Annotated in this window: 49 protein-coding genes and 5 pseudogenes; 25 read left to right on the top strand and 29 right to left on the bottom strand. The window is 62.5% G+C overall.

Features of this window, described 5'->3' with window-relative positions:
* The 4 genes and pseudogenes from NO887_RS02990 to gdhB (NO887_RS03005) form a co-directional block, all read left to right on the top strand.
* Window positions 1-222 (top strand): annotated as a pseudogene (locus NO887_RS02990) (Fic family protein); the annotation flags it as partial.
* A 200-nt stretch (window positions 223-422) separates the two neighbouring features.
* The gene (locus NO887_RS02995) at window positions 423-3,299 is read left to right on the top strand and encodes a bacterio-opsin activator domain-containing protein (RefSeq protein WP_256417029.1); all 2,877 of its coding nucleotides are present in this window, start codon (window positions 423-425) and stop codon (window positions 3,297-3,299) included.
* Window positions 3,300-3,407: 108 nt separating this feature from the next.
* Window positions 3,408-3,551, top strand: coding sequence for a rubrerythrin-like domain-containing protein (locus NO887_RS03000; protein ID WP_256417030.1), 144 nt, complete (start codon window positions 3,408-3,410; stop codon window positions 3,549-3,551).
* Window positions 3,552-3,553: 2 nt separating this feature from the next.
* Window positions 3,554-4,855 carry a glutamate dehydrogenase GdhB gene (gene gdhB / locus NO887_RS03005; protein ID WP_256417031.1) on the top strand — a complete coding sequence of 434 codons (1,302 nt, stop codon included), beginning with the start codon at window positions 3,554-3,556 and terminating at the stop codon, window positions 4,853-4,855.
* 460 nt (window positions 4,856-5,315) lie between these two features.
* Here gdhB (NO887_RS03005) and NO887_RS03010 read toward each other — a convergent pair whose 3' ends face one another.
* The 7 genes and pseudogenes from NO887_RS03010 to NO887_RS03035 form a co-directional block, all read right to left on the bottom strand.
* Window positions 5,316-6,290 carry a deoxyhypusine synthase gene (locus NO887_RS03010; RefSeq protein WP_256417032.1) on the bottom strand — a complete coding sequence of 325 codons (975 nt, stop codon included), beginning with the start codon at window positions 6,288-6,290 and terminating at the stop codon, window positions 5,316-5,318.
* Window positions 6,291-6,536: 246 nt separating this feature from the next.
* Window positions 6,537-6,895 (bottom strand): annotated as a pseudogene (locus NO887_RS18560) (DMT family transporter).
* A pseudogene (locus tag NO887_RS03015) lies at window positions 6,855-7,082 on the bottom strand (cupin domain-containing protein); the annotation flags it as partial. The pseudogenes NO887_RS18560 and NO887_RS03015, both read right to left, overlap by 41 nt.
* A gap of 186 nt (window positions 7,083-7,268) precedes the next feature.
* On the bottom strand, window positions 7,269-9,104 hold the full coding sequence (locus tag NO887_RS03020) for a multicopper oxidase family protein (protein WP_256417034.1): 1,836 nt from the start codon (window positions 9,102-9,104) through the stop codon (window positions 7,269-7,271).
* A 401-nt stretch (window positions 9,105-9,505) separates the two neighbouring features.
* Entirely contained in the window at window positions 9,506-10,159 is a 654-nt protein-coding gene (locus tag NO887_RS03025) for a flavin reductase family protein (protein ID WP_256417035.1), read from the bottom strand.
* The gene (locus NO887_RS03030) at window positions 10,159-10,641 is read right to left on the bottom strand and encodes a VOC family protein (RefSeq protein WP_256417036.1); all 483 of its coding nucleotides are present in this window, start codon (window positions 10,639-10,641) and stop codon (window positions 10,159-10,161) included. Before NO887_RS03030 ends, NO887_RS03025 begins: the two co-directional genes overlap by 1 nt.
* Window positions 10,642-10,721: 80 nt before the next feature.
* A complete protein-coding gene (locus tag NO887_RS03035) occupies window positions 10,722-11,171 on the bottom strand; it encodes a DoxX family protein (RefSeq protein ID WP_256417037.1) in 450 nt (149 codons plus the stop codon).
* 69 nt (window positions 11,172-11,240) lie between these two features.
* Here NO887_RS03035 and NO887_RS03040 point away from each other — a divergent pair, with 69 nt between their 5' ends.
* On the top strand, window positions 11,241-11,666 hold the full coding sequence (locus tag NO887_RS03040) for a winged helix-turn-helix transcriptional regulator (RefSeq protein ID WP_256417038.1): 426 nt from the start codon (window positions 11,241-11,243) through the stop codon (window positions 11,664-11,666).
* Window positions 11,667-11,948: 282 nt separating this feature from the next.
* Here NO887_RS03040 and NO887_RS03045 read toward each other — a convergent pair whose 3' ends face one another.
* Window positions 11,949-12,227 carry an acylphosphatase gene (locus NO887_RS03045; protein ID WP_256417039.1) on the bottom strand — a complete coding sequence of 93 codons (279 nt, stop codon included), beginning with the start codon at window positions 12,225-12,227 and terminating at the stop codon, window positions 11,949-11,951.
* Window positions 12,228-12,358: 131 nt separating this feature from the next.
* Here NO887_RS03045 and NO887_RS03050 point away from each other — a divergent pair, with 131 nt between their 5' ends.
* Entirely contained in the window at window positions 12,359-13,897 is a 1,539-nt protein-coding gene (locus tag NO887_RS03050; protein ID WP_256417040.1) for a phosphohexomutase domain-containing protein, read from the top strand.
* A 242-nt stretch (window positions 13,898-14,139) separates the two neighbouring features.
* On the opposite strand, the gene NO887_RS03055 is transcribed toward NO887_RS03050, so the two are convergent.
* Together NO887_RS03055 and NO887_RS03060 are read right to left on the bottom strand one after the other, a co-directional pair.
* Window positions 14,140-14,733 carry a DUF7411 family protein gene (locus NO887_RS03055; protein ID WP_256417041.1) on the bottom strand — a complete coding sequence of 198 codons (594 nt, stop codon included), beginning with the start codon at window positions 14,731-14,733 and terminating at the stop codon, window positions 14,140-14,142.
* A complete protein-coding gene (locus tag NO887_RS03060) occupies window positions 14,734-15,087 on the bottom strand; it encodes a DNA-binding protein (protein WP_256417042.1) in 354 nt (117 codons plus the stop codon).
* A 188-nt stretch (window positions 15,088-15,275) separates the two neighbouring features.
* Here NO887_RS03060 and NO887_RS03065 point away from each other — a divergent pair, with 188 nt between their 5' ends.
* Window positions 15,276-16,382 carry a 60S ribosomal export protein NMD3 gene (locus NO887_RS03065; protein WP_256417043.1) on the top strand — a complete coding sequence of 369 codons (1,107 nt, stop codon included), beginning with the start codon at window positions 15,276-15,278 and terminating at the stop codon, window positions 16,380-16,382.
* A gap of 76 nt (window positions 16,383-16,458) precedes the next feature.
* Here NO887_RS03065 and NO887_RS03070 read toward each other — a convergent pair whose 3' ends face one another.
* From NO887_RS03070 to NO887_RS03080, 3 genes are all read right to left on the bottom strand, one after another.
* Window positions 16,459-16,650 (bottom strand): DUF7317 family protein, encoded by a 192-nt coding sequence (locus NO887_RS03070; protein ID WP_256417044.1) that lies wholly within the window; start codon window positions 16,648-16,650, stop codon window positions 16,459-16,461.
* Window positions 16,651-16,979: 329 nt separating this feature from the next.
* Window positions 16,980-18,911 carry a helicase C-terminal domain-containing protein gene (locus tag NO887_RS03075; RefSeq protein ID WP_256417559.1) on the bottom strand — a complete coding sequence of 644 codons (1,932 nt, stop codon included), beginning with the start codon at window positions 18,909-18,911 and terminating at the stop codon, window positions 16,980-16,982.
* Between the two features lie 114 nt (window positions 18,912-19,025).
* Window positions 19,026-19,778, bottom strand: coding sequence for a DUF2797 domain-containing protein (locus tag NO887_RS03080; RefSeq protein ID WP_256417560.1), 753 nt, complete (start codon window positions 19,776-19,778; stop codon window positions 19,026-19,028).
* Window positions 19,779-19,855: 77 nt separating this feature from the next.
* On the opposite strand from NO887_RS03080, the gene NO887_RS03085 reads away from it, so the two are divergent.
* A complete protein-coding gene (locus NO887_RS03085) occupies window positions 19,856-20,326 on the top strand; it encodes a BsuPI-related putative proteinase inhibitor (RefSeq protein WP_256417045.1) in 471 nt (156 codons plus the stop codon).
* A 27-nt stretch (window positions 20,327-20,353) separates the two neighbouring features.
* Here the strand turns inward: NO887_RS03085 and menD are convergent, their stop codons facing one another.
* Window positions 20,354-22,306, bottom strand: coding sequence for a 2-succinyl-5-enolpyruvyl-6-hydroxy-3-cyclohexene-1-carboxylic-acid synthase (gene menD / locus NO887_RS03090; protein ID WP_256417046.1), 1,953 nt, complete (start codon window positions 22,304-22,306; stop codon window positions 20,354-20,356).
* 94 nt (window positions 22,307-22,400) lie between these two features.
* Between menD and NO887_RS03095 the strand changes: the two genes are divergently transcribed.
* A complete protein-coding gene (locus tag NO887_RS03095; protein WP_256417047.1) occupies window positions 22,401-23,096 on the top strand; it encodes a nucleotide exchange factor GrpE in 696 nt (231 codons plus the stop codon).
* 43 nt (window positions 23,097-23,139) lie between these two features.
* On the opposite strand, the gene surE is transcribed toward NO887_RS03095, so the two are convergent.
* Window positions 23,140-23,973 carry a 5'/3'-nucleotidase SurE gene (gene surE, locus NO887_RS03100; protein ID WP_256417048.1) on the bottom strand — a complete coding sequence of 278 codons (834 nt, stop codon included), beginning with the start codon at window positions 23,971-23,973 and terminating at the stop codon, window positions 23,140-23,142.
* Window positions 23,974-24,056: 83 nt separating this feature from the next.
* Here surE and NO887_RS03105 point away from each other — a divergent pair, with 83 nt between their 5' ends.
* Window positions 24,057-24,380, top strand: coding sequence for a DUF5798 family protein (locus NO887_RS03105; protein ID WP_256417049.1), 324 nt, complete (start codon window positions 24,057-24,059; stop codon window positions 24,378-24,380).
* 7 nt (window positions 24,381-24,387) lie between these two features.
* On the opposite strand, the gene NO887_RS03110 is transcribed toward NO887_RS03105, so the two are convergent.
* Window positions 24,388-24,939: an acyltransferase gene (locus NO887_RS03110; RefSeq protein ID WP_256417050.1), complete on the bottom strand. Its 552-nt coding sequence runs from the start codon at window positions 24,937-24,939 to the stop codon at window positions 24,388-24,390.
* Between the two features lie 313 nt (window positions 24,940-25,252).
* On the bottom strand, window positions 25,253-26,536 hold the full coding sequence (gene purD / locus NO887_RS03115) for a phosphoribosylamine--glycine ligase (protein ID WP_256417051.1): 1,284 nt from the start codon (window positions 26,534-26,536) through the stop codon (window positions 25,253-25,255).
* A gap of 167 nt (window positions 26,537-26,703) precedes the next feature.
* Between purD and NO887_RS03120 the strand changes: the two genes are divergently transcribed.
* Complete coding sequence (locus NO887_RS03120) at window positions 26,704-28,923, top strand: thioredoxin domain-containing protein (RefSeq protein WP_256417052.1); 2,220 nt, start codon at window positions 26,704-26,706, stop codon at window positions 28,921-28,923.
* Between the two features lie 62 nt (window positions 28,924-28,985).
* Window positions 28,986-30,128 (top strand): GAF domain-containing sensor histidine kinase, encoded by a 1,143-nt coding sequence (locus tag NO887_RS03125; RefSeq protein ID WP_256417053.1) that lies wholly within the window; start codon window positions 28,986-28,988, stop codon window positions 30,126-30,128.
* Between the two features lie 16 nt (window positions 30,129-30,144).
* Here NO887_RS03125 and purN read toward each other — a convergent pair whose 3' ends face one another.
* Window positions 30,145-31,749 (bottom strand): phosphoribosylglycinamide formyltransferase, encoded by a 1,605-nt coding sequence (gene purN / locus NO887_RS03130; protein ID WP_256417054.1) that lies wholly within the window; start codon window positions 31,747-31,749, stop codon window positions 30,145-30,147.
* A gap of 188 nt (window positions 31,750-31,937) precedes the next feature.
* Here purN and purB point away from each other — a divergent pair, with 188 nt between their 5' ends.
* From purB to NO887_RS03160, 6 genes are all read left to right on the top strand, one after another.
* The gene (gene purB / locus NO887_RS03135; protein ID WP_256417055.1) at window positions 31,938-33,431 is read left to right on the top strand and encodes an adenylosuccinate lyase; all 1,494 of its coding nucleotides are present in this window, start codon (window positions 31,938-31,940) and stop codon (window positions 33,429-33,431) included.
* Window positions 33,432-33,492: 61 nt separating this feature from the next.
* Window positions 33,493-33,804 (top strand): zinc ribbon domain-containing protein, encoded by a 312-nt coding sequence (locus NO887_RS03140; protein ID WP_256417056.1) that lies wholly within the window; start codon window positions 33,493-33,495, stop codon window positions 33,802-33,804.
* 866 nt (window positions 33,805-34,670) lie between these two features.
* Window positions 34,671-34,880, top strand: coding sequence for a DUF7970 domain-containing protein (locus tag NO887_RS18775; RefSeq protein WP_465261986.1), 210 nt, complete (start codon window positions 34,671-34,673; stop codon window positions 34,878-34,880).
* A gap of 215 nt (window positions 34,881-35,095) precedes the next feature.
* A complete protein-coding gene (locus NO887_RS03150; protein WP_256417057.1) occupies window positions 35,096-36,844 on the top strand; it encodes a nitrite/sulfite reductase in 1,749 nt (582 codons plus the stop codon).
* On the top strand, window positions 36,834-38,372 hold the full coding sequence (locus NO887_RS03155) for a Coenzyme F420 hydrogenase/dehydrogenase, beta subunit C-terminal domain (protein WP_256417058.1): 1,539 nt from the start codon (window positions 36,834-36,836) through the stop codon (window positions 38,370-38,372). The genes NO887_RS03150 and NO887_RS03155 overlap by 11 nt, the downstream gene beginning before the upstream one ends.
* Window positions 38,373-38,594: 222 nt before the next feature.
* A complete protein-coding gene (locus NO887_RS03160; protein ID WP_256417059.1) occupies window positions 38,595-39,650 on the top strand; it encodes a PLP-dependent cysteine synthase family protein in 1,056 nt (351 codons plus the stop codon).
* Window positions 39,651-39,713: 63 nt separating this feature from the next.
* Here NO887_RS03160 and NO887_RS03165 read toward each other — a convergent pair whose 3' ends face one another.
* Window positions 39,714-40,373 carry a response regulator transcription factor gene (locus tag NO887_RS03165; RefSeq protein ID WP_256417060.1) on the bottom strand — a complete coding sequence of 220 codons (660 nt, stop codon included), beginning with the start codon at window positions 40,371-40,373 and terminating at the stop codon, window positions 39,714-39,716.
* A gap of 148 nt (window positions 40,374-40,521) precedes the next feature.
* Here NO887_RS03165 and NO887_RS03170 point away from each other — a divergent pair, with 148 nt between their 5' ends.
* From NO887_RS03170 to gdhB (NO887_RS03185), 4 genes are all read left to right on the top strand, one after another.
* Complete coding sequence (locus NO887_RS03170) at window positions 40,522-40,992, top strand: hypothetical protein (protein ID WP_256417061.1); 471 nt, start codon at window positions 40,522-40,524, stop codon at window positions 40,990-40,992.
* A gap of 297 nt (window positions 40,993-41,289) precedes the next feature.
* The gene (locus tag NO887_RS03175; RefSeq protein WP_256417029.1) at window positions 41,290-44,166 is read left to right on the top strand and encodes a bacterio-opsin activator domain-containing protein; all 2,877 of its coding nucleotides are present in this window, start codon (window positions 41,290-41,292) and stop codon (window positions 44,164-44,166) included.
* Between the two features lie 108 nt (window positions 44,167-44,274).
* A complete protein-coding gene (locus tag NO887_RS03180; protein WP_256417030.1) occupies window positions 44,275-44,418 on the top strand; it encodes a rubrerythrin-like domain-containing protein in 144 nt (47 codons plus the stop codon).
* A 2-nt stretch (window positions 44,419-44,420) separates the two neighbouring features.
* Window positions 44,421-45,722 carry a glutamate dehydrogenase GdhB gene (gdhB, locus tag NO887_RS03185; RefSeq protein ID WP_256417031.1) on the top strand — a complete coding sequence of 434 codons (1,302 nt, stop codon included), beginning with the start codon at window positions 44,421-44,423 and terminating at the stop codon, window positions 45,720-45,722.
* Between the two features lie 460 nt (window positions 45,723-46,182).
* Here the strand turns inward: gdhB (NO887_RS03185) and NO887_RS03190 are convergent, their stop codons facing one another.
* The 7 genes and pseudogenes from NO887_RS03190 to NO887_RS03215 form a co-directional block, all read right to left on the bottom strand.
* Complete coding sequence (locus NO887_RS03190; protein ID WP_256417032.1) at window positions 46,183-47,157, bottom strand: deoxyhypusine synthase; 975 nt, start codon at window positions 47,155-47,157, stop codon at window positions 46,183-46,185.
* Window positions 47,158-47,403: 246 nt separating this feature from the next.
* Window positions 47,404-47,762, bottom strand: a pseudogene (locus tag NO887_RS18565) (DMT family transporter).
* Window positions 47,722-47,949, bottom strand: a pseudogene (locus tag NO887_RS03195) (cupin domain-containing protein); the annotation flags it as partial. The pseudogenes NO887_RS18565 and NO887_RS03195, both read right to left, overlap by 41 nt.
* Before the next feature lie 186 nt (window positions 47,950-48,135).
* Entirely contained in the window at window positions 48,136-49,971 is a 1,836-nt protein-coding gene (locus tag NO887_RS03200) for a multicopper oxidase family protein (protein ID WP_256417034.1), read from the bottom strand.
* A 401-nt stretch (window positions 49,972-50,372) separates the two neighbouring features.
* Window positions 50,373-51,026, bottom strand: coding sequence for a flavin reductase family protein (locus tag NO887_RS03205; RefSeq protein ID WP_256417035.1), 654 nt, complete (start codon window positions 51,024-51,026; stop codon window positions 50,373-50,375).
* A complete protein-coding gene (locus tag NO887_RS03210; RefSeq protein ID WP_256417036.1) occupies window positions 51,026-51,508 on the bottom strand; it encodes a VOC family protein in 483 nt (160 codons plus the stop codon). The genes NO887_RS03205 and NO887_RS03210 overlap by 1 nt, the downstream gene beginning before the upstream one ends.
* Window positions 51,509-51,588: 80 nt before the next feature.
* Window positions 51,589-52,038, bottom strand: a complete 450-nt coding sequence (locus NO887_RS03215; RefSeq protein ID WP_256417037.1) for a DoxX family protein — start codon at window positions 52,036-52,038, stop codon at window positions 51,589-51,591.
* Between the two features lie 69 nt (window positions 52,039-52,107).
* Here NO887_RS03215 and NO887_RS03220 point away from each other — a divergent pair, with 69 nt between their 5' ends.
* Window positions 52,108-52,533: a winged helix-turn-helix transcriptional regulator gene (locus tag NO887_RS03220; protein WP_256417038.1), complete on the top strand. Its 426-nt coding sequence runs from the start codon at window positions 52,108-52,110 to the stop codon at window positions 52,531-52,533.
* Between the two features lie 282 nt (window positions 52,534-52,815).
* Here NO887_RS03220 and NO887_RS03225 read toward each other — a convergent pair whose 3' ends face one another.
* Window positions 52,816-53,094: an acylphosphatase gene (locus tag NO887_RS03225; RefSeq protein ID WP_256417039.1), complete on the bottom strand. Its 279-nt coding sequence runs from the start codon at window positions 53,092-53,094 to the stop codon at window positions 52,816-52,818.
* 131 nt (window positions 53,095-53,225) lie between these two features.
* On the opposite strand from NO887_RS03225, the gene NO887_RS03230 reads away from it, so the two are divergent.
* Window positions 53,226-54,764, top strand: a complete 1,539-nt coding sequence (locus tag NO887_RS03230; protein WP_256417040.1) for a phosphohexomutase domain-containing protein — start codon at window positions 53,226-53,228, stop codon at window positions 54,762-54,764.
* Between the two features lie 242 nt (window positions 54,765-55,006).
* Here the strand turns inward: NO887_RS03230 and NO887_RS03235 are convergent, their stop codons facing one another.
* Entirely contained in the window at window positions 55,007-55,600 is a 594-nt protein-coding gene (locus NO887_RS03235) for a DUF7411 family protein (protein WP_256417041.1), read from the bottom strand.
* The gene (locus tag NO887_RS03240; RefSeq protein WP_256417042.1) at window positions 55,601-55,954 is read right to left on the bottom strand and encodes a DNA-binding protein; all 354 of its coding nucleotides are present in this window, start codon (window positions 55,952-55,954) and stop codon (window positions 55,601-55,603) included.
* Between the two features lie 188 nt (window positions 55,955-56,142).
* Between NO887_RS03240 and NO887_RS03245 the strand changes: the two genes are divergently transcribed.
* On the top strand, window positions 56,143-57,249 hold the full coding sequence (locus tag NO887_RS03245; protein WP_256417043.1) for a 60S ribosomal export protein NMD3: 1,107 nt from the start codon (window positions 56,143-56,145) through the stop codon (window positions 57,247-57,249).
* Window positions 57,250-57,271: the final 22 nt, after the last annotated feature.

Here is a 57,271-nt window from a genome sequence, read left to right on the forward strand (position 1 = left end):
GAGAACATCCTCGAACTGGTGATGCGGCTCTTCGAAGATCCGTACCTTGACGTGAATACGGCGGCCGAGTGGTTAGATGTCGAATACAGCACGGCAAACCGACTGATCGGGCAGCTCGAAGATGACGGAATACTCGAAGAACTCACCGGGAAAGACCGGAATCGGTTCTACCGGGCGAGCGAAGTCTTCCAAATCATCAACAAGCCGATCGACCAACTCTGAACCACTGAGCAGAGAGGGCTTGAGGCATATGCATTGAGATGACCGGCCTCAACTACTGGAACAGCAAATATCTATATCATCGGATAGTTTGATAGTTAACTAGCTATGTGTGTGCTCTTCTGTCCGGGCCAGCAGCAGACTTGGAGGCGAGTTCGTATCAGCACCGAGCGAAACAGATGCTGTAGCTCTGTGTTCGAAGGATGACCTCTCCATCCATCCTGGGATCGTCGACGGTGTTGCTCGTGGGGACGAACGACTGGGTCACCAGATTCACTGCGGCGCTCGAAAAACGGACCGATGTAAGTGTACAACATGTTCGAACCAAAACAGAGGCTATTGACACTGTTCAGAAACGACAGATAAGCTGTCTCATCACTGAATACTCGCTCGAAGAGACGACCGGAGTTGATCTCCTCAAGGAAGTCCGCAAGGAAACGACGGCACTCCCTGTTTTACTCGCAACTGCTGCAGGAAGTGAAGCCATCGCCGCCGAGGCTATCGAAGCTGGCGTCACCGATTACATCGCGATTACGGATCCGCCGGCACAGGTGACCAACGAACTCATCGAACGAACAGAACGTGTTATCCGATCCGCACAGCGGTCGGCAACGCAACGCGAACGAGCGAGACAGTTCGATGCGATTTTCAACGATTCGCGCACTGCGACATGGGTACTCGATCCGGATGGCGCACTTGCCCGTGTGAATAATACAGCCCGAGAGATGGTTGATAACGAGATCGGAGGCCTCGTCGGCGAATCCTTCTGGGCGCTTCCGTGGTGGTCACAAGCGGACTCGATAAGCACAGACGTCCAGCAACTCGTCGAGAAGGCGCTCAACGGGTCGTTCGGTAATGCGGTCGTCACACAACCGCCACATATTGACCAGCCACGCGTCATCGATCTCTCTGTCCGCCCCGTCGAAGATGGACGCGGTGATCTCGTCTCTGTCGTCGTCGAAGGTGTCGATATTACCGAACGGGTCGGCCTCGAACGGGATCTCCGGCAATCTGAGGAGCTCCATCGCGTCACACTCAATAATATGACTGACACCGTCCTCATCACAGACGAGGACGGAGAGTATACTTATGTCTGCCCGAATGTCCACTTCATATTCGGTTATACAGCCGAAGAGATTCGTGATCTGGGAACGATTAACGACCTGCTCGGAGATGATCTTTTTAGACGGAGTGAACTTGCGATCGACGGCGTACTCAAAAACATCGAAACGACAGCAACAGACAAAGCCGGCCGTGAGCATACACTTCTCGTCAATGTTCGGGAGGTTTCGATTCAAGACGGAACGGTCCTCTTCAGCTGTCGTGATATCACGAAACGGAAGCAGCGGGAGGAAGCGCTTGCGACGCTTCACGAGACTGCCCGTGATTTCCTCTATGCTGAAACACACCAAGAGATTGCCCAACACGTGGTCGACGATACACCCAGTGTGCTTGACCTCGCCGTGAGTGCTGTCTATCTCTTTGATGCTGATGCGAACGTCCTCAGACCCGCCGCATACTCCACAGCAATGCGGGAATTAAACGGGCCGCTTCCGACCGTCCCTACTGACGGCGAAACACTTCCGAGCTACAGTTTTGTCGAAGACGAGGCGCTGTTTTTCGATGATGTCCACGAAGCGGACCGACTCGAAAACAGGGCAACTGATCTCCGGAGTGTATCCTACATTCCACTCGGCAAGCACGGCGTGTTTGTCGCTGGATCAGATCAAGTCAGTACCTTCGATGATGTAACTCGAGAATTGAGCGATCTCCTTGCCGCGACAGCTGAGGCGGCTTTCGATCGTGTGTCTCGGGAGTCACAACTCCGCGAACAGGACCGCACACTCCAACAGCAAAACGAGCAGCTCACCGCTTTGAATCGAACCAATGAGACGATTCGAGAGATCGACCAAGCACTCGTCCAGGCCGAAACAGCGGAGGAGATCGATCATACCGTCTGTGAGCTGTTGGCTGCCGATGATCGGTTCAAGTTCGTTTGGATCGGGGCAATCGACTCAACGACTGACACCGTCACGCCACGAGCGTGGGCGGGACGCGAACAAGGCTATTTAGATAGCCGCGAGTTTCCGCTCGCTGCGTCGGGAGTCGATCCATCGGGGCAAACCGCGGCAACCGGTGCGGTGACGATGGTAACGAACGTTGCCGCCGAACTTCGCGAAGAGCCGTGGCGAAAGGATGCACTCACCCGCGACTTCCTCTCCGTATTGAGTATCCCGCTCGTGTACAACGACCTCACGCACGGCGTGTTGACGGTGTATGCGACAACCCAAGACGCGTTTGACGAGACGGCAACAGCTGTTCTGGCAGAACTCGGTGAAACTATCGCATCCGCACTTAGCGCCATCGAGCGGAAGAATGCGCTGCTCACGACGTCTGTGACCCGCGTTGAATTTGTGATCGACGACCCGACGTTCGTTCTTTCACGATTGGCGCAGGACGCAGCGTGTACACTCTCGTACCAGGGTGGTGTCCAACAATCCACGGAGGGAAGTTACGTGTTCGTCACTGTCGAAGACGCATCGCTGAATGAGGTCTCTGAAGCAGCATCACAGATAGTAGCAATCGACGACGTACAACAAATCAGTGTGGACGGCGAAAGTGGTGTCCTACGATTACGACTCACACAGCCGTTTCTCGCCCTCGAATTAGCCGATCATGGGGCCGTCTTCCGAGAAGCCACTGCAGATCCAGATCGCACCACGCTTGTCATCGATATCCCGGATACCATTGAGCTAAGAGCGATTACACGACTCATCCGCGAGATGTTCACTGATGTCGAACTTCGCTCGAAGCAGACGCTCGACCAAGCGATGGAACATGACCTCTATTCGAAGTTTCTCGATAAGCTCACAGAACGACAACTCGAAGTCATCCAGACGGCATACTACAGCGGATACTTCGAATCGCCACGCGAGAGTACAGGAGAAGATGTCGCAGAAACACTTGGTATCTCGCCGCCGGCGTTCTATAAACACGCACGGACCGTCCAGCGCAAACTGTTTGCGACACTCTTCGATGAGGCGAATCCCGCTGTCGCCTCCTCTATGAATGAGGGTTAGATAACGAACCCCTAATTCTAAGAAGGGTTTGTCTAGTAGCCACCCTCTATTTCCTTATATACATATTATACCTTTATTGAGTGCCTCGCCGGCGCTCGTGAACTCACCATGAGAGATGTCGATCAAGGGGGAGATGAGGAAAGCCCCTACGAATGCTTCGAGTGTGGTAACATCATTATTACAGAAAAAAACCCTGACCAGTGTCCCGACTGTGGCGGAACAATGCGGAACCGCCGTATGCCGCTCGAGTAACCATGGCTTCGGAACCAGCGCTCAACTCCGAGGAGAATGAAAATTCGACTGCTGACTCCACCGAGCCAGAATCAGCGCTCGAAACAGCACGTCGGCAGCTCCATCATGCTGCTAGCCATCTCGATATCGATCAGAACGTCGTCGAACGGCTGAAACATCCAAAGAAAGTCCACGAAGTCACCATACCCATCGAGCGGGATGACGGAACGGTCGAGGTGTTCACCGGGTACCGAGCACAACACGATAGTGTCAAAGGACCATATAAGGGTGGACTCCGATACCACCCTGAAGTGACACGGGACGAGTGTGTCGGACTCGGGATGTGGATGACCTGGAAGTGTGCCGTCATGGGTCTCCCGTTTGGCGGAGCCAAGGGTGGCGTCGCAGTCAACCCAAAAGAGCTGAGTCCAGATGAAAAAGAACGTCTAACTCGTCGATTTGCTCAAGAAATTCGCGACGCCATCGGACCCAATCGGGATATTCCCGCGCCCGATATGGGAACAGATCCACAGACGATGGCGTGGCTGATGGACGCGTATTCGATGCAGGAAGGCGAAACGACACCGGGGGTCGTCACCGGGAAGCCGCCAGTCATCGGTGGGAGTGAAGGTCGTGAGGAAGCTCCCGGGAGGAGTGTTGCGATCATCACTAAGCAGGCCTGCGAATATTATGAGAATGATCTTGAAGAGACGAAAATAGCGGTTCAGGGATACGGTAGCGTCGGTGCAAATGCGGCTCGTCTTCTCGACAAGTGGGGGGCAACGGTCGTCGCAATCAGTGACGTGAACGGAGCAATGTACGATCCAGAGGGAATCGACACTGCCGCAGTTCCATCACATGACGAGGAACCTGAAGCTGTCACAAAATACGCGGACGACGTCATCTCAAACGACGAGTTGCTTACGCTCGACGTCGACGTACTCGTCCCTGCTGCTCTCGGAAACGTGATCACCGAAGCAAACGCAGATTCGATTGCTGCTGACCTCGTTGTTGAAGGCGCGAACGGGCCCACAACCTCGACAGCGAGCACGATTCTAGCAGACCGGAGCATCGCGGTGATCCCAGATATCCTCGCTAATGCTGGTGGCGTCACTGTGAGCTACTTCGAGTGGCTTCAAGATATCAACCGCCGGGCGTGGTCGCTTGAACGCGTAAATGACGAACTCAAAAGCGAGATGTATGCCGCTTGGGAAGCTGTTCGAACAGAGTTCGAGCAGCGAGACGTTACTTGGCGTGACGCGGCCTACATCGTCGCACTGTCTCGCATTGCGGAAGCTCACGAAACACGAGGACTCTGGCCGTAGAGAGATGGATTATCGACCACCCGGACAGCACCGACAGCCAACTACTCCACTTGAGCGAGGTCTGTGTCACCTGTACCGGCTAGTCATCCCCGGAGCAATTCTGATTACGATCTGCTTTCTCGGGTACGTCGTTATCGGTTTCAGTTTATCTGTCGCTGGGATTTATCAACCAACTTACTCCGTGATGGGATTTACTGACCCGATTTTTATAAGCCTGTCATTTCTGACGGGACTATTCATCTGTGCGATGTCCGGATCGCTTGCCGTTCTTACGTTTCTGCTCACCCCCGACGATTCGAGGGCTAGTTTCGTTGTCACCATGAGTCTGATCGCTTTCGGATCTGGGGCTGCTACTATACGAACCACATTTGAGCCCGTTCAAGCATGTCTCACAGAAATAATAATCAAACTATTATGAGTATGGTAACATTAGTTTTATGTCTGAAAGAGTTATTTCTACTCATCCGCCGAAAGCACCCGCTACGAGCAGTGGGAAGACGAGCGTCGCTTCTGCCTCGACCTGCGTGTAGTTTGTCTGTTCATCCTCTTTGATCTTGCCCCACGAGACTGCCTCATTTGGGGGCGCTCCAGAGAGTGACCCGTCCCCTTCCATACCGGTCGAAATATAGACGACATAGTCTGCCCCGCCGCGGAATAGGTTTGTCATAATCGCATGATGTTTCGGCACACCACCTCCGACTGCGATCAGACCTGTCGTATCGGCGAGCATCCCATCTTCGATGAGTGAATCGTAATCGTCGAGGATCTCGATCCCGACGTCCGAATCATATCCCTGTCGGTAATAGTAGAGAAAATTCCCAATCTCTGAGTCTGTCAACGCCGGACAGTAGACGGGAACATCATTGTCCGCTGCTTGTTTTAGAATTGAATCTGGGTCATCGAGCGTGTCGCCCAGTTCACGAGCAAACGCCGTCGGTGTTCGTGTCTTCTGTTCGGCAAAGAAATCGTCAAAGAAATCATATAGGTACTCCTCTAACCAGATATAGCGGTCAGAGGGAACAAAGATGTTTCCAAGGCGGTTGATTCCCTGTTCCCGGAGCGCAGCTTCGTCCGCATCCCATTCCCCCATTTTGAACGGTTTCGCCGTCTTGATGATGTCTTCCGCTAACGATCCTGAAGTCGTGATGAGCACGTCGACGTACCCTTCGCGAACAAGGTAGGCGACGACCTCACGCAGTCCTGATGAAATGATATTCGACGTACACGTGAGATAGATCGTAGCATCAGCATCTTGCATTTGCTCGGCGATGTCGATGGCTTCTGCGAGTTGTGTCGCCTGAAAGCCCGTCGTCGCATAGGCTTCCAGCATCTCTTGTAAATCGAATTCTCCCCGGAAGTCGTATCCCTGTACGTCTGGTGTGGCCAACTCTTCGTTACTTCCCGGAACAACGTGGTCATGAGACTCGTCGTCCATACTGATGCTTCGTAGGATAGAGGTTTGAATCGTTCGAGACCGGACGCCAATTGTCGATACACCCAAGTCCAGTATCAACTAACTGTCTAACATGTTCCAGCCCACAGTGGCTATCCTCCGTCCTGATGACAACCGTATCGCTAAGGCGATTGAGTATCTCCAGTCACTCGATGTGTCTCCGGTCCCAGACCCGATGCTGACAGTCGACCCGACTGGTCAACTTCCACAGCATGCAGACTACTATCGTTAATGGCCTCCGGAGACAAAGTAGAGGCCAACGGTTCCGAAACCGATCACGGAAATGAAGAGAACATGAAGGTTCGTCGCTGGCTCATCAAATAAGACAATACCGAGAGACGCGGTGCCTACAGCCCTGATCCCTGTCCAAACAGGATACGTAGTCCCGATGGGGAGGTCCTAAACTGCTCTCGCGAGCAATACCATTCTGATGATGAGTGTAGCAACTGTCCCTGCTGTCGGGATCGATTCTGAGGGGGCCCATCAGAATACACCAGACCGATCGCCCAAGCGATCTCAAACAGGACGGTGATGAAGAAAACGAGCCACGACGTCTCTCGCTCCGACACGGTGCTCCGTATCGCCATCGCGGACGAGTCCGGTACCAGACCGAATGTCGATCAGCACGTCACTGGACGGGGCGTGAACCGGAATGAACTGTCCCGGTTCGAAGTACCCGCAGACGACCTTCATCTGCTCGCTCCGGAACACCTCCACCGTCGAAAAATTTGCGTCGTCGTACGTCCGTTCCGTGCCAAAATCGATAGCAGTCATACCGCCTCACCTGTGTAGGAGTAACCACGATCAAATGGCGGGACAACGGGTCGCGAAACGATATCGGGAAACTCGATCACTCGTATCGATTTAGGCTGGCCTAAAACCATACACTTCAGTATGAAACGGGAAATCACAAGAGAGTTGAGTCGAACATGTTCCTGCCAGATCAAACCCATCGACAGATCAGTCAGTCTCAGTCTCGCCGTCGGCCGGCAAAACGTTGAATGGTCGCATCATGTCGTGGTCTTCGTGCTCGATCATGTGACAGTGCCACATGTAATCTCCGGTTTGATCGGAGAACAATCCCTCGAATTCTCCGAAGTGTACGATCACGTGAACCACGTTACCCGGATCGACCGTGACTACGTCGTTCCATCCGAGTTCGTACGATTCGGGGCCATCAAGCACGTCCAGATCGATTTCGTCTTCAGACGGGTCATACTCAGCGGCCGACTGTCGTCCCAGCACTTGGAAATGAACGAGATGGAGGTGTATCGGGTGGGACATCCCCGTGAAGTTAGCGAGACTCCAAATCTCGGTGTCTCCGAGCGTCGGGGTCTCTGTGACCGGGTCTGTGAGTTCATATCCCATCTGCTCGTTGCTGGTTCCCAGCGCGTACAGCGGTCGGCCGTACTCATCAGATTGCCGAGCAAGCGTGAGGTATCGTTCGGTGTCTACGGAGCCCATCGGAATGTCGGGCACCCGTGTCAGTTCATCCGGGAGTCGATCGGACTGCCGATCGGCTTCGCCCGCCACGACGTCAACGAGCATGATTTCCGGCAGAGGCTCGGCGTCGTCCGCCTCGATTCCGCTCGTGCCTCGGTACTTCGCCGGCGCGTCGTTATGTAAGAGCAGCGTCTCGCCCGCGTACTCGCTGAAGTCGACGACGACGTCCGCTCGCTGACTCGATCCAAGTTCGAGGCGGCCAGCGGTCTTGACGGGCTCCGAGAGGAGCCCGCCGTCGTTTCCGATCTGGACGAATGGCGGACCCGAATCCCCTGTCTCACCCGATTTCTCGTCGTATTCTAGCAGCTTGAGGTTATAGTACCGGCTGTTGGCGCCGTTGAGCAAGCGGAACCGATATTGTTCGGGATCGACGGACAACCGGGGCCACGCCTTCCCGTTGACCGTCGACACGTCGCCGTAGAACTGCGGGACTATGCTCGGCTCGGGGCGTGAGTCGTCGCCGTCTCGTGTATCCGGGACATCCGTGGGGTAGTACAACGACCCATCTTCATTGAAACTCCGGTCTTGGAAGACGAGCGGAATCTCGTTATCACCCGTTGGGAGATTGAGTTCTCGCTCGTGGTCGTTCCGCAGCAAATAGAATCCCGCGAGGCCGGCGTAGACGTTCAAACGGGTGATCCCGAGCGAGTGGTCATGATACCACAGGGTCGCGGGCGGTTGGTCGTTCACGTAGTAGTAATCCTTCTTCTTGAAGTCGGGGCCTGTCCGCTCGAAGTTACGGGTGAACCAGGCCTGCGGTTTCCCGTCGCTTTCGTGTTCGACGTTGCCTCCATGGAGGTGGGGGACGACGCGGGCCCCCGGCTCGTCGTACGGGATGATGTCGCCGTGGATCGTCGGATCCTCTGGGAGGAGGTGTTCGTCTGGCAGATGATTCTGCCACCGAACGTAGATCGGTTCACCCTGCTCGGCCTCGATCGTCGGGCCTGGGTACTGGCCGCCGTATCCCCACAGAGTCGTCGGGGGGAGGTCACGGTGGAGTTTCTGTTCGATTTCGGCCATCTCCACCTCGTAGCGTGGCTGGCCGTCCTTGGTTCCGCTCGGTTCGATAACGCCCGGGCGAGGTACCTCGTCGACCCACCGTTCGAGCTCCGGCGACGTGTGAGTCTCGTCAGATATTCCATCGGCGTCTCTAGCGTCTTTTGCGGCGACCGGAGCACTGACACTCTTTCCGGAACAGCCCGCGAATGCCCCGGTACTGGCGATACCTACGGCCGCGAGAAATCTCCGACGTGCGACTGTACTCTTCGGTTGTCCAGTTCGGTCACCAGTCATACTAGCCCTATCCGCTTCATACAAAAGAGAAGCCAGACGGATCCCATTTCATGAGAGGAGACCGAATATGTTCGACAGTGGAAAATCAATAATGTTTTTCTGTCGCACATTGTTGATGGGGAGCCATATTGCGATTCCGTAGTAAGCTGAGCGGATCGAGAACATGCGATTCAGCAGTTCTATCGGCTAGCTACTGTATGAGATCTGTAACGGGACACTGTATCAACAATCTCCTACGGAAGAGCGTCCTCAGTAACGGGGACGCGCCTAGTCCCAATTGTTGATTCGTGTTGAGAGATTCTGAATAGAAGGCACGCATCAAACCTATCCTCCGAGGTTGTGACTTGGCCACCCGCTCTCAGCGATCGGCAGACATCGCGCCGATCCGTGTCTCGCAGCCGCTACGGCGGCCGTTCGATCTCGAACCGGTCGTCGGTGCTCGCGTACCACTCGCCGGCGAGCCGCCCTACCGTGTCGAGTCGGTCGATATCGATTTTGCCGTCGGTGAGAACGGACTCGGCCGCGTGGGCGTAGACGACTTCGCCGAGCACGAGCGTCGACGTGCCGACCTCGATCGAGTCGTACAGTTCACACTCCAGTCCGACGGCCGCGTCGGCGACCCGCGGCGCGTCCACTCGCGTCGCCTCGGCGCGCTCGATTCCGACGTGGTCGAACTCGCTTTCTCCGGCCGCGAGCGTCGCACTCGACGCGTTCATCGTCTCGACGAGGTCGCGAGTGACTATGTTGACGACGAACGCCTCAGTTTCGAGGGCGTTCGCGAGCGTGTCCTTCGGGTTCGCCGCGGTCGCCACCGGTGAGAAGCCGACGACCGGCGGATCGATCGCGACGACGTTGAAGAAGCTGTACGGGGCGAGGTTCTCCCCGGCCGATCCCCGCGAGGAGACCCACGCGATCGGGCGGGGCGTCACCGCGGTCGAGAGCAGCCGGTACGGCGAGCCGAACGCGTCCGGCCCGCCGCTGCGGTGTGAGTCGCTGCGGGGCGTGTCGGTACGGTGAGTGTCGGAGCGAGACGGTCCGCTCTCCTCGTCGGCCATCAGTTCTCGTACCCGCGTTCGAACGGGTCGATCTCGTCACTTCCGGGTTCGTCCTCGTCGTGAGCGAATCCGGGCCCCTCCGTGGCCAGTTCGAAGACGAGCCCGTCGGGGTCGCTGAAGTAGATGCTCTTGAAGTACGTCCGGTCTTTGATCTCGGAGACCCGGACGCCCCGTTCGCGGAGGTGTGTCTGCCACTCCCGCAGCGTGGCCTCGTCTTCGACGCCGAACGCGAAGTGATGGCTCGCGCCGGGGCCGGGCGCGCCCTGCGAGTTCGGGTACTCGAAGTAGGTGACGTTCGTCCCCGGCTCTCCCTCCGGAGTGGACGAGAAGTAGTAGTGCGGCGTCCCTGGGTCGTCGTAGTTCTGCGTCCGCTTGACCGTGTGCCAGCCGAGCGCGTCCTCGTAGAACGCGACGGTCTCGTCCATGTCGGTGCAGATGTTCGTCACGTGATGCAGGCCGGTAGTGGGTGGGGCGTCGGTCATGTGTCGTGTGTTTGGAGTCGTCGCGAAGTCAGTTAGTGATGTTGGCGGGGGAACGCAGTACGAGGAAGAAGGAGACCGACTCAGAACAGGCCGATACCGAGGGCGTACGGCCACGCAGTGCCGCCGACAGCGAGCAGCGCGAGCGCCGCACCGGCACCGTAGACGTTCTTGAGGAAGCTCGTCATCTCGCTTTGCTTCTCCTCGGGGTCGTCGACAGCCCAGAAGTCGTGCATCGTCACGGCGGAGACGACGAGGAAGACGGCGAGTGCGCCGGCCGAGAGCACGGGGAACGCGCCGACGGCGACGCCGAGCCCGCCGAGCGCGAGCAGGACCCCCGAGGCGACGACCGAGAACCGCGGGGCGGGAAGCCCCTTGAACTCGGCGTAGCCCGTCATCGCGTCGAGGTCGCCGAAGTGGTTCAGTCCCATGAACGCGAGCGTCGCGCCGAACAGGATCCGGCCGAGCAGGAACAGTTCGCCCGCGAAGGGCGTCTCGAACTGGAGCGGTAGCGTCGTGATTTCAGCTAACATTGTGTAATTACGTATACGGACGTAACCTATATATCGCTTCCCGGACAACTGTGCAAGCAGGTAACACCGATGTCCTCACCAGAACTCGCCGACGGGGATCCGGCGGAAGCGACAGACGCCACGGACGCGGCGGAAGCGACGAGCGCGATCGACACCGCGTCCGGAACGGACACGGTTTCGGGTCCGGAGACGCCGTGTCCCGTCGTCGACTCGCTCGAACAGATCGGATCGCGGTGGCGGCTCGTCGTCCTCCACGAGCTGTTGAACGGCGAGTCGCGGTTCAACGAGCTGAAACGCGAGACGGACGCCAACGCCCGCACCCTCTCGCGCGTGCTCGACGACCTCCAAGAGACCGGGTTCGTCGACCGGCGGCTCGAAGAGGACTCCCCCGTGGCGACCTACTACAGTCTCACTCCAAAGGGGAAGTCGCTCGCGCCCGTCTTCGAGGAGATCGACGACTGGGCTCACGAGTGGCTCGCGGAGTGTAACGCGTAGGCGTCCGTCGACGAGACCATGGGTCGTTTAAATCGCTGATCGACACGGACACCTCCGAAGCCCCAGCCTCACGGCTGCCCCTTCGATTCCCACCCCACACTGCCCCGCACTGCCCCGCACCTCACGCCTCCCCAGCCTCACGGTTCGCGCTCTTCGAGCGCTCACCGCTCCCTCGCGCGGGCGACTCGCGGCCGAGGGCCGCTCGCCGGCACGCGCCTCCGCTCCAATCGGTAATCGGTGATCGAGGATTGGTGATCGAGGTCGATCGCCGTAGCCCGCCACTCACCACCTGACCTCGAAGCCGTCGAGTCCCTCCAGTTCCTCGTACTCGGCTGCGACGTCGTCGACCTCGGCGGCGCGGCTCCCCGTCTCACACCACTCGACCATCTCGCGGACTGCGGCCTCGTCGCCCTCGAAGACGGCCTCGACGCGCCCGTCGTCGAGGTTCCGGACCCAGCCGTCGACGCCCGCCTCCCGAGCTGTGTCTCTGGTCGTCGCGCGGTAGTAGACGCCCTGAACGCGCCCGGAGACGTACACGTGTGCTCGCGTTCGATCGGTCATCGATCGGGCGTGCGGTCGCCACCGTTGTAACTACTACGGCGACCCGAACACGTCACGAGGACCATCGCGGGAACGGTGTCAACCCGCCCGCAACCGACGGCTTCTAACGACTCGCCGGCGACGCTACCGGTATGAACTTGTTCGGAACCGCGGGGATCCGCGGGAGCGCCGCGGAGCGGGTGACGCCGGAACTCGCGCTCGCCGTCGGCCGGGCGGTCGCGGCGGTAGTGTGCGACCGCGAACCGACCGGAGGCGGCGGAGATGACCGCGAGCGCGGGGACACGGATGTCGGCGGTGCCACAGAGCCGGTGCCAGAGGTCGTGCTCGCGCGCGACGGGCGGGTGACCGGTCCGGCGCTCGCGGCCGCGATGGAGGCCGGACTCGCGTCGGGCGGCGTGGCGGTCGAGCGCGCCGGTCAACTGCCGACGCCGGCGCTCGCGTACGCCTCGCGGGGCCGGTACGGCGTGATGCTTACGGCCTCGCACAACCCGCCGACCGACAACGGGATCAAGCTGTTCCGCGACGGCAGCGAGTTCGACCGCGACGCCGAGCGCGCGGTCGAGACGCGCGTCGATGGGGAGACGCCGCCGGCGGCGTGGGACGAGTGGACCGACTCCGAGCGCGTCGACACGCTCTCGCGCTATCTCGACGCGGTACGCGAGTACGCCGCGGGGTTCGGAGCCGACCTCGACGGACTCCGGATCGCGATCGACTGTGGCAACGGAATGAGCGCGCCGGCGACGCCGACCGTTCTCCGCGAGCTGGGTGCCGAGGTCGTCACCCTCAACGGGAACATCGACGGTCACTTCCCGGGGCGCGGGAGCAAGCCGACGCCGGAGACGCTCGCCAACCTCCGGGCGTTCGTCGCCGACGCCAACGACGAGAGCGACGGGAGTGACATGGGCGATTCGCCCGCTAGGGGCAACGTGAGCAAGGAGGAAACCGAGAGCTTCGCGTTCGGCATCGGTCACGACGGCGACGCGGATCGGATCGTGATCGTCGACGCCGACGGCGAAATTGTACACGAGGACACCGTGCTCGCGATGCTCGCCGAACGGTACACCCGAGAGAGCGACGCCGCCGATCCGGTGGTCGTCACCACGCCGAACGCCTCCGGCCGGATCGACGAGCGAGTCCGCGAGGCCGGCGGCCGGGTCGAGCGCGTTCGCCTCGGCGCGCTCCACGAGGGCATCGCGGCCGTCCGGGAGACGGCGGCGGAGACCGGCTCAGACGACACCCGCGTCGTCTTCGCCGCGGAACCGTGGAAACACGTTCACGTCGGCTTCGGGGAGTGGATCGACGGCGTCGCGTCGGCGGCCGTTATCGCCCAGCTCGTCGGTGACGAGGGTCTCGACGGACTCCGCGCTCCGATCACGGAGCGACCCTACCGCAAGGTCAGCGTCGACTGTCCCGACGACGCCAAGGACGACGCGATGACTCGCCTCGAGACGGACTTGCCCGACGCGTTTCCCGACGCCGAAGTCGACACCGACCACGGCGTGCGGATCGAGTTTCCGGACGCTTCCTGGGTCCTCGTTCGACCGTCGGGAACGGAGCCGTACGTCCGCGTGTACGCCGAAAGCGACGCTGTCGCCGACGTGATCGCGGAGGCCGAAGCGGTCGTCGAGGCGGCCGTCAGAGCGGTTACGGATTCGGGCGACGGTACGTGACGGGAGCGGCGGTGTGTGACGCGGGAGGAGGTCAATGATGGGGCCCGGTCCTGTGAACCTATCGGAGAACCCACGGTCGTGGACTTCGTTTACGATCACTAGGCCGCGGTCTAAACGAACGCCGGCTTCGAACCGCTTGCACCGCGTTCGCGAGAAGACCGACTTATCGAAAATGTGCTCAGATGCATCGGTAACTCTTGAAGCACGACTGCGATCCGACCTTCGATATCGCTGATGGCAGTTTATCGATTCCGACCGTGCACGTAGGTCTGGTCGTGGTCCGGAAAGACTTCGTCGACCGCCCGTTCTCCGTGCTCGTCGGCGATGAGCGTTCGGAGTTCGTCCTCGTAGTCGGCCTTCGGAACCTCCTCGCTCGGCCCCTGCTGAACGTCGAACGTGGCCTCGACGAGGCGGTCAACGGCGTGGCGACCGAATCCGGAGAGCGGGGAGATGTAGTCGACGCCGTGGCGGTCCTCCAAGCTCTGTGCCTGCGCGCGCGACACCGTCGGCACGCGGTCATCTCGGCGGGTTCCGTCGGCGATCGCGTCGACATCCCGCGTCGCGACCACCTCCAGCGCGTGTTCGTGGACGCGCTGGATCCCGTTTCGGGGGTACCCGTCCGCGATCATCGTCTCCACGGTGGCCGCGGCCACCTCGTCGTCGAGATCGACCCGTTCGAACGAGTATCCGAGTTCCGTCGCGGCGCGCTCGGCGTGCTCCCAGTCGTCGGTGAGCCCGAAGCTCCCGGTCACACACCGCACGTCGTAAAACCGATCGAGCAGGTGGGCGGCGAGCGACGAGTCTTTTCCCCCGCTGTACAGCAGCGCGAGTTCCATCTATCTCCGCCGGATGTCGAAGCTCTGCTGGTCGGGCTGGAGTTCCTTCAGGAGGTCGCGCATCTGATCTTCGTCGATACGCCCTTGGATGCGGCCGCTCTGCGCGAGGGCGGCGACCTGCTGTTTCACCTTCTCACCGAACTCCGGCTTCGACATCTCGACTGCGTTGAGTCGCTGGCGCGCACCGTCGGTCAGGTGCTGTTTGAGCACCGCCTCCTGTTGCGCGTCGGCGCGCTCTTGGGCCTCCTGCTGGGCATCGGGATCTGCGCCGCCCTGCTGTTTCCGCTCGCGAAGTTCTTCCATCTTCTCCTCTCGAAGCTCCTGCAGCCGTTCGTCGTCAGGATTCTCGCTCATACCCACCCGTTCACGGTCCGCGCGAAAAACGATTTCGGAGGGATCGGCCTGAACACCGAAGACCGGACAGCCCACGCGAGACTGGATCGAACACCCGTTCGAGACGGTCGGCCGTCGCCAGTTCGGCGTTGTCGCTCATCGGTTCCGGTCCGCGCCGCTTAAACGGCTCCTCGATGTATCTCGCAGCAATGAGCGAATCGCGGGAGTTCTGTCCGCGCTGCGGCGACGCCGTCGACGAGCGGCGAGACCCGCTCCCGGGCGATCCGGGCGGACGGGACGCCCTGTTGTGTGACGACTGCTACTTCGAAGACTTCGACCTTGTCGACGCTCCGGACCGGATCGAGGTGCTTGTCTGCTCCGGGTGCGGTGCGGTCCGGCGCGGCGAGTCGTGGCGAGACGTTGGCGCACGCGACTACACCGACGTCGCCGTGGACGAGGTCGCGGAACGGCTCGGTGTCCACGTCGACGCCACGGACGTGGAGTGGGGTGTCGAGCCCGAACAGGTCGACGAGAATGCCATCCGGATGCACTGTCGCTTCTCGGGCGTCGTCCGCGGGACGCTCCGCTCCGCGGAGGTCACCGTCCCGGTCAAGATATCGCGCGGGACCTGTGACCGCTGTGGGCGCATCGCCGGCGGCTACTACGCTGGGATCGTCCAGATCCGCGCGGACGAACGCGACCTGACGCCCGAGGAGCGGGCGGAGGCGCTGTCGATCGCGGAGTCGTACGTCGCGAGACAGGAGGCCGACGGCGACCGGGAGGCGTTTATCACCGAGGTGAACGAGACCGACGACGGCCCGGACGTGATGCTCTCGTCGAATCGGCTCGCCCAGAACGTCGCCACGAGGATCACGGAGCGGCTCGGCGGCAGCTTCGAGTCGTATCCCACGCTCGTCACCGAAGACGGCGACGGCAACGAGGTGTACCGAGTGACGTTCGCGGTCCGGCTCCCGCGGTACGCAGAGGGGGAGATACTCGACCCCGAGGACGGCGACGGCCCCGTCCTCGTCACGGGCGTCTCCGGTCGACTGCAGGGAGTCCGGCTCGCGACCGGCGAGGCGTACGCCTCCGACTTCGAGGACGCCGACGCGCCGGACGCGACCCGGCTCGGGACCCGGGACGACGCGGCGGAGACGACCGTGGTGACCGTCGAAGACGAGAACGCCATCCAAGTGCTCGATCCGAGCACCTACGAGGCGAAGACGGTCCCGAACCCCGATTTCGTCGACGACGACGCGGAGACCGTGCTCGCGTTCGAACACGGCGGCGCGGTTCACCTCGTCCCCGAAGAGTAGGCGAACGCGAGGCCCTCAGCGTCACCGGGAAACGCAACGCTCCGAGTGGAAAATCGAGCGACTGGGAAGCTATCGGTCAGTCTGCACGAGCCGGCTGTTCCTCGCCGAGTGCGGCTGCACGCTCCGCGTCGGTCACCTCGATACCGCGGCGCGCGAGTTGGTCGATGAACTCCGATTCACTGAGACCGGCCTGTGCGGCCGCCTGAGAGAGTGTCAGTGTTCGCGCACCATACAGCGTCAGCGCACTCGACAGCCCGTGTGTGACCATATCATCTGTACAGGCATGATGGTTTATGAAGATTACTACTCCATTCAGGGTCCTCATAGACCTTATATGATATATACTACCGAGTGATCCGCGGCGAGGCGTATACCCACACTTAGATCGATCGGTCGTGGCTCGCGATCGACGGCAGACACCCGAATCGACCCCGCAGGAATTATCAGCGTCTGCGACTGTGTCTGTCACATGGAGAGACAACAGCTCATCGCGCTGTTCTTTGCGTTCCTCATGGTGAGCTCGATGGTCGCGTGGGGCATCTCGTTGCTCTGAGGCGTTCGTACCCGACACGAGCGAACTCCAGCGAGACCGTGCCGTCAGCCGTCGCCCCAGACATCGGAGAGCGGGTGGTTCCGTCGGCGCTCGGCGTCGGTCTCCCCCCGAGTGCCGTCATCCCCGCCGGCGTCGTCGTTTCCGCCGTCGGCTCCGCCCCGCGAGGTGTCACTACCCCGTGAGTCCGGTGTCGACGCGCTAGCTGACCCTGTGTCGCGGTCGCGCGTCCGGCCGTTCGCGTCGCCGACCGACCGACCGCCGCGCCCGCGCCGCCGACCCGCTCGGGACGGCCCCGACGGCTCGGCGTCGATGCCGTCGAGCGCGGCCGCCGCGTCGAAGTCGGGCAGCGACGGGGTCGTCATCGCCTCGATCTGATCGCGGAACCACGGCGGCGTATCTGCCTCCGCGCGGTCGAACAGATCCAAAAGCGAATCGTCCGCGAGGTAGGTCGCGCCGTAGTCGTCCGGGGCGCGGACGACGCGTCCGCACGCCTGTATCACGGTCCGGAGTGCGGTTCGGTGGTACCACGCCCACTGACCGTCGGCCAGTCGACGGGCGACCCGCGAGTCGTTTGTGTTGCGGTACGGCGCTTTACACACCACCTGCCACCGACACAGGTCGTCGCGGAGGTCGAGCGCCTCCTCCATCTTCACCGAGACGAACACCGTCGGTTCGTCGCTCGCCCGCCACGCCGCGAGTTCCGCGTCGCGGTCGGATCGGCCGTGGCGACGAACCCGCGCGGCGACGCCGAACTCGCCCAGAAGTTCGGTGAGTCGCCCGGCGATGTCGTACGAGTGCGCGTGGATCAGCCCCTTCTCGTCGGGATGATTCGCCATCAGTCGGACGATCAGCCGGGCGATCTTCGGCACCGTCTCGTCGCGGTGCTCGTAGGTCATCGATCCCTGTGTCACGTCGTAGAGTGGGCGATTCTCCAGCGGAAACGTGTGCTTGACATCGACCAGCGCGACGTTCGCGGGGTCGAGGCCGACGCCACGACAGAACGCCTCCTTCGAGAGGATGGTCGCCGACAGCAGGGCGAACCTGTTCCCGCGGTCCCACACGGTGTGTCTGAGGTACCGCGCGGGGTCGAGGGGTTTGATCGCTATCTCCGATCCCTCGCCGCCCGGCTGGTCGACGACCCACGTCGTCGGGGAGTCGAGATCGCGGTAGTCTTCGAGGAACCAGCCGAGCTCGGAGACCAGCTCCTGTAATCGGTCCCGGCGTGCGACCTCTTCCCGGTCGAGTTCCGGCCGGCCCGTCAGTTCGTCTCTCGCTCGGCTCGCAGTGTCGCGAAGCGACTCGACGAACCGGGCGGTCCGGTCGAGCGCGTCCTCGTCGGGACCGGCGTCCGCCTCGACATCGGGGACGCCGACCTCGTCCCAGACGGGGACGCGGCCCGGCGAGAGGTCGATCGTCGCGTACATCTCCGCCCACTCTGCGAGCCCATGGGCCTCGTCGATCACGACGGCGTCGCGCTTTCGGAACACCTCGGAGCCCGCGGTCCGCATGAAGTACGCGAGCGTCATGGCGGCGTATCGATTCCCCGAAGCGATCGCGCGGTCGGAAAAGTACGGGCAGCGGTGTTTCACCGAACAGTCGAACCCCTGCTGGCGAACGCACGGGGCGCGGTTGACCGGCGTGTCGTGTTCGCCCGAGAGAATGCAGTCGTAGTTCGACTTCCCACGGATCACGGCCAAGTCGTCGAGAAGGTCGTCGGCCTCCACGTCGTCGATCTGCGACACCTGCGGCGTCGTGTAGTACGCGCCGGTCGCCTCGCTCGGCGACGTCTCGTCGACGGTGGCGGCCGCGCCCATGATGGCGCGCGCGAGGAGGGACTTGCCGCTGCCGGTCGGCGCGCGCACCAACACGACCTCGTTGCCGGCAGCGAACGCGTCGCGGATGTCCGCGAGCGCCTGCTCCTGTGCGCCGCGGAAGCTCGGTGCGGGGAACTCGGTGGGGATCCGATCGGGGTCCACGGCTCTCCCTGACGCGCTCGTCGAATTAAACCCTCGCTTCCCCACGGTCGGCGCGGCGTCGCGGTCGCTCGCGTCGCGTCGCTCACAGTGCCTCATCTTCTCGAATTCGAGAGATCACCGACCGAACGCGCCGAGGCTCGACTGCAGCTCGCGCGAGGGAACGTCATCCGTCAGCTCGTAGCCGACGAGGTCGCGTGCGTCCACCGCGTACGTCGAACCGCCGCGGTCGACCACGAGTACCCGGCCCTTCCAGCCGCGGACCGTGCCGGCTGCCATCGTCTCGGCGACAGGTCGCTCGTCGAGGTCGAGCCCATAGTCGAAGTCGAAGCAGTCTATCGGATCGAAGCCGTCGAGCAGGGACTCCCACGCGACCTCGTCCACGTCGTGTCCCAGCCCGTCTATCTTCGTCGGGACGCGCACCCGGTCGACGAGGTCGTCGCGCGTCGCCAGCTCGGCCTCGACCTCCCGGGCGAGTCGACCGTCCGGAAGCGTCCGCACGTGGGCCGCGCGGTCCGCGCCCTGCTCGCGGAGTCGCGTTTCAAGCCGCCACAGCCGCGTGACGCCGACCTTCCACACGTCGGGCGCGAACGCCGCGAGGTACATCGCGTGTTCCTCGTGACAGTCCATCTCGTCTTTGAGACACGTGCCCGTACAGCGGGCGCACACCCAGACGTGGCCGTGGTCGTCGCAGTAGGGCGCGTCGTCGGCGTCGCAAGCGACGTGATCGCCCTCGTGGACCGTCCCGGCGCAGCGGCGGTCGCCGAGGCCGAACGCGAGTTCGTCGCCAGCGGTGGCAGAGACGAGGTCGACCGCGCCGCCGCTGGCGACGTAGAGCCCCTCACCCGTCTCGTAGCCGACAACCTGCACGCAGTCGAGTAGGTGGGGCGTCGACTTATGCGCGTCGTCGCCGGAGCGTTGTTGGTCGAGGCGGACCACGGGGACGTATGCCCGATCCGTCAGATCCGTTCGATCCGACCGAATCGCCGGACGCGCTCGATTCGCTTGCGATCTCACTCTCGGCTACCGTCACCGACGGCGAGACCGGTCCCGCGATCGAACTCGCGCTCACCGTCCGCAACGACGGCGGCGAGCCGGTCACGCTCCGGTTTCCGACCGGGCAGCGTGCTGAGTTTGCGGTGTATCCGACTGGCACCGAGAGGAATGAGAGAGATAAGACAGATCCCGTCTGGCGACACGGAGAGGGACGACTGTTCACGCAGGCGGTCGGGACCGAGACGCTGACACCGGGAGAGTCAGAAACCTACGAGGGAACGTGGGACGGCCCGTCACCGGGGAAGTTCGTCGTCGTCGGCTGGGTGACCGCTGCTGCGGGCGTCGAAGCTGATCACGACGCGGACTGGCACGAGATAGACGATCACGGCCTGACGGCGACAGTGACGGTCGAGGTCGGGTGACGGAATGCCGGAGGGTGAATCCAGATCTCACACAAGTTCCGCGCCGTGAACGACGGCTTCGACCGCCGCCTCCAAGCGCTCTCGCGTCCGGTGGCTCCGCTCCGCGTCGGTTCGAACTTCGATCAGGTGTGAGCCGTCGGCGTCGCGGGCCCGCGCGTACGCCTCGGCGAGGTCGTCTGCGGCGTCCGCGGCGTGCTCGTCGCCGGATGCATCGCGCGCTGCCGGCCGCGCGTCGATGCGGGTGTACGCCAGCCCGTGAAGTTCGGCCATCGGCTCGAAATCGATGCCGTGCGGCGTCTTGAACGCCTCAGTGAACGGCGGCTCGAACGACTCGATCGGGAGCATGTGGAAGATTCCGCCGCCGTCGTTGTTGACGAGCACGACGGTCACGTCGACATCGCAGCGGTCGATCGCGAGGAGACCGTTCGTGTCGTGGTATAACGCGAGGTCGCCGGCGACGAGCGTGAGATCGTCGGTCGTCGCGGAGCCCGCGCCGAGCGCGGCCGAGACGATCCCGTCGATCCCCGAGACGCCGCGGTTCCCGAGCGCGGTCACGCTCGTGGTCGACGGCCCGACGAACCGGTCGAGGTCGCGCACGGGCATCGAGTTGGAGACGAAAAGCGTCGCCGGGTCCGGGAGGCCGTCGGCGACGACGCGCAGCACGTCGCCCTCGTGGAAGGCGGGCGAGTCGTCCGTGTCGTCACCGGCGTCGCGCTCGCGGTCGTGGACCGCCTGCGCCGCTTGGTCCGCCTCCTCCCACTGGCCCCGCCAGTCGACATCGGCCTCGGCCCCGGTGCCGGCGTCGGTGCCGCCGCTTCCACCGCGACCACCCCCACTGCGACTACCTCCGCCACGCCCACCGCCGCCACCCGCGAGTCGCGACAGGCGCGCACAGAGTCGATTCGGCTCAGCGACCACGAGGTCGGTCGCGGCGAACTCGGCCTCCCGCCAGCGACCAGCGGGATCGATCTGGTACTGATCGGCCTCGGTCTCAGCGAGGTACTTCCGGAGACGCTTCGATGTCGGCGACGCCCCCAGTCGCACGACGACTTCGGGGTCCGCCCAGTCGGCCGCGGCGTCCGCGGCGTTCGCCGCGTTACCGCCGCCCGCGAGCGCCGCCGAGAGGTAGGCGTCGTACGCACCGATCACAGTGGCGACCCGGGTGTGCCCGCCGAACCGGACGCCAGAGAGCGGGTCGGCGAGCACCGGGAACCCGGTCGCGTGCGACAGCGCCGTCACGGACTCGGCGTCGAGGCCGGGCGGATCGGCCGGACCGGCGACGATCAGTCCGCGCTCGGTGGCGGAGAGCTCGCGGGCGAGCCGGCGGAGTTCGGTGTCTCCGGGCTCCGGCGCTCCCGGCTTCACGTCGACGTACGGGCCGTCGCGCCCCGACGCGGCGATCGGATCGAGGTCGTCCGGAACGTCGCCCTCGATCGGCGTCGGCTCCAGCGGCTTCGCGAACGGAACGTTGAGGTGAACGGGTCCGGCGTCGGTGCCCTCGGCGGCAGCGACGGCGCGGGCGACCGTCGTCCGGAGCGATCGTAGTCCACGATCGGTCGTGGCGGGCTCGGGAAGGTCCTTGTAATACCGGACGGCGTCGCCGTACAGTTTCTCTTGATCCGCCGTCTGGTTCGCGCCCGAGTCACGGAGTTCGGGTGGGCGGTCCGCGGTGAGCGCGAGCAGCGGGACGCGGGCGTTGTCGGCCTCCATCACGGCAGGGTGGTAGTTCGCGGCAGCCGTGCCGGAGGTGCAGATCAGCGGCGTCACGCTCCCGGAGCGGCGAGCGCGCCCCAACGCGAAGTAGGCGGCCGAACGTTCGTCCAACTGCGAGAAGACGCGGAGGTCGTCGGTGCGGGCGGCGGCGGTCATCAGCGGCGTCGATCGGCTTCCCGGCGACGCGACGACGGCGTCGACGCCCGCGGCGACCAGCTCGTCAACGATCGCGCGGGCCCACAGCGTGTTCCGGTTCGGCGCAGTCATTGCGCCCGATTTGGGGTCACGACCTAAATACTCCGGCGAGTCGTCGCCGGTCGGTTCTGCAACGCTTATGCCCGCCGACCGACTTCGATCGGACATGAGCGACGACGACGCCGTCGACGTCGAGGTCGAGTCCCCGGAGGACGCCGAGACCGACGCGTCTGCGGACGCGACGGGTGAATCACGCGACGCGGCGAGAACGAACGGCACGGCCGCGGCGGCGGCCGGCGACCCGGTCGAATCGGCTGTCGGAGACGACAAGGAATCGCTCGCCGACGCGGTCGCTGAACACGACGAAGACCTCGCCGACGCGGTCGCCGAGGTAGAGGACGAACTGGCGGAGGCCCGCGCGGAACTGCTCGAAAAAGACGAGGAGATAGACGAACTGACGAGCAAACTCGCGCGTGTCCGCGCCGACTTCAGCAACTACAAACAGCGGGCGAAACAGAAACAGGAGGACATCCGTGAGCGTGCCTCCGAGTCGCTGGTCGAACGGATCACCCCCGTCCGAAACGACCTGCTTCGCGCGCTCGATCAGGAGGAGGGAAGTGACCTCCGTCCGGGCGTCGAGTCCACCGTAGAGAAGTTCGACGAGGTTCTCGCCGACGAGGGCGTCGAACCCATCGACCCCGATCCCGGTGCCGACGTCGACCCCGAGCGACACCAAGTGATGCTCCGCGTCGAGAGTGATCAGCCGGAGGGGACGGTCCACGAGGTGTACGAACCCGGATACGAGATGGGCGACCGCGTCGTCAGCGAGGCGAAGATTACGGTCAGCGCCGACGAAGAGTAGCCCGGCGGCCGGCGTTGTCGATTTTCACGAGAGTTCTCTGCGGTTACGAGTGACCTCCGTACGCGTCCGCGAGGTCGTCGAGATCTGAGTCCGAGGTGGCCTCGTGTGGGACCGACAGCGGCGAAACGGAGACCTCACCGTCGACGATCGCGCGTCGGTCGGTTCCGACGGGGTCCGGAACGTCTGCTGGCGTCATCCGCCCCCAGATCGGGTCCGAGAAGGCGACGCTCCCGTCGCCGTTCCGGGTCGCCTCGATTCCGTACCACTCCGACGGGGTGGTCACTCGCATCAGCGCGCCGCCGTGGTCGTCGCGGGCGACAGCACCGCCGTCAGCTCCGATCGACTCGGGCTCAGCGATCGGTGCGTTGACGTTGAGGTAGTCGGCGCGGTCGAAGACCGACGTCTCGTCGGCGCGATCGACGAGGAACGTCGTCGCCCGGGTCGCATTGGCGAACTCCGTCGGCTCCAACTCGCGTTTCCACCAGTCCTCGTCGCCGGGCACGTACATCGATGTCGCCACCGCGGGAACGCCGAAGAAGGCGGCCTCGATGGCGGCCGAGACGGTCCCCGACCGCCCGAGGGTGTACGCTCCGAGGTTCGCACCCTCGTTGCAGCCCGCAACAACGAGGTCGGCGTCGGGAACGAGTTCGCCGAGCCCGGCAACGACGCAGTCGACCGGCGTTCCGTCAACCGCGTAGCCGTGGTCGTGGTCGCTGACAGTGACTCCCTCCGAGAGCGTCCGTCCGGTCGATGACTGGTCGGCCGTCGGCGCGACCGTTACCACGTCGTAGTCGGCCGAAAGCGCGTCCCGCATGGCGCGGAGACCGACGGCGTCGATACCGTCGTCGTTCGTCAGCAGGATCCGATCGACGCTCATACAGTCACCTCGGGCGGTTCGGGCAAAAGGCCACCGGCAGTGCGGAAGGAAAGGCACAGGTACCGCCGGATCCATCGCCCGGTATGGGATTCGGCGACACAGCGAAAAAGATCCAGACGCTCGCCGACAAGGCCGAGCGCACGTACCAGAAGATCAACGAACTCAGGACGGAGGTCGAAGAGACCCAGTCGACCGTACTCGACACCTCAAAGCGAGTTCAGCAACTCGAAAACGAGATGGCCGAACAGCGAGCGGTTCTCGACGCCGTCGCTCGCGAGGTCGGCGTCGACCTCGAGAGCGTGAGCACAGAGGCACACATCGCGGACGCGGAGGCGGCAGCCGAACTGGCGGACGAAGAGGCCGCCGCCGAACCCGGCGAGGGAGAACGCGGCGAGTCGGACGAGTAGTCCGAGGTCACTCGTCGGGGTCCGCCCGCGAGACGACATCCGCCGGAACGCCGGCGACGGTCGCGTTCGGCGGTACATCGTCGGCGACGAGCGAGTTTGCGGCGACGCGCGCGCCCGAACCAACCGTGACACCCGGGAGGACGACCGCGCCCGCGCCGATCATCGCGCCCTCCTCTATTACCACTTCGCCGAGGCGGTACTCCTCGTGGAGGAACTCGTGACACAGTAGCGTGGCGTCGTAGCCGACGATCGCGTCGTCTTCGACCGTGATCCGCTCGGGCCAGAACACGTCCGGCGTTGACTCCAACCCCCACGACACGCCTGACCCGACCGTCACGCCGATCCGCGAGAGGAGCCAGTTTTTGAGCCGGAGGCTCGGACTGACCCGCGCGAGCACGATCACGACGTAGTTCCGAACGATCGTGAGCGGCGACTTCGCGTCCGGCCACGACCACAGCGAGTTTCGCGGCCCGGGGGTCGGGAACCGATCGAGCCGATCGGCACGGGCGTCTTCGGCCACGGTCGTCGCCGCCTCTGTCGCATCGTCCTCGTCAGTCACGTGGCCACGTTTGGGCGGGGCGAATAAAAGGGTCGCTGCCGCGAATCCTTCGGGACCGCGAATCTCGCCGCTGTCGCGAACTTCACCACTGCCGCGGATATCGTCGCTGTCTCGGATCTCCTGCTGCCGACCGTTTAAGGGCGATAGGACGACCAGCGTCGCTACGGCAAGTCGAACGACCCACGGTCGGTCGAGGCGGGTGTGCGATCCACCGCCGTGGGACCCGGACGGGGATCGCCTGTTCGCCACCTATGGTCGACAGCGACGCGTCGACGGCGCGACCGTCCTCTCTCGGGATCACAAAACTGCCGTCTCAGGAGCGCATCTCGTCCATGTGTTCGATCCGACGCTCGACGAGGTCTGCGGTTCCGATGTCGTGTCGGATGCGGACCCGATCGCCGGCAGCGGCGAGCGCGTCGGCGGCCTCCGTCTCCGCCGCTGCGATGGAGTCGCCGCGTCCGACGACCGCGAACGCCCGCGAGGTCGTCGTGTAGAGGCCGTCCTCACGCTCGTCGACGCTGGCGTAGTAGAGGAGCGCGTTGCCGACGCTCGACTCGTCGACTGCGATCTTCGCGCCCGCGTCCGGGTCCGTCGGATAGCCGTCAGGGACCGCGTACTTGCAGACGGTCGCCTCGCCGGAGAAGTCGAGTTCCGGCAGCGGCTCTCCGTCGCGGGCAGCGGTGAGCACGTCGAGGAACGGCGTCTCCAGCACGGGGAGAGTGTTCATCGCCTCCGGGTCGCCGAAGCGCGCGTTGAACTCGACGACCTTCGGCCCCTCATCCGTGAGCATGAACTGCCCGTAGAGGACGCCCTTGTAGTCGGGGAGCGCGTCGACGACGGCCTCCAGCACGTCGACCGCGGACTCGTAGTCGCCCTCGTCCATGAACGGGAGCGACGGCGTCGTGTCGGTGTACGATCCCATGCCGCCCGTGTTGGGGCCCTCGTCGCCCTCGTAGGCGCGCTTGTGGTCCTGAACCGCCGGCGTCGTCCGGAGGTCGCCATTGGCGACGAACGCCTGCACGGTGAACTCCTCGCCGACGAGCCGTTCCTCCAACACGACGCGGTCGTACTCGGAGTCGCGGAGATACGCCTTCGCCTCCTCGGCGGTCACCTGGTCACCGATGACCTTCACGCCCTTGCCGCCAGTGAGTCCCACGGGCTTGACCGCGAGGTCGCCGTCGTACTCGTCGATGTACGCACAGGCCTCGTCGATGTCGTCGAACACCGCGAAGTCGGGACAGCCGGGGATCGATTCCTCGTCCATGAACCGACGCTGGAACGCCTTGTCCGTCTCCAGTTCGGCCTCCGCGGCGCGCGGGCCGAAGGCGTACACGCCGGCGTCGTCAAGCGCGTCGGCGACGCCCGCGTCGAGCGCCGACTCCGGACCGATGACCGCTAGGTCCGCACCGACCGACACCGCGTAGTCGGCGATCGCCTCGGCGTCGGTCTCGTTGATGGATTCGAGTCCCGTCGCCAGTCGCCGAATACCCGGATTTCGATTACTCGCGCAGGCGTATAACTCGCAGTCGTCGGCAACCGCGCGGGCGATCGCGTGCTCGCGTCCGCCGCCGCCGACGAGGAGTACGGTCTCCGTCATGTTCGACGGGTTACCGCACAATAGTGTAAGCGTTACTCTCTACAGACACAGAGATGTGCAGTATCGTGGATACACTGTCGGCGTAGCAGTCCGCGTGACAGTCGGTGGTGCGATCGGCGCGCCGACCGGTGTGACGGGTTTTTGCCGCGTCGGATCGAACCGGATGTATGTCACAGCCGACGGTGCGGAACCGCCTCGACGAGGAGGCGAGTCCGTATCTCCGACAGCACGCCGACAACCCGGTCAACTGGCAGCCGTGGGGCGAGGAGGCGTTCGAGCGCGCCCGCGAGCACGACGTGCCCGTGTTCGTCTCCATCGGCTACTCGTCGTGCCACTGGTGTCACGTGATGGCCGAGGAGAGCTTCGAAGACGAGTCGGTCGCCGCCGTCCTCAACGAGGAATTCGTCTCGGTGAAAGTCGACCGCGAGGAGCGGCCGGACGTAGACAGCACGTTCATGACGGTCTCACAGCTCGTCACCGGCGGCGGTGGATGGCCGCTCTCGGCGTGGTGTACGCCCGAGGGGAAGCCGTTCTACGTCGGGACGTACTTCCCGCCGGAGCCGCGGCGGAACCAGCCCGGATTCCGGGAGTTGTGCGAACAGATTTCGGAGTCGTGGAAGGACCCGGAACAGCGCGAGGAGATGCGACACCGCGCGGAGCAGTGGGCGTCGAGCGCGAGGGACGAGCTGGAATCGGTTCCCGACGACCTCGGCGGTGACCCGCCCGGGTCGGAGCTGCTTCAGGAGGCGGCCGCCGCCGCGGTCCGCGGCTACGACGAAGAGTACGGCGGGTTCGGGAGCGGCGGAGCGAAGTTCCCGATGCCGGGCCGGATCGACCTGCTGTTCCGCGCGTACGCCGAGAGCGCTCGCGAGAGCGCGCTGGCGGCTGCGACCGGAACGCTCGACGGGATGGCGTCAGGTGGGATGTACGACCAGATCGGCGGCGGCTTCCACCGGTACGCGGTCGACCGCCAGTGGACGATCCCGCACTTCGAGAAGATGCTGTACGACAACGCCGAGCTACCCATGGTCTACCTCGACGGATACCGGGTCACCGGGAATCCCTCGTACGCCCGCGTCGCGAGCGAGACGTTCGGCTTCCTCGATCGCGAACTTCGTCATCCGGAGGGCGGGTTCTTCAGCACGCTCGACGCGCGGAGCCGGCCGCCGACAGACCGCACCGGCGGAGATTCGTCGGACGCCGAAATCGGAGACGTGGAGGGGGCCTTCTACGTCTGGACGCCTGACGAAGTCGACGCGGTTCTGGACGACTCCGCGGCGTCGATCGCCAAGCAGCGGTACGGGATCCGATCGGGTGGGAACTTCGAGCGCGGGACGACCGTCCCGACGGTCGCGGCGTCGATCGAGGAGATCGCCGACGAGCGCGACCGTCCGGTAGAAGAAATTCGCGAGACCCTGACCGAGGCGCGTGTTGCCCTGTTCGAAGCGCGAGAGTCGCGACCGCGTCCCGCCCGCGACGAGAAGGTTCTCGCCTCGTGGAACGGCCGAGCGATCTCCGCGTTCGCGGACGCAGGCCATACGCTCGGCGAGCCCTACGCCGACATCGCGCGCGACGCGCTCGACTTCTGCCGGAGGCGACTGTACGACGCCGAGACGGGAGACCTCGCGCGGCGCTGGCTCGACGGTGACGTGCGGGGTCCGGGGTACCTCGACGACTACGCGTTCCTCGCGCGCGGCGCGCTCGACGTGTACGCGGTCACCGGTGATCCGGAGCCGCTCGGATTCGCGTTGGATCTGGCCGACGCCATCGTCGACGACTTCTACGACGCCGACGCGGGAACCGTCTACTTCACGCGGGAGCCGGGCGTGGACGCGGACGATGCGGGAGCAAACGACGGGGCCGACGGCGGGCCCGGATCGCTTTTCGCCCGGCCGCAGGAGTTCACCGATCGGTCGACCCCGTCGAGCCTCGGCGTCGCGGCGGAGACACTCGCGATGCTCGACGGGTTCCGGCCCGACCGGCGGTTCGCCGAGATCGCGGAGGCCGTCGTGACGACGCACGCCGACCGGATACGCGCGAGTCCGCTGGAGCACGTGTCTCTCGTTCGCGCCGCCGAGCGAGTCCGAACCGGCGGTATCGAGGTGACGATCGCGGCCGACGCGGTCCCCGACGAGTGGAACGAGACGCTCGGCGAGCGGTACCTCCCGGGAGCGCTCGTCGCGCCGCGGCCGCCGACCGCGGACGGTCTCGACGAGTGGCTCGATCGGCTCGGTCTGGAGTCGGCCCCGCCGATCTGGGCGAACCGGAACAGCGAGGACGGTGAGCCGACCGCGTACGTCTGCGAGGAGAGAACCTGTTCACCGGCGGAGACCGATCTCGACGCGGCGCTGGCGTGGCTCGGGTCCCGGGGACAAGAAGATCGATAGGCGTATCGCCGGCCGATTTAATACCCGGGCAGACCCGTGTACGGTAGCGGCACAGTGATACAATGAGTGACGCCCAGCTATCCGAGGGTGACGTTCTCCGCCGGATGTACCGACTCACCGCGGATCAAGAACGATCCTTCGAGGACAAAGTTCCGGACTTGCTCGATCTGGGACGAGAGTATCTCGGAGTGGAGGTCGGATTCCTCACCGAGATCGCCGACGACACGCAACTGATCGTCGAGGCACGCGGCGACCACGACCGTCTGCAACCCGACTCCAGTTGCCCGCTGTCGCGGGCGTACTGCCGGAAAACGATCGATGTCGACGGCGCGTTGACCGTACAGCACGCCCGCGTCGAGGGGTGGGAAGACGACGCGGCCTACGACGAGTTCGGACTCGAGGCGTACATCGGTGCCAAGGTCCTCGTCGACGGCGAGGTGTACGGGACCTTCTGTTTTGCCGACACCGAACCGCGGGATCGCCCGTTCTCCGAGACCGAGGAGACGTTCGTGGAACTGATGGCCCAGTGGGTCGGCTACGAGATTTTCCACACGCAGGCGAAAGAGCGCATCCAGACGCAGCGGGACCAGCTCGCGGAGTTCACGCGGATTGTCTCACACGACATCCGGAACCCGCTCGGCATCGTCGAGGGATACCTCGAACTGGCCGAAGAGACCGGCGACCCGGAGCACTTCCGACGATGCCGAGAGGCGGTGAACCGGATGGAGTCGCTGGTTGACGACCTGTTGTTTCTCACCCGCGAGGGACAGACGATCGGCGGGCGCGAGTCGATCTCGCTCGCGGAGTTGGTCCGCGAGTGCTGGTCGTTCGTGGACGCCGACGACGCGACTCTGCGCGTCGAGACCGATCGCGACCTCTACGGCGACTGGAGTCGACTCCAGCAGGTGTTCGAGAACCTCTTTCGGAACGCGATCGAGCACGGCGGCGACGACATCACGGTGACCGTCGGCGACCTCGAGGACGGCACCGGAGTCTACGTCGCCGACGACGGGGTCGGGATTCCGGAAGACGTCCGCAAAGACGTGTTCGTCGACGGATACACGACCGGCGAGTCCGGAACCGGCCTCGGGCTGACGATCATCCGTCAGGTCGTCTCGGCGCACGGCTGGACGATCGACGTGGTCGAGAGCGCCGAGGGCGGCGCGCGGTTCGAGATCCGCGGGATGGAACCCGAAGCGGAGTAGCTAGAGTGACCGCCCGTCAGTCGTGCCGGAAACAGCGCGCTCCGGTGAACGCCATCGCCATGTCGTATTCGTCGGCGGCGGCGATCACGTCCTCGTCGTTGACGGAGCCGCCGGGTTGGATGACGGCCTCGATTCCCGCCTCCGCGGCCTCCTCGATCGCGTCCGGGAACGGGAAGAACGCGTCAGAGGCCATCACCGCGCCCTCGGCCGACTTGCCGTCCGCGTCCTTCTCGGCTTTCATCGCCGCGAGCGTGACGGCGTCGACGCGCGACACCTGTCCCATGCCGACGCCGACCGTCTCGGTGCCTGTCGCGAACAGGATGCCGTTCGATTTGACGTGTTTGAGCGTCTTCCACGCGAACACCAGCGTCTCCAGCTGCGCGTCGGTCGGTTCGCGCTCGGTGACGACCTCAAGGTCGTCGGCCGTCGGCGACTGACGGTCGCGCTCCTGAACGAGCCGTCCGCCGACGATCGGCTTCTCCGTGAACCGCTCGGTGAAGCGCTCGTCGCCCTCGCCGAGCGATCCCACGTCGAGCACGCGGAGGTTCTTCTTCTCGCGGAGCACGTCGAGCGCGCTCTCGGTGTAGCCGGGCGCGACGACGACCTCTTTGAACGAGTCGGCGACCGCGGTCGCGGTGTCGGCGTCGCACTCGCGGTTCAACGCGACGATGCCGCCGAACGCGGACTTGGCGTCAGTGCGCAGCGCGCGGTCGTAGGCGTCCGCGAGCGTGTCGCTCGTCGCGCAGCCGGCGGGATTGGTGTGTTTGATCACCGCGGCGGCGGGGTCATCGAACTCCTTGACCAGATCGAGGGCGGCGTCGGCGTCGTTGTAGTTGTTGTACCCCATGCCCTTCGCGCCGGGGTTCAGCTGTGGTGCTCCGACGACGCTCGCCTCCTCGCACCCGTCGTCGGCGTACAGCGCGGCGTCTTGGTGCGGGTTCTCACCGTACCGGAGTTCGGCGGCGCGCTCTTCGGAGGCGAATCGCCGCTCGGGGAAGTCGCCGCCGGTGTCGCCGTCGACGGCGACGTCGACTGCCTCGCCGTCTGCGTCTCGTTCGACCGTCACGCGGTCCGACGCGAACCACCGGACTGCACGCGGGTACGCCGTGAACTCTGCCTCGTGGAGCACGCGGTCTTTCAGCGACTCGGCGTCGTCGTCGCCGTAGACGGGGACCGCCTCTTGGGTCACGATCGGACCGGCGTCGACGGCCTCGGTGACGACGTGGACGGTGCAGCCCGTGGTTCGGACACCGGCGTCGAGCACCTGCTCGTGGGCGTCCGTGCCGGGGAAGGCGGGCAGCAGCGAGGGGTGGACGTTCAGTGTCGTCGGGACCGCATCGAGGAACTCGTCTGTCAGGACGCGCATGTATCCGTCAAGGCAGACGAGGTCGATGTCGTATCCAGAGAGCCGGTCGACAATCCGGCGCTCGTGGGACTCACGGGACTCGCCGTCCTCCCGCTCGACGACCTCGGTGGGAATCCGGCGCTCCGTCGCGGCCTCGACCACGGGTGCCTGCTCGCGGTTCGTCAGCACGACCGACAGCTCCGCGCCCCCCGGCGCGAGGTCGGCGATGTGTCTGAGGTTCCGTCCCCGGTTGCTCGCGAGTCCGGCGATCTTCATACACAAGAGCACCGACCGATCGGGTATATCGATTGCGGTCCGTCGCAGCGATAGATCCACGTTCGCGGATAAGAATCGGGAGACGGTTCGATATCTGCGTCGAACCTATCCACATCCGTGCGATTCACCCCGTGTCCAGATGAGTCGCCATCGACACGCTTTTGCTGGCTCCGGCGGCACTCGCGGACATGACCGACGACTCCGAACCGACGGACGACGACACCATCTCCGGGCTGTCTCGGTCCGATCCCCTTGCGGCCGTCTCGCCGCTCGACGGTCGGTACGCCTCCCGTACCGCGCCGCTGTCGCCGTACGCGAGCGAGGCCGCGCTCATGCGCGCAAGAACACGCGTCGAGGTCGAGTACCTGATCGCGCTTGCCGACCTCGACGCGACGCCGATCGGGCTCGACGAGACCGCGCGCGAGGCGCTCCGCGGACTCTACGCCGAGTTCTCCGCGGACGACGCGCGACTGATCAAGGCGCTCGAAGTCGAAGGCGCAGCGGGGTATGCCGCGACGAACCACGACGTGAAGGCGGTCGAGTACTTCCTGCGCGTCCGGCTCGACGAGCTGGCGAACGCCGATGAGGGCGACGGGCAGTCTGTCCGGTCCGACGAGCCGATCGGCGACGCCGAGTCGCTGTACCCGTGGATACACTTCGGGCTCACGAGCGAGGACGTGAACAACCTCGCGCACCGACTCCTCATCAAGGGAGCCGTGAGCGAGGCGATCGTCCCCGCGATCCGCGAGGTGCGCGACGCGCTCGCCGACCTCGCGCGGGAGCACCGCGACACGCCGATGCTCGCTCGCACTCACGGCCAGCCCGCGACACCGACCACCTTCGGCAAGGAGATGGCGGTGTACGCGGCGCGGCTCGGGCGCGCGCTCGGGCGAGTCGTGGTCGCTACCGGCGACCTCTCGGGCAAGCTTGCGGGCGCGTCGGGCACCTACGCCGCGCACGAGGCCGCGTACCCCGACGTCGACTGGCGGGCGTTCGCCGAGTCGTTCGTGCGCGGGCTCGGTCTGGAACACACGCCGCTCGCGACACAGGTGAATCCCTGCGACGACCTCGCGGCGCTTTTCGACGCTCTTCGAGGCGTCAACAACGTCCTCCTTGATCTCGATTTGGACGTGTGGCTGTACGTCTCGGACCGCTATCTCGGTCAGCGGACGGTCGAGGGAGAGACGGGCTCGTCGACCATGCCGCACAAGGTGAACCCGATCGACTTCGAGAACAGCGAGGGGAACCTCTCGAAAGCGAACGCCGACCTCACCTTCCTCGCCGACTACGTCACCGACTCGCGGCTCCAGCGCGATCTGTCGGATTCGACGGTCAAACGCAACGTCGGCGCGGCGCTCGCCCACTGTCTCATCGGCTACTCGAAGGCGGACGACGGGCTCTCGAAGGTCGTTCCGAACGAGACGGTGATGCGCGAGGAGCTGGAGGCGACGCCCGAGGTCATCGGCGAGGCGGTCCAGACGATCCTCCGGCGTGAGGGCGACACCGATGCCTACGAGCGCGTGAAAGAGCTTACCCGCGGCCGGTCGGTGACCCTCGACGACTTCCGCGAGTTGTTCGATACGCTCGACGTCGACGAAGACGTTCGCGCGGAGCTGAAAGCCCTGACGCCAGCCGGCTACACCGGCGTCGCCGACGACCTCGTCGACGAGATCGACGAATAGCGTGGGAGCCGACGACTCGGTCGCCACAAGAGGTTTACCGCTCGCCGCAGACCACTCGACGATGCCCTCCCAGAACGACGACGAGACGGAGTATTCCGTCTTCGGCAACGACGCGGAGAACGCGATCGACCAGTCCAACGACGACCGCGCCGATCCGGAGGCCGCGGACCTCGGTGGCGACGCCGACGGCTGTCCGAAGTGCGGCGGCACGGAGACCGAGGTCGACGAGATCGCGACGAGCGGCACCGGCCTCACCAAGATGTTCGACGTGCAGAACCGGAAGTTCCAGGTCGTTTCGTGTGCGAACTGCGGCTACTCGGAGCTGTACAAGGGCCAGTCGACGGGGAACGCAATCGACTTCTTCATCGGCTGACGGCGCGCTTCTCGTCGAGCGCGCGCGTATCGATGTATCGCGGAGACGCGCCGTTCGCGGAGACGCGCCGATCGCAGGGGAATATTAACTTACGCATCGGTTCCAGCAGACGGCGAAGGTTTGGAGCCACGATTCTGCCGCCGTCGGCTCCGTATTGTTTAACGTATTTGAAAACAAAGAAGTTCGTCGTTTTACTTCTCGAAAGACACGTTCGACAGCATTCCGCATTCCATGACGAGTAATTTGAAATCGGAGTGAGGTTCGTGAGAGTGAAACTGTTAGATGTCCACCAGCATCAACGAGAAATAGCGTATCCTCAACGTGGCGTTTCTCTCTGAGAACGCGGAGAAACACCAGCGTGAATTGTTGGTTTTGGACGGGAAATACGTCAACATGAAGGAATTCGTTTGTACGAGGATCGACGGCGGCATACAGCCAGAATCAGTCTGATTCGATCTGAATCGTAGTCTCATCGACCGCAACTCGATTCGGGCTCGCACCGTCAGATGGCTGTAGATCGGCATTCTGGATCCAGTTGTGAATTTCTGTTTGACAGATTTGTTGAAATCATCAGAATTTGATATTTTCACGTCCTCAATCGCTCAGTACTGGAACCTCACGAATCGCTCAACACAGGCGAAGGAACGAGCGATCTGTGGTGCTGTGGCGCGTGCCTCCGAGCGGTCGCCAGAGGCGACCGAGAGGAGCACCGCGCGAGGGACGCGGTGAGCGCTCAAAGAGCGCGAACCGCGAGGCTGGGGAGGCGTGAGGCTGCGGTGCTGTGTGGGTGGGACTCGAAGGGGTAGCCGCGAGGGCTCCCGTGGCCCGTTGTGCACCTCGCTCGTTCACACTGTTCACTCGCTGCGGTGCGTACTGACGGCCGCGAGCAGACTGTGCAACTTCACCCCCAACAGTCGACAGTCAATACACCGTGTGAGGCGACGAGAACGCTTGAACCAGCGCTCGGTGAACAGGTCAGAAAGGCTGATCTCCGTGAAACTGCGCTCCTCGTCGGACTTCAACACACAGACGAGATCGCTGCAACGCTTCGGGAATTGGGATGCGATCTAGACTGAGCAGGCGAGTCTCGTTCCGTAGACGCAGTTGACTCGATTGGTGAAATAGATACCGGTAATAAACGTGGTGTTTCTTGCATCCGTGGCAGACCTGTCCGTGACAGGGAGTTACAGGCATGGTGGGGTTGTGGGGTTGTGTAGGCACGCGGTCGTCGCGTGAGAGTTCTCATGACCGGGACAGACACACATCCCCCTGTAACACGAGGGGATTCGACATGAACACGGTCGAGCAGTACAAACAGGAGAAACACCCGCTGGACGTGATCGAGGACGTCAAGGAGTACGCCGAGAAGGGACTCTCTTTCGACGAGATCGAAGAGCGGGCCGGCGGCGGCGAGTGGGAGCGGCTTAAGTGGGCTGGGATGTACGCTCACGGCCGCAAGCAGGGCTACTTCATGATGCGGACCAAGGTCCCGGGCGGCTATCTGTCGCCCGAGCAGGCCGAGGTCATCGGCGAGGTCGCCGAGGAGTACGCCGTCGCCCCCGAGGAGTACGGCGGCGAGGACCAGAATCCGATCTGGGGCGACGCGTTCATGGATATCACGACCCGCCAAGACGTCCAGATGCACTGGATCCGGGTCGAGGATGTGCCCGAAATATGGGACGCCTACGACGAGGTCGACCTTACCACCATCCAAGGGTGTGGCGACTCCGCCCGGAACGTCTTAGGCTGTCCTGCGGCTGGACTCGACGACCACGAGTGCTTCGACGCCCAGCCCGTGATCGACGCCGTCTCCGACTACTTCACGGAGAACCGAGAGTACGCCAACCTCCCGCGGAAGTTCAAGATGACCATCACCGGCTGCAAGCACGACTGTGGCCAGTCGCAGATCAACGATGTGGGGCTCACGCCGGCACGGAAGGAAGTCGGCGTCTCGAGCTCCACCCGAGGCTCGTCGGACGAGTCCGACGGTAGCGAGGAGATCTACGGCTTCCACTGCAAGGTCGGTGGCGGCCTCTCGGACGGCCCGCGGATGGCGACACAGATGGACGTGTTCGTCCCTCCCGAAGACACGGTCGAGTTCTGCCGCGCCGTCGCCCAGACGTTCAAGGAACTGGGCGACCGCAACAACCGCGGCGTCTGCCGGATGCGCTACCTCGTCCAGCAGCTGGGCACCGACACGTTCGAGCGAGCTGTCCGCACCCGCTGTGCGGTCGATCTACCCACCAGCGGTACGGACCTCACTGAGGGCTACATCGGTGATCACGTCGGCGTTCACGATCAGAAGGAAGACGGGCTGAAGTACGTCGGGTTCAACGTCATCGCCGGCCGCATGGGCGGCGACGAGTTCGTCGAGGCCGCCCGCGCGGCGAAGCAGTACGGCACCGACGAGACTTCGATCCGGCTGGCGACCGACCAGAACTTCCTCATCACGCACATCCCTGCGGAGAACGTCGGCGACCTGCTGAATGAGCCGTTCGCCCGCAAGTACGAGCCCGATCCCGGGCCGTTCTCGCGAGGTGCCGTCGGCTGTACCGGCTCGGAGTTCTGTAACTACGGTATCATCGAGACGAAAAACCGCGTTTACCGCTGGGCAAAGGCGCTCGACCGCCGCATCGACACGCCCGACGACCTCGATGTCGTCCGGATGCACATGTCCGGCTGTTCCGCGTCGTGTGCCCAGCCGCAGATCGCCGACATCGGCTTCCGCGGCGAGACGGTCAACGTCGACGATCCCGAGACGACCACCAACGAGGAAGGCGACAACATCGTCGAGGGAATGGACTTCGGTCTCGGCGGCTCGCTCGGGACTGACAACGAGTTCCTCGACTGGGTCGAAAACGCCGTGCCCGCAAGCGCCGCCATCCCGGCCGTCGAACAGCTGTTCGAGGCCTACGTCGACGAGCGCGAGGGGGGCGAGCGCTTCTACGAGTGGACTCGCCGCGTCGGCAACGACCGCCTGCGAACGATCATGCAGCAGGCGGACGCCAACGTCTCTGGAGGTGTCGCCCATGGTGACTGACGGGAACGAGTCCGACGCCGCGGAGTGCGACCGGCCCATGCCCGGTGTCCCCGACGTGGGGAGCGATGACGCGGACGAGTGCGGGTGCGAGAGTTCCTGCGGCTGTGGCGGTCGTTCCGAAGGTGGCCACTCGCACAGCCGCGGTAGCGAGCCGTCGCCCGTGGTGCCGGACGGCGGAGCCGATCCCGCTAACGTCGACGCGAACGGCCAGCTCCGGGACGTCGAGTTCACCGTACCCGCAGAAGAGCGGAGTCAGGACGTTTACGAGACGCCGCCGGACCAGCGCGTCCAGCGCCCCGGCGAGGAGGAACTCGTTCTTGACACACCCTCCTACGAGATCCGCCGGGAGATGAACGACATCGAGACGCCGGACGACAAGACGTGGTTCATGGAACTCGACGAGGGTGTCATCGACGCTGACCGCTGCATCCAGTGTGGCACCTGCGTCGCCTCCTGTCCTTCCGACTCCATCGGAATCGGCGAGGACGGTCTGCCCGAACTTGTCAAGATGTGTACGGGCTGTTCGATGTGCTGGGACTTCTGTCCTCGCGGCGGCCTGCGCTACGAGCGCCAGTGGAAGATCACCGGCGGCGACGACAACGTCAAGGGTGCCGGCGACCCGATCACCGAGTTCTCCGCCAAGGTCGACCAAGACGGGAGCGGGAATGCACAGGACGGCGGCCTCGTTACCGCCGTCCTCTGTACGCTCATAGAAGAGGACGAGATCGACGGCGCGCTCATCGCCACCGAGAGCGACGACGAGCCATGGAAGGCCGAGTCGTTCCTCGCAACCACGCCCGAGGAATGTATCGACAACGCCGGGAGCTTCTATAACCAGACGATGGCGCTCGGGAACCTCGACCTCAAACGGTGGGAGCACAAACTCGACATACCCATCGAGGAGGCCTCTCTGGCGCTCGTCGGCACTCCCTGCGAGATCGAGGGTGTCCGCGCCCTGCAGGACTTCGAGTGGGACTACGCCAGCCAAGAAGAGGGGATCCGCGCCATCGATTATCGCATCGCCCTAATGTGTACGAAGAACTTCAACTACCAGAAGCTGATGGGTGAGAAGCTCGAAGCGGAGCGCGGTATCGACCTTGACAACGTGGGCAAGCTGGATGTCCTCGACGGCCGGATGATGGCCTACGATCACAAGGGAGAACTCATCGTCGACGAGGACATCGAGGAGTTCCACGACGCCGCGCTGAAGGGCTGTGACGAGTGTGCTGACTTCACCGGCTACTGCGCCGATCTGACCGTCGGTTCGGTCGGCTCCAGCGACGAGTACTCCTCGGTCATCGTCCGCACTGAGCAGGGACTGGACGCTTGGAACCTGACCAAAGACAATCTGAAGTATCACGACCTCGAGGACCGGTCGGCCGTCGGCGGCCTGCAGTCTTGGGACAAAAAGAAGGCCTTCGACTCGCTGCAACGGCCGTTTGACCCCGACGCGCCTCGCTTTATCGACTACACCAACCATGCCGAGAACTACGGGACTGAAGTGAACCCGCACGAAGCCGAGCACTGAACACGGTCACTCGTCGACGCGACCGAACCGTTCTTTAGAGATGATTAGATCGGTCTGAACATAGTATCGATACTCGTGAAAGCGGATAGTCTCTTGGAGATACCTTCGGAACGTTATTTGGAATTTGTGGTGCCGACACTCCGTAGGGATTTGATGACGGTAATGTCTCTTGTATTTCATTTTGGACGGGGTTTTTCACTGACGACATCACCAATACGCGGTATGGCAGCCAACCCAAGTGCAGTCGGAGAGACGCCACTTCTTGAGATTGCCCTCGACATCGCCCCGACGGTGTACGCGAAAGCGGAGTGGTTCAATCAGGTCACAGCGGACTACGGTGGCGGGTCAATCAAAACACGCATTGGTAAGGCCATGATCGATGCAGCGGTGGCAGCTCCAGAACCGATCGGTGACCGGACGTTGCTCGAGGCATCGAGTGGAAATACCGGTACTGCGGTTGCCCGGTTCGGCACCGAACGGGGGTTCAACGTCGAGATCGTCCTCCCGGACGATGCCGGTGCCGGTAAGATGGCAGCGATCGAGGACGCTGGTGCCGAAACGACGTTTATCGACAGCGAGAGAGGATATGACGCCTATGTCGAGGACTGCCGCGAGATGGTCCGGGAGAACCCCGGACAGTATCACTATCTCGACCAGTACGAGAACGCGGCAAACCCGGGCATCCATGCCGGGACGACCGGGATCGAGATCTGGGGACAGACCGATGGCGCGGTGACACACTTCGTCGCGGGTGCGGGCACAGGTGGTACGCTCATCGGCACGGCGCACGCGCTCTCTGACCGGGGTGTCGATATCTATGGGTTCGAGCCAGCAACAGACGAACACGACATCGCGGGACTGAAACACATGCACTCGGAGGGACACTACGTCCCGGGAGTCTATGAGCCGGGCGTCATCGAAACAATGTCGTTCGTCCCAACCGACATCGGCTACAAATACGTCCGCTGGCTGCACCGCCGATACGAGTCCCGGACTGTCACCGTCGTCGACCCCGGGCAGTGGGACAGACAGGTGGTTCGCGAGCACCTCCGGGTCGGTGACGACTTTCTCGTCGGCCCGTCGAGTGGAGCGTGTCTCGCGATGGTCGCTCGTCTGGCAGCCATGGATGTCCTCGACGAGGACGACGTGGTCGTCGTCCCGTTTCCAGATCGAGGTGACCGGTATCCGGACCGTGACTTGCGGAGTACCGCCAGTGCAGGCGAACTGACGACGAGACCAGCACCCGCAGTGCCGTCGTCCCGGCCCCCACGCTCCTGAGCCAACACCCATGAACTGGCAGCAGCCAGTTCCTGTTACTCCACCAATGAGTAGGTTCATTTTTTAATCGATCGCACGGAAAGCGGACTCGACACCGGCGAGGTCGTCGATAGAGTCCTGTACCTGTTCACGGACTTGATTGGCCTCGTTGCGAAGATCTCGGAGTGCCGCCTCTGTCCCGGTCGCGCTGCTGTTCTCGATCGCGACGATCTTCGAGATTAGCCTGAAGTACCGCTGGAGTTCGCTGTCGAGCTGCGACCGCAACTGGAGTTCGTCGACAGTATCTTGGAGTTCTGATTCTGTCACGGGCTTCGTGAGATACTCGTCACAGGGGATATCGCCGGCGTCGCAGCCTGGTTCAGACCTCGTGAGCATCACTTTCTGGTCTCCGGTATCCCGTTCGTCCATTTGCTGGATGACTGTTGCCCCCGGGAGATCCTGCATCCGGCGATCGAGAATTACAACGCTGACTTCCGAATCGTACCACGTGAGTGCATCCGAACCCGAGTGGGAGGTCCGAACGTCGTACTCGGGTTCAAGCCACAGTGAGTAGGTCTTGGCGAGGTCTTTGTCGTCCTCTACGATCAGTACCGTCGGATCGGCGGAGTTGGATTCACCTGCCATGGTCATGGTGGTTTCGGGCGGCTCTCTCGATCCGTCGCCTGAGGGTGATAGGGCCGTATCCAGTTCATCGACCCGGAAGCGACTGTAGTCTGTGGACATGGATCTGTGTTCCTACGGACCGGAATATCACTGCCCGACCGGTATGAAACGTCGACCAATTCTGGGGACTGAATATCCTGATGTGGCTGACTGTTCGTCGACAGATTCCCCATATTTACCGGCTAGGGGTCTTAGATCGTGGCGACTGATGGACTACGACGCACTCCGTTCCCGCCTAGCCGAGGGACTCGACTACCGCGACGTGATTGCGCTTCCCGACGGGAGCGTCGATCGGTACTACAGCGTCGAGAATTCGACCGGCGAACAGATCCGCACGCGCTCGGCGTTCGTCAACTTGCTCGCTGCCGGCGAGATTAGGTCACTGAATTTGGTCACCGAATCGATCCGTTCCGGTGGACAGGCGGTGAACGCGGCCCGGCAGGTATCGGACCTCGGACCTCGCGTGACCCTGTATGGCCACCTAACCGATCCCGAGATCGACGAGTTTCCATTCCCGACAGCTTCGATGGGAGTGCCCGCGACAATCCACGTTCTCTCATTCGACGAGGAGGATCTGATGCTGTCCGTCGAGTCCGAAGACATCCGCGAGTGGCGTATCGAGGATCTTTTCGCGGCGATCCCCACCGACCCCAACGCGTGGCTCTCCGACGAGGTGTGACGGAATACTCGAAGAACTCACCGGGAAAGACCGGAATCGGTTCTACCGGGCGAGCGAAGTCTTCCAAATCATCAACAAGCCGATCGACCAACTCTGAACCACTGAGCAGAGAGGGCTTGAGGCATATGCATTGAGATGACCGGCCTCAACTACTGGAACAGCAAATATCTATATCATCGGATAGTTTGATAGTTAACTAGCTATGTGTGTGCTCTTCTGTCCGGGCCAGCAGCAGACTTGGAGGCGAGTTCGTATCAGCACCGAGCGAAACAGATGCTGTAGCTCTGTGTTCGAAGGATGACCTCTCCATCCATCCTGGGATCGTCGACGGTGTTGCTCGTGGGGACGAACGACTGGGTCACCAGATTCACTGCGGCGCTCGAAAAACGGACCGATGTAAGTGTACAACATGTTCGAACCAAAACAGAGGCTATTGACACTGTTCAGAAACGACAGATAAGCTGTCTCATCACTGAATACTCGCTCGAAGAGACGACCGGAGTTGATCTCCTCAAGGAAGTCCGCAAGGAAACGACGGCACTCCCTGTTTTACTCGCAACTGCTGCAGGAAGTGAAGCCATCGCCGCCGAGGCTATCGAAGCTGGCGTCACCGATTACATCGCGATTACGGATCCGCCGGCACAGGTGACCAACGAACTCATCGAACGAACAGAACGTGTTATCCGATCCGCACAGCGGTCGGCAACGCAACGCGAACGAGCGAGACAGTTCGATGCGATTTTCAACGATTCGCGCACTGCGACATGGGTACTCGATCCGGATGGCGCACTTGCCCGTGTGAATAATACAGCCCGAGAGATGGTTGATAACGAGATCGGAGGCCTCGTCGGCGAATCCTTCTGGGCGCTTCCGTGGTGGTCACAAGCGGACTCGATAAGCACAGACGTCCAGCAACTCGTCGAGAAGGCGCTCAACGGGTCGTTCGGTAATGCGGTCGTCACACAACCGCCACATATTGACCAGCCACGCGTCATCGATCTCTCTGTCCGCCCCGTCGAAGATGGACGCGGTGATCTCGTCTCTGTCGTCGTCGAAGGTGTCGATATTACCGAACGGGTCGGCCTCGAACGGGATCTCCGGCAATCTGAGGAGCTCCATCGCGTCACACTCAATAATATGACTGACACCGTCCTCATCACAGACGAGGACGGAGAGTATACTTATGTCTGCCCGAATGTCCACTTCATATTCGGTTATACAGCCGAAGAGATTCGTGATCTGGGAACGATTAACGACCTGCTCGGAGATGATCTTTTTAGACGGAGTGAACTTGCGATCGACGGCGTACTCAAAAACATCGAAACGACAGCAACAGACAAAGCCGGCCGTGAGCATACACTTCTCGTCAATGTTCGGGAGGTTTCGATTCAAGACGGAACGGTCCTCTTCAGCTGTCGTGATATCACGAAACGGAAGCAGCGGGAGGAAGCGCTTGCGACGCTTCACGAGACTGCCCGTGATTTCCTCTATGCTGAAACACACCAAGAGATTGCCCAACACGTGGTCGACGATACACCCAGTGTGCTTGACCTCGCCGTGAGTGCTGTCTATCTCTTTGATGCTGATGCGAACGTCCTCAGACCCGCCGCATACTCCACAGCAATGCGGGAATTAAACGGGCCGCTTCCGACCGTCCCTACTGACGGCGAAACACTTCCGAGCTACAGTTTTGTCGAAGACGAGGCGCTGTTTTTCGATGATGTCCACGAAGCGGACCGACTCGAAAACAGGGCAACTGATCTCCGGAGTGTATCCTACATTCCACTCGGCAAGCACGGCGTGTTTGTCGCTGGATCAGATCAAGTCAGTACCTTCGATGATGTAACTCGAGAATTGAGCGATCTCCTTGCCGCGACAGCTGAGGCGGCTTTCGATCGTGTGTCTCGGGAGTCACAACTCCGCGAACAGGACCGCACACTCCAACAGCAAAACGAGCAGCTCACCGCTTTGAATCGAACCAATGAGACGATTCGAGAGATCGACCAAGCACTCGTCCAGGCCGAAACAGCGGAGGAGATCGATCATACCGTCTGTGAGCTGTTGGCTGCCGATGATCGGTTCAAGTTCGTTTGGATCGGGGCAATCGACTCAACGACTGACACCGTCACGCCACGAGCGTGGGCGGGACGCGAACAAGGCTATTTAGATAGCCGCGAGTTTCCGCTCGCTGCGTCGGGAGTCGATCCATCGGGGCAAACCGCGGCAACCGGTGCGGTGACGATGGTAACGAACGTTGCCGCCGAACTTCGCGAAGAGCCGTGGCGAAAGGATGCACTCACCCGCGACTTCCTCTCCGTATTGAGTATCCCGCTCGTGTACAACGACCTCACGCACGGCGTGTTGACGGTGTATGCGACAACCCAAGACGCGTTTGACGAGACGGCAACAGCTGTTCTGGCAGAACTCGGTGAAACTATCGCATCCGCACTTAGCGCCATCGAGCGGAAGAATGCGCTGCTCACGACGTCTGTGACCCGCGTTGAATTTGTGATCGACGACCCGACGTTCGTTCTTTCACGATTGGCGCAGGACGCAGCGTGTACACTCTCGTACCAGGGTGGTGTCCAACAATCCACGGAGGGAAGTTACGTGTTCGTCACTGTCGAAGACGCATCGCTGAATGAGGTCTCTGAAGCAGCATCACAGATAGTAGCAATCGACGACGTACAACAAATCAGTGTGGACGGCGAAAGTGGTGTCCTACGATTACGACTCACACAGCCGTTTCTCGCCCTCGAATTAGCCGATCATGGGGCCGTCTTCCGAGAAGCCACTGCAGATCCAGATCGCACCACGCTTGTCATCGATATCCCGGATACCATTGAGCTAAGAGCGATTACACGACTCATCCGCGAGATGTTCACTGATGTCGAACTTCGCTCGAAGCAGACGCTCGACCAAGCGATGGAACATGACCTCTATTCGAAGTTTCTCGATAAGCTCACAGAACGACAACTCGAAGTCATCCAGACGGCATACTACAGCGGATACTTCGAATCGCCACGCGAGAGTACAGGAGAAGATGTCGCAGAAACACTTGGTATCTCGCCGCCGGCGTTCTATAAACACGCACGGACCGTCCAGCGCAAACTGTTTGCGACACTCTTCGATGAGGCGAATCCCGCTGTCGCCTCCTCTATGAATGAGGGTTAGATAACGAACCCCTAATTCTAAGAAGGGTTTGTCTAGTAGCCACCCTCTATTTCCTTATATACATATTATACCTTTATTGAGTGCCTCGCCGGCGCTCGTGAACTCACCATGAGAGATGTCGATCAAGGGGGAGATGAGGAAAGCCCCTACGAATGCTTCGAGTGTGGTAACATCATTATTACAGAAAAAAACCCTGACCAGTGTCCCGACTGTGGCGGAACAATGCGGAACCGCCGTATGCCGCTCGAGTAACCATGGCTTCGGAACCAGCGCTCAACTCCGAGGAGAATGAAAATTCGACTGCTGACTCCACCGAGCCAGAATCAGCGCTCGAAACAGCACGTCGGCAGCTCCATCATGCTGCTAGCCATCTCGATATCGATCAGAACGTCGTCGAACGGCTGAAACATCCAAAGAAAGTCCACGAAGTCACCATACCCATCGAGCGGGATGACGGAACGGTCGAGGTGTTCACCGGGTACCGAGCACAACACGATAGTGTCAAAGGACCATATAAGGGTGGACTCCGATACCACCCTGAAGTGACACGGGACGAGTGTGTCGGACTCGGGATGTGGATGACCTGGAAGTGTGCCGTCATGGGTCTCCCGTTTGGCGGAGCCAAGGGTGGCGTCGCAGTCAACCCAAAAGAGCTGAGTCCAGATGAAAAAGAACGTCTAACTCGTCGATTTGCTCAAGAAATTCGCGACGCCATCGGACCCAATCGGGATATTCCCGCGCCCGATATGGGAACAGATCCACAGACGATGGCGTGGCTGATGGACGCGTATTCGATGCAGGAAGGCGAAACGACACCGGGGGTCGTCACCGGGAAGCCGCCAGTCATCGGTGGGAGTGAAGGTCGTGAGGAAGCTCCCGGGAGGAGTGTTGCGATCATCACTAAGCAGGCCTGCGAATATTATGAGAATGATCTTGAAGAGACGAAAATAGCGGTTCAGGGATACGGTAGCGTCGGTGCAAATGCGGCTCGTCTTCTCGACAAGTGGGGGGCAACGGTCGTCGCAATCAGTGACGTGAACGGAGCAATGTACGATCCAGAGGGAATCGACACTGCCGCAGTTCCATCACATGACGAGGAACCTGAAGCTGTCACAAAATACGCGGACGACGTCATCTCAAACGACGAGTTGCTTACGCTCGACGTCGACGTACTCGTCCCTGCTGCTCTCGGAAACGTGATCACCGAAGCAAACGCAGATTCGATTGCTGCTGACCTCGTTGTTGAAGGCGCGAACGGGCCCACAACCTCGACAGCGAGCACGATTCTAGCAGACCGGAGCATCGCGGTGATCCCAGATATCCTCGCTAATGCTGGTGGCGTCACTGTGAGCTACTTCGAGTGGCTTCAAGATATCAACCGCCGGGCGTGGTCGCTTGAACGCGTAAATGACGAACTCAAAAGCGAGATGTATGCCGCTTGGGAAGCTGTTCGAACAGAGTTCGAGCAGCGAGACGTTACTTGGCGTGACGCGGCCTACATCGTCGCACTGTCTCGCATTGCGGAAGCTCACGAAACACGAGGACTCTGGCCGTAGAGAGATGGATTATCGACCACCCGGACAGCACCGACAGCCAACTACTCCACTTGAGCGAGGTCTGTGTCACCTGTACCGGCTAGTCATCCCCGGAGCAATTCTGATTACGATCTGCTTTCTCGGGTACGTCGTTATCGGTTTCAGTTTATCTGTCGCTGGGATTTATCAACCAACTTACTCCGTGATGGGATTTACTGACCCGATTTTTATAAGCCTGTCATTTCTGACGGGACTATTCATCTGTGCGATGTCCGGATCGCTTGCCGTTCTTACGTTTCTGCTCACCCCCGACGATTCGAGGGCTAGTTTCGTTGTCACCATGAGTCTGATCGCTTTCGGATCTGGGGCTGCTACTATACGAACCACATTTGAGCCCGTTCAAGCATGTCTCACAGAAATAATAATCAAACTATTATGAGTATGGTAACATTAGTTTTATGTCTGAAAGAGTTATTTCTACTCATCCGCCGAAAGCACCCGCTACGAGCAGTGGGAAGACGAGCGTCGCTTCTGCCTCGACCTGCGTGTAGTTTGTCTGTTCATCCTCTTTGATCTTGCCCCACGAGACTGCCTCATTTGGGGGCGCTCCAGAGAGTGACCCGTCCCCTTCCATACCGGTCGAAATATAGACGACATAGTCTGCCCCGCCGCGGAATAGGTTTGTCATAATCGCATGATGTTTCGGCACACCACCTCCGACTGCGATCAGACCTGTCGTATCGGCGAGCATCCCATCTTCGATGAGTGAATCGTAATCGTCGAGGATCTCGATCCCGACGTCCGAATCATATCCCTGTCGGTAATAGTAGAGAAAATTCCCAATCTCTGAGTCTGTCAACGCCGGACAGTAGACGGGAACATCATTGTCCGCTGCTTGTTTTAGAATTGAATCTGGGTCATCGAGCGTGTCGCCCAGTTCACGAGCAAACGCCGTCGGTGTTCGTGTCTTCTGTTCGGCAAAGAAATCGTCAAAGAAATCATATAGGTACTCCTCTAACCAGATATAGCGGTCAGAGGGAACAAAGATGTTTCCAAGGCGGTTGATTCCCTGTTCCCGGAGCGCAGCTTCGTCCGCATCCCATTCCCCCATTTTGAACGGTTTCGCCGTCTTGATGATGTCTTCCGCTAACGATCCTGAAGTCGTGATGAGCACGTCGACGTACCCTTCGCGAACAAGGTAGGCGACGACCTCACGCAGTCCTGATGAAATGATATTCGACGTACACGTGAGATAGATCGTAGCATCAGCATCTTGCATTTGCTCGGCGATGTCGATGGCTTCTGCGAGTTGTGTCGCCTGAAAGCCCGTCGTCGCATAGGCTTCCAGCATCTCTTGTAAATCGAATTCTCCCCGGAAGTCGTATCCCTGTACGTCTGGTGTGGCCAACTCTTCGTTACTTCCCGGAACAACGTGGTCATGAGACTCGTCGTCCATACTGATGCTTCGTAGGATAGAGGTTTGAATCGTTCGAGACCGGACGCCAATTGTCGATACACCCAAGTCCAGTATCAACTAACTGTCTAACATGTTCCAGCCCACAGTGGCTATCCTCCGTCCTGATGACAACCGTATCGCTAAGGCGATTGAGTATCTCCAGTCACTCGATGTGTCTCCGGTCCCAGACCCGATGCTGACAGTCGACCCGACTGGTCAACTTCCACAGCATGCAGACTACTATCGTTAATGGCCTCCGGAGACAAAGTAGAGGCCAACGGTTCCGAAACCGATCACGGAAATGAAGAGAACATGAAGGTTCGTCGCTGGCTCATCAAATAAGACAATACCGAGAGACGCGGTGCCTACAGCCCTGATCCCTGTCCAAACAGGATACGTAGTCCCGATGGGGAGGTCCTAAACTGCTCTCGCGAGCAATACCATTCTGATGATGAGTGTAGCAACTGTCCCTGCTGTCGGGATCGATTCTGAGGGGGCCCATCAGAATACACCAGACCGATCGCCCAAGCGATCTCAAACAGGACGGTGATGAAGAAAACGAGCCACGACGTCTCTCGCTCCGACACGGTGCTCCGTATCGCCATCGCGGACGAGTCCGGTACCAGACCGAATGTCGATCAGCACGTCACTGGACGGGGCGTGAACCGGAATGAACTGTCCCGGTTCGAAGTACCCGCAGACGACCTTCATCTGCTCGCTCCGGAACACCTCCACCGTCGAAAAATTTGCGTCGTCGTACGTCCGTTCCGTGCCAAAATCGATAGCAGTCATACCGCCTCACCTGTGTAGGAGTAACCACGATCAAATGGCGGGACAACGGGTCGCGAAACGATATCGGGAAACTCGATCACTCGTATCGATTTAGGCTGGCCTAAAACCATACACTTCAGTATGAAACGGGAAATCACAAGAGAGTTGAGTCGAACATGTTCCTGCCAGATCAAACCCATCGACAGATCAGTCAGTCTCAGTCTCGCCGTCGGCCGGCAAAACGTTGAATGGTCGCATCATGTCGTGGTCTTCGTGCTCGATCATGTGACAGTGCCACATGTAATCTCCGGTTTGATCGGAGAACAATCCCTCGAATTCTCCGAAGTGTACGATCACGTGAACCACGTTACCCGGATCGACCGTGACTACGTCGTTCCATCCGAGTTCGTACGATTCGGGGCCATCAAGCACGTCCAGATCGATTTCGTCTTCAGACGGGTCATACTCAGCGGCCGACTGTCGTCCCAGCACTTGGAAATGAACGAGATGGAGGTGTATCGGGTGGGACATCCCCGTGAAGTTAGCGAGACTCCAAATCTCGGTGTCTCCGAGCGTCGGGGTCTCTGTGACCGGGTCTGTGAGTTCATATCCCATCTGCTCGTTGCTGGTTCCCAGCGCGTACAGCGGTCGGCCGTACTCATCAGATTGCCGAGCAAGCGTGAGGTATCGTTCGGTGTCTACGGAGCCCATCGGAATGTCGGGCACCCGTGTCAGTTCATCCGGGAGTCGATCGGACTGCCGATCGGCTTCGCCCGCCACGACGTCAACGAGCATGATTTCCGGCAGAGGCTCGGCGTCGTCCGCCTCGATTCCGCTCGTGCCTCGGTACTTCGCCGGCGCGTCGTTATGTAAGAGCAGCGTCTCGCCCGCGTACTCGCTGAAGTCGACGACGACGTCCGCTCGCTGACTCGATCCAAGTTCGAGGCGGCCAGCGGTCTTGACGGGCTCCGAGAGGAGCCCGCCGTCGTTTCCGATCTGGACGAATGGCGGACCCGAATCCCCTGTCTCACCCGATTTCTCGTCGTATTCTAGCAGCTTGAGGTTATAGTACCGGCTGTTGGCGCCGTTGAGCAAGCGGAACCGATATTGTTCGGGATCGACGGACAACCGGGGCCACGCCTTCCCGTTGACCGTCGACACGTCGCCGTAGAACTGCGGGACTATGCTCGGCTCGGGGCGTGAGTCGTCGCCGTCTCGTGTATCCGGGACATCCGTGGGGTAGTACAACGACCCATCTTCATTGAAACTCCGGTCTTGGAAGACGAGCGGAATCTCGTTATCACCCGTTGGGAGATTGAGTTCTCGCTCGTGGTCGTTCCGCAGCAAATAGAATCCCGCGAGGCCGGCGTAGACGTTCAAACGGGTGATCCCGAGCGAGTGGTCATGATACCACAGGGTCGCGGGCGGTTGGTCGTTCACGTAGTAGTAATCCTTCTTCTTGAAGTCGGGGCCTGTCCGCTCGAAGTTACGGGTGAACCAGGCCTGCGGTTTCCCGTCGCTTTCGTGTTCGACGTTGCCTCCATGGAGGTGGGGGACGACGCGGGCCCCCGGCTCGTCGTACGGGATGATGTCGCCGTGGATCGTCGGATCCTCTGGGAGGAGGTGTTCGTCTGGCAGATGATTCTGCCACCGAACGTAGATCGGTTCACCCTGCTCGGCCTCGATCGTCGGGCCTGGGTACTGGCCGCCGTATCCCCACAGAGTCGTCGGGGGGAGGTCACGGTGGAGTTTCTGTTCGATTTCGGCCATCTCCACCTCGTAGCGTGGCTGGCCGTCCTTGGTTCCGCTCGGTTCGATAACGCCCGGGCGAGGTACCTCGTCGACCCACCGTTCGAGCTCCGGCGACGTGTGAGTCTCGTCAGATATTCCATCGGCGTCTCTAGCGTCTTTTGCGGCGACCGGAGCACTGACACTCTTTCCGGAACAGCCCGCGAATGCCCCGGTACTGGCGATACCTACGGCCGCGAGAAATCTCCGACGTGCGACTGTACTCTTCGGTTGTCCAGTTCGGTCACCAGTCATACTAGCCCTATCCGCTTCATACAAAAGAGAAGCCAGACGGATCCCATTTCATGAGAGGAGACCGAATATGTTCGACAGTGGAAAATCAATAATGTTTTTCTGTCGCACATTGTTGATGGGGAGCCATATTGCGATTCCGTAGTAAGCTGAGCGGATCGAGAACATGCGATTCAGCAGTTCTATCGGCTAGCTACTGTATGAGATCTGTAACGGGACACTGTATCAACAATCTCCTACGGAAGAGCGTCCTCAGTAACGGGGACGCGCCTAGTCCCAATTGTTGATTCGTGTTGAGAGATTCTGAATAGAAGGCACGCATCAAACCTATCCTCCGAGGTTGTGACTTGGCCACCCGCTCTCAGCGATCGGCAGACATCGCGCCGATCCGTGTCTCGCAGCCGCTACGGCGGCCGTTCGATCTCGAACCGGTCGTCGGTGCTCGCGTACCACTCGCCGGCGAGCCGCCCTACCGTGTCGAGTCGGTCGATATCGATTTTGCCGTCGGTGAGAACGGACTCGGCCGCGTGGGCGTAGACGACTTCGCCGAGCACGAGCGTCGACGTGCCGACCTCGATCGAGTCGTACAGTTCACACTCCAGTCCGACGGCCGCGTCGGCGACCCGCGGCGCGTCCACTCGCGTCGCCTCGGCGCGCTCGATTCCGACGTGGTCGAACTCGCTTTCTCCGGCCGCGAGCGTCGCACTCGACGCGTTCATCGTCTCGACGAGGTCGCGAGTGACTATGTTGACGACGAACGCCTCAGTTTCGAGGGCGTTCGCGAGCGTGTCCTTCGGGTTCGCCGCGGTCGCCACCGGTGAGAAGCCGACGACCGGCGGATCGATCGCGACGACGTTGAAGAAGCTGTACGGGGCGAGGTTCTCCCCGGCCGATCCCCGCGAGGAGACCCACGCGATCGGGCGGGGCGTCACCGCGGTCGAGAGCAGCCGGTACGGCGAGCCGAACGCGTCCGGCCCGCCGCTGCGGTGTGAGTCGCTGCGGGGCGTGTCGGTACGGTGAGTGTCGGAGCGAGACGGTCCGCTCTCCTCGTCGGCCATCAGTTCTCGTACCCGCGTTCGAACGGGTCGATCTCGTCACTTCCGGGTTCGTCCTCGTCGTGAGCGAATCCGGGCCCCTCCGTGGCCAGTTCGAAGACGAGCCCGTCGGGGTCGCTGAAGTAGATGCTCTTGAAGTACGTCCGGTCTTTGATCTCGGAGACCCGGACGCCCCGTTCGCGGAGGTGTGTCTGCCACTCCCGCAGCGTGGCCTCGTCTTCGACGCCGAACGCGAAGTGATGGCTCGCGCCGGGGCCGGGCGCGCCCTGCGAGTTCGGGTACTCGAAGTAGGTGACGTTCGTCCCCGGCTCTCCCTCCGGAGTGGACGAGAAGTAGTAGTGCGGCGTCCCTGGGTCGTCGTAGTTCTGCGTCCGCTTGACCGTGTGCCAGCCGAGCGCGTCCTCGTAGAACGCGACGGTCTCGTCCATGTCGGTGCAGATGTTCGTCACGTGATGCAGGCCGGTAGTGGGTGGGGCGTCGGTCATGTGTCGTGTGTTTGGAGTCGTCGCGAAGTCAGTTAGTGATGTTGGCGGGGGAACGCAGTACGAGGAAGAAGGAGACCGACTCAGAACAGGCCGATACCGAGGGCGTACGGCCACGCAGTGCCGCCGACAGCGAGCAGCGCGAGCGCCGCACCGGCACCGTAGACGTTCTTGAGGAAGCTCGTCATCTCGCTTTGCTTCTCCTCGGGGTCGTCGACAGCCCAGAAGTCGTGCATCGTCACGGCGGAGACGACGAGGAAGACGGCGAGTGCGCCGGCCGAGAGCACGGGGAACGCGCCGACGGCGACGCCGAGCCCGCCGAGCGCGAGCAGGACCCCCGAGGCGACGACCGAGAACCGCGGGGCGGGAAGCCCCTTGAACTCGGCGTAGCCCGTCATCGCGTCGAGGTCGCCGAAGTGGTTCAGTCCCATGAACGCGAGCGTCGCGCCGAACAGGATCCGGCCGAGCAGGAACAGTTCGCCCGCGAAGGGCGTCTCGAACTGGAGCGGTAGCGTCGTGATTTCAGCTAACATTGTGTAATTACGTATACGGACGTAACCTATATATCGCTTCCCGGACAACTGTGCAAGCAGGTAACACCGATGTCCTCACCAGAACTCGCCGACGGGGATCCGGCGGAAGCGACAGACGCCACGGACGCGGCGGAAGCGACGAGCGCGATCGACACCGCGTCCGGAACGGACACGGTTTCGGGTCCGGAGACGCCGTGTCCCGTCGTCGACTCGCTCGAACAGATCGGATCGCGGTGGCGGCTCGTCGTCCTCCACGAGCTGTTGAACGGCGAGTCGCGGTTCAACGAGCTGAAACGCGAGACGGACGCCAACGCCCGCACCCTCTCGCGCGTGCTCGACGACCTCCAAGAGACCGGGTTCGTCGACCGGCGGCTCGAAGAGGACTCCCCCGTGGCGACCTACTACAGTCTCACTCCAAAGGGGAAGTCGCTCGCGCCCGTCTTCGAGGAGATCGACGACTGGGCTCACGAGTGGCTCGCGGAGTGTAACGCGTAGGCGTCCGTCGACGAGACCATGGGTCGTTTAAATCGCTGATCGACACGGACACCTCCGAAGCCCCAGCCTCACGGCTGCCCCTTCGATTCCCACCCCACACTGCCCCGCACTGCCCCGCACCTCACGCCTCCCCAGCCTCACGGTTCGCGCTCTTCGAGCGCTCACCGCTCCCTCGCGCGGGCGACTCGCGGCCGAGGGCCGCTCGCCGGCACGCGCCTCCGCTCCAATCGGTAATCGGTGATCGAGGATTGGTGATCGAGGTCGATCGCCGTAGCCCGCCACTCACCACCTGACCTCGAAGCCGTCGAGTCCCTCCAGTTCCTCGTACTCGGCTGCGACGTCGTCGACCTCGGCGGCGCGGCTCCCCGTCTCACACCACTCGACCATCTCGCGGACTGCGGCCTCGTCGCCCTCGAAGACGGCCTCGACGCGCCCGTCGTCGAGGTTCCGGACCCAGCCGTCGACGCCCGCCTCCCGAGCTGTGTCTCTGGTCGTCGCGCGGTAGTAGACGCCCTGAACGCGCCCGGAGACGTACACGTGTGCTCGCGTTCGATCGGTCATCGATCGGGCGTGCGGTCGCCACCGTTGTAACTACTACGGCGACCCGAACACGTCACGAGGACCATCGCGGGAACGGTGTCAACCCGCCCGCAACCGACGGCTTCTAACGACTCGCCGGCGACGCTACCGGTATGAACTTGTTCGGAACCGCGGGGATCCGCGGGAGCGCCGCGGAGCGGGTGACGCCGGAACTCGCGCTCGCCGTCGGCCGGGCGGTCGCGGCGGTAGTGTGCGACCGCGAACCGACCGGAGGCGGCGGAGATGACCGCGAGCGCGGGGACACGGATGTCGGCGGTGCCACAGAGCCGGTGCCAGAGGTCGTGCTCGCGCGCGACGGGCGGGTGACCGGTCCGGCGCTCGCGGCCGCGATGGAGGCCGGACTCGCGTCGGGCGGCGTGGCGGTCGAGCGCGCCGGTCAACTGCCGACGCCGGCGCTCGCGTACGCCTCGCGGGGCCGGTACGGCGTGATGCTTACGGCCTCGCACAACCCGCCGACCGACAACGGGATCAAGCTGTTCCGCGACGGCAGCGAGTTCGACCGCGACGCCGAGCGCGCGGTCGAGACGCGCGTCGATGGGGAGACGCCGCCGGCGGCGTGGGACGAGTGGACCGACTCCGAGCGCGTCGACACGCTCTCGCGCTATCTCGACGCGGTACGCGAGTACGCCGCGGGGTTCGGAGCCGACCTCGACGGACTCCGGATCGCGATCGACTGTGGCAACGGAATGAGCGCGCCGGCGACGCCGACCGTTCTCCGCGAGCTGGGTGCCGAGGTCGTCACCCTCAACGGGAACATCGACGGTCACTTCCCGGGGCGCGGGAGCAAGCCGACGCCGGAGACGCTCGCCAACCTCCGGGCGTTCGTCGCCGACGCCAACGACGAGAGCGACGGGAGTGACATGGGCGATTCGCCCGCTAGGGGCAACGTGAGCAAGGAGGAAACCGAGAGCTTCGCGTTCGGCATCGGTCACGACGGCGACGCGGATCGGATCGTGATCGTCGACGCCGACGGCGAAATTGTACACGAGGACACCGTGCTCGCGATGCTCGCCGAACGGTACACCCGAGAGAGCGACGCCGCCGATCCGGTGGTCGTCACCACGCCGAACGCCTCCGGCCGGATCGACGAGCGAGTCCGCGAGGCCGGCGGCCGGGTCGAGCGCGTTCGCCTCGGCGCGCTCCACGAGGGCATCGCGGCCGTCCGGGAGACGGCGGCGGAGACCGGCTCAGACGACACCCGCGTCGTCTTCGCCGCGGAACCGTGGAAACACGTTCACGTCGGCTTCGGGGAGTGGATCGACGGCGTCGCGTCGGCGGCCGTTATCGCCCAGCTCGTCGGTGACGAGGGTCTCGACGGACTCCGCGCTCCGATCACGGAGCGACCCTACCGCAAGGTCAGCGTCGACTGTCCCGACGACGCCAAGGACGACGCGATGACTCGCCTCGAGACGGACTTGCCCGACGCGTTTCCCGACGCCGAAGTCGACACCGACCACGGCGTGCGGATCGAGTTTCCGGACGCTTCCTGGGTCCTCGTTCGACCGTCGGGAACGGAGCCGTACGTCCGCGTGTACGCCGAAAGCGACGCTGTCGCCGACGTGATCGCGGAGGCCGAAGCGGTCGTCGAGGCGGCCGTCAGAGCGGTTACGGATTCGGGCGACGGTACGTGACGGGAGCGGCGGTGTGTGACGCGGGAGGAGGTCAATGATGGGGCCCGGTCCTGTGAACCTATCGGAGAACCCACGGTCGTGGACTTCGTTTACGATCACTAGGCCGCGGTCTAAACGAACGCCGGCTTCGAACCGCTTGCACCGCGTTCGCGAGAAGACCGACTTATCGAAAATGTGCTCAGATGCATCGGTAACTCTTGAAGCACGACTGCGATCCGACCTTCGATATCGCTGATGGCAGTTTATCGATTCCGACCGTGCACGTAGGTCTGGTCGTGGTCCGGAAAGACTTCGTCGACCGCCCGTTCTCCGTGCTCGTCGGCGATGAGCGTTCGGAGTTCGTCCTCGTAGTCGGCCTTCGGAACCTCCTCGCTCGGCCCCTGCTGAACGTCGAACGTGGCCTCGACGAGGCGGTCAACGGCGTGGCGACCGAATCCGGAGAGCGGGGAGATGTAGTCGACGCCGTGGCGGTCCTCCAAGCTCTGTGCCTGCGCGCGCGACACCGTCGGCACGCGGTCATCTCGGCGGGTTCCGTCGGCGATCGCGTCGACATCCCGCGTCGCGACCACCTCCAGCGCGTGTTCGTGGACGCGCTGGATCCCGTTTCGGGGGTACCCGTCCGCGATCATCGTCTCCACGGTGGCCGCGGCCACCTCGTCGTCGAGATCGACCCGTTCGAACGAGTATCCGAGTTCCGTCGCGGCGCGCTCGGCGTGCTCCCAGTCGTCGGTGAGCCCGAAGCTCCCGGTCACACACCGCACGTCGTAAAACCGATCGAGCAGGTGGGCGGCGAGCGACGAGTCTTTTCCCCCGCTGTACAGCAGCGCGAGTTCCATCTATCTCCGCCGGATGTCGAAGCTCTGCTGGTCGGGCTGGAGTTCCTTCAGGAGGTCGCGCATCTGATCTTCGTCGATACGCCCTTGGATGCGGCCGCTCTGCGCGAGGGCGGCGACCTGCTGTTTCACCTTCTCACCGAACTCCGGCTTCGACATCTCGACTGCGTTGAGTCGCTGGCGCGCACCGTCGGTCAGGTGCTGTTTGAGCACCGCCTCCTGTTGCGCGTCGGCGCGCTCTTGGGCCTCCTGCTGGGCATCGGGATCTGCGCCGCCCTGCTGTTTCCGCTCGCGAAGTTCTTCCATCTTCTCCTCTCGAAGCTCCTGCAGCCGTTCGTCGTCAGGATTCTCGCTCATACCCACCCGTTCACGGTCCGCGCGAAAAACGATTTCGGAGGGATCGGCCTGAACACCGAAGACCGGACAGCCCACGCGAGACTGGATCGAACACCCGTTCGAGACGGTCGGCCGTCGCCAGTTCGGCGTTGTCGCTCATCGGTTCCGGTCCGCGCCGCTTAAACGGCTCCTCGATGTATCTCGCAGCAATGAGCGAATCGCGGGAGTTCTGTCCGCGCTGCGGCGACGCCGTCGACGAGCGGCGAGACCCGCTCCCGGGCGATCCGGGCGGACGGGACGCCCTGTTGTGTGACGACTGCTACTTCGAAGACTTCGACCTTGTCGACGCTCCGGACCGGATCGAGGTGCTTGTCTGCTCCGGGTGCGGTGCGGTCCGGCGCGGCGAGTCGTGGCGAGACGTTGGCGCACGCGACTACACCGACGTCGCCGTGGACGAGGTCGCGGAACGGCTCGGTGTCCACGTCGACGCCACGGACGTGGAGTGGGGTGTCGAGCCCGAACAGGTCGACGAGAATGCCATCCGGATGCACTGTCGCTTCTCGGGCGTCGTCCGCGGGACGCTCCGCTCCGCGGAGGTCACCGTCCCGGTCAAGATATCGCGCGGGACCTGTGACCGCTGTGGGCGCATCGCCGGCGGCTACTACGCTGGGATCGTCCAGATCCGCGCGGACGAACGCGACCTGACGCCCGAGGAGCGGGCGGAGGCGCTGTCGATCGCGGAGTCGTACGTCGCGAGACAGGAGGCCGACGGCGACCGGGAGGCGTTTATCACCGAGGTGAACGAGACCGACGACGGCCCGGACGTGATGCTCTCGTCGAATCGGCTCGCCCAGAACGTCGCCACGAGGATCACGGAGCGGCTCGGCGGCAGCTTCGAGTCGTATCCCACGCTCGTCACCGAAGACGGCGACGGCAACGAGGTGTACCGAGTGACGTTCGCGGTCCGGCTCCCGCGGTACGCAGAGGGGGAGATACTCGACCCCGAGGACGGCGACGGCCCCGTCCTCGTCACGGGCGTCTCCGGTCGACTGCAGGGAGTCCGGCTCGCGACCGGCGAGGCGTACGCCTCCGACTTCGAGGACGCCGACGCGCCGGACGCGACCCGGCTCGGGACCCGGGACGACGCGGCGGAGACGACCGTGGTGACCGTCGAAGACGAGAACGCCATCCAAGTGCTCGATCCGAGCACCTACGAGGCGAAGACGGTCCCGAACCCCGATTTCGTCGACGACGACGCGGAGACCGTGCTCGCGTTCGAACACGGCGGCGCGGTTCACCTCGTCCCCGAAGAGTAGGCGAACGCGAGGCCCTCAGCGT

It is taken from the genome of Halorubrum laminariae (genome assembly GCF_024494655.1).
GTDB classification, from domain to species: domain Archaea; phylum Halobacteriota; class Halobacteria; order Halobacteriales; family Haloferacaceae; genus Halorubrum; species Halorubrum laminariae.

What these genes read in the sequence shown, in the direction of transcription:
- NO887_RS03030 (WP_256417036.1), bottom strand. Translation starts at nt 10,641, where the DNA reads ATGACCGACGCCCCACCCACTACCGGCCTGCATCACGTGACGAACATC.
- NO887_RS03175 (WP_256417029.1), top strand. Translation starts at nt 41,290, where the DNA reads ATGACCTCTCCATCCATCCTGGGATCGTCGACGGTGTTGCTCGTGGGG.
- NO887_RS03180 (WP_256417030.1), top strand. Translation starts at nt 44,275, where the DNA reads ATGAGAGATGTCGATCAAGGGGGAGATGAGGAAAGCCCCTACGAATGC.
- NO887_RS03170 (WP_256417061.1), top strand. Translation starts at nt 40,522, where the DNA reads ATGGACTACGACGCACTCCGTTCCCGCCTAGCCGAGGGACTCGACTAC.
- NO887_RS03020 (WP_256417034.1), bottom strand. Translation starts at nt 9,104, where the DNA reads ATGACTGGTGACCGAACTGGACAACCGAAGAGTACAGTCGCACGTCGG.
- NO887_RS03040 (WP_256417038.1), top strand. Translation starts at nt 11,241, where the DNA reads ATGTCCTCACCAGAACTCGCCGACGGGGATCCGGCGGAAGCGACAGAC.
- NO887_RS03190 (WP_256417032.1), bottom strand. Translation starts at nt 47,157, where the DNA reads ATGGACGACGAGTCTCATGACCACGTTGTTCCGGGAAGTAACGAAGAG.
- NO887_RS03095 (WP_256417047.1), top strand. Translation starts at nt 22,401, where the DNA reads ATGAGCGACGACGACGCCGTCGACGTCGAGGTCGAGTCCCCGGAGGAC.
- NO887_RS03220 (WP_256417038.1), top strand. Translation starts at nt 52,108, where the DNA reads ATGTCCTCACCAGAACTCGCCGACGGGGATCCGGCGGAAGCGACAGAC.
- NO887_RS03155 (WP_256417058.1), top strand. Translation starts at nt 36,834, where the DNA reads ATGGTGACTGACGGGAACGAGTCCGACGCCGCGGAGTGCGACCGGCCC.
- NO887_RS03065 (WP_256417043.1), top strand. Translation starts at nt 15,276, where the DNA reads ATGAGCGAATCGCGGGAGTTCTGTCCGCGCTGCGGCGACGCCGTCGAC.
- NO887_RS03150 (WP_256417057.1), top strand. Translation starts at nt 35,096, where the DNA reads ATGAACACGGTCGAGCAGTACAAACAGGAGAAACACCCGCTGGACGTG.
- NO887_RS03210 (WP_256417036.1), bottom strand. Translation starts at nt 51,508, where the DNA reads ATGACCGACGCCCCACCCACTACCGGCCTGCATCACGTGACGAACATC.
- NO887_RS03235 (WP_256417041.1), bottom strand. Translation starts at nt 55,600, where the DNA reads ATGGAACTCGCGCTGCTGTACAGCGGGGGAAAAGACTCGTCGCTCGCC.
- NO887_RS03055 (WP_256417041.1), bottom strand. Translation starts at nt 14,733, where the DNA reads ATGGAACTCGCGCTGCTGTACAGCGGGGGAAAAGACTCGTCGCTCGCC.
- purB (WP_256417055.1), top strand. Translation starts at nt 31,938, where the DNA reads ATGACCGACGACTCCGAACCGACGGACGACGACACCATCTCCGGGCTG.
- NO887_RS03215 (WP_256417037.1), bottom strand. Translation starts at nt 52,038, where the DNA reads ATGTTAGCTGAAATCACGACGCTACCGCTCCAGTTCGAGACGCCCTTC.
- NO887_RS03200 (WP_256417034.1), bottom strand. Translation starts at nt 49,971, where the DNA reads ATGACTGGTGACCGAACTGGACAACCGAAGAGTACAGTCGCACGTCGG.
- NO887_RS03205 (WP_256417035.1), bottom strand. Translation starts at nt 51,026, where the DNA reads ATGGCCGACGAGGAGAGCGGACCGTCTCGCTCCGACACTCACCGTACC.
- NO887_RS03025 (WP_256417035.1), bottom strand. Translation starts at nt 10,159, where the DNA reads ATGGCCGACGAGGAGAGCGGACCGTCTCGCTCCGACACTCACCGTACC.
- NO887_RS03120 (WP_256417052.1), top strand. Translation starts at nt 26,704, where the DNA reads ATGTCACAGCCGACGGTGCGGAACCGCCTCGACGAGGAGGCGAGTCCG.
- NO887_RS03010 (WP_256417032.1), bottom strand. Translation starts at nt 6,290, where the DNA reads ATGGACGACGAGTCTCATGACCACGTTGTTCCGGGAAGTAACGAAGAG.
- NO887_RS03125 (WP_256417053.1), top strand. Translation starts at nt 28,986, where the DNA reads ATGAGTGACGCCCAGCTATCCGAGGGTGACGTTCTCCGCCGGATGTAC.
- NO887_RS03225 (WP_256417039.1), bottom strand. Translation starts at nt 53,094, where the DNA reads ATGACCGATCGAACGCGAGCACACGTGTACGTCTCCGGGCGCGTTCAG.
- NO887_RS03045 (WP_256417039.1), bottom strand. Translation starts at nt 12,227, where the DNA reads ATGACCGATCGAACGCGAGCACACGTGTACGTCTCCGGGCGCGTTCAG.
- NO887_RS03245 (WP_256417043.1), top strand. Translation starts at nt 56,143, where the DNA reads ATGAGCGAATCGCGGGAGTTCTGTCCGCGCTGCGGCGACGCCGTCGAC.
- NO887_RS03060 (WP_256417042.1), bottom strand. Translation starts at nt 15,087, where the DNA reads ATGAGCGAGAATCCTGACGACGAACGGCTGCAGGAGCTTCGAGAGGAG.
- purD (WP_256417051.1), bottom strand. Translation starts at nt 26,536, where the DNA reads ATGACGGAGACCGTACTCCTCGTCGGCGGCGGCGGACGCGAGCACGCG.
- surE (WP_256417048.1), bottom strand. Translation starts at nt 23,973, where the DNA reads ATGAGCGTCGATCGGATCCTGCTGACGAACGACGACGGTATCGACGCC.
- NO887_RS03230 (WP_256417040.1), top strand. Translation starts at nt 53,226, where the DNA reads ATGAACTTGTTCGGAACCGCGGGGATCCGCGGGAGCGCCGCGGAGCGG.
- NO887_RS03165 (WP_256417060.1), bottom strand. Translation starts at nt 40,373, where the DNA reads ATGTCCACAGACTACAGTCGCTTCCGGGTCGATGAACTGGATACGGCC.
- NO887_RS02995 (WP_256417029.1), top strand. Translation starts at nt 423, where the DNA reads ATGACCTCTCCATCCATCCTGGGATCGTCGACGGTGTTGCTCGTGGGG.
- NO887_RS03035 (WP_256417037.1), bottom strand. Translation starts at nt 11,171, where the DNA reads ATGTTAGCTGAAATCACGACGCTACCGCTCCAGTTCGAGACGCCCTTC.
- NO887_RS03000 (WP_256417030.1), top strand. Translation starts at nt 3,408, where the DNA reads ATGAGAGATGTCGATCAAGGGGGAGATGAGGAAAGCCCCTACGAATGC.
- gdhB (WP_256417031.1), top strand. Translation starts at nt 3,554, where the DNA reads ATGGCTTCGGAACCAGCGCTCAACTCCGAGGAGAATGAAAATTCGACT.
- NO887_RS03240 (WP_256417042.1), bottom strand. Translation starts at nt 55,954, where the DNA reads ATGAGCGAGAATCCTGACGACGAACGGCTGCAGGAGCTTCGAGAGGAG.
- purN (WP_256417054.1), bottom strand. Translation starts at nt 31,749, where the DNA reads ATGAAGATCGCCGGACTCGCGAGCAACCGGGGACGGAACCTCAGACAC.
- NO887_RS03085 (WP_256417045.1), top strand. Translation starts at nt 19,856, where the DNA reads ATGCCCGATCCGTCAGATCCGTTCGATCCGACCGAATCGCCGGACGCG.
- menD (WP_256417046.1), bottom strand. Translation starts at nt 22,306, where the DNA reads ATGACTGCGCCGAACCGGAACACGCTGTGGGCCCGCGCGATCGTTGAC.
- gdhB (WP_256417031.1), top strand. Translation starts at nt 44,421, where the DNA reads ATGGCTTCGGAACCAGCGCTCAACTCCGAGGAGAATGAAAATTCGACT.
- NO887_RS03105 (WP_256417049.1), top strand. Translation starts at nt 24,057, where the DNA reads ATGGGATTCGGCGACACAGCGAAAAAGATCCAGACGCTCGCCGACAAG.
- NO887_RS03160 (WP_256417059.1), top strand. Translation starts at nt 38,595, where the DNA reads ATGGCAGCCAACCCAAGTGCAGTCGGAGAGACGCCACTTCTTGAGATT.
- NO887_RS03140 (WP_256417056.1), top strand. Translation starts at nt 33,493, where the DNA reads ATGCCCTCCCAGAACGACGACGAGACGGAGTATTCCGTCTTCGGCAAC.
- NO887_RS03070 (WP_256417044.1), bottom strand. Translation starts at nt 16,650, where the DNA reads ATGGTCACACACGGGCTGTCGAGTGCGCTGACGCTGTATGGTGCGCGA.
- NO887_RS03050 (WP_256417040.1), top strand. Translation starts at nt 12,359, where the DNA reads ATGAACTTGTTCGGAACCGCGGGGATCCGCGGGAGCGCCGCGGAGCGG.